We start from the raw sequence: 56,372 nt of genomic DNA, 5'->3' as shown, positions 1-56,372 counted from the left end.
TCCGCACTTGTACCTCTGGCATACTGACGTCCGCATGAAAATTCATAATCGTCAAAGCCGCCCCAAAGAACAACAGTAACCATACGAGTACAAACAACAGTAAGGAGGCCTGCTTCTCCTTGCGGATCATTTCCACCAGTACATGTGGTTCTCCAATCCATTCAATTCGTTGTCCAGGATATCGATCGCGGAGGATGGAGATGACCTGGAGCATATCAATAACAATCAGATTTCCATCACGCTGTTCGGGGCGAACCAATACCAGCCTTAGCAGCTCCGATTCCAATTGCGGAGCCGCCAGTATCCTTGCCACATCCCCCAGCCGAATCGGCACTTCCGCCGGAAGCCCTACCTGCTTGCGCAGCCGCAAATAAATAATGGGCACAGGCACAGTCTGCTGCTCCATATGCCCCCTCCTTTCCGCTTTGTTTTGCCCATAGTATGCCAAAGGAGGGTCGTCTTTACTCCCGTTCGCCAATCATGCAGATGAAGAATTGCCCTTACATATCAAAGGACCGCCGATACCATAGAATAGCTGGTATTGGCGGTCCTTTACTGAATATAGTTAAAGCCTGGTAGACAAGTGCCTATAACGTAATCGCTGTATCCAGCGCAACCTCCATCATCTGATTGAACGTCGTTTGCCGCTCCTCTGAGGTTGTCTCTTCCCCGGTTAACAAATGGTCGCTTACGGTCAAGATGGTCAAGGCGTGAACGCCATATTTGGCAGCCAATGTGTAGAGCGCCGTCGTCTCCATTTCCACACCCAGCACACCATATTTCATCAACAGTCCCGTGACGCTCGTATCATCACGGTAGAACATGTCGGAAGTGAAGATATTGCCCACATGCAGCTTCAAGCCCTTCTCTACCCCACGCTCATAAGCTGCCTTCAGCAGCGGGAAGCTGGCGATTGGCGAGTAATCAAAGCCGCCGAAGACATGGCGGTTCATGCTGGAGTCCGTACATGAGGCTTGAGCCAAAATAACATCCCGCACATGTACATGCTCCTGCATACCACCACAGGTGCCCACCCGAATCAGGTTCTTCACACCATACTCCTGAATGAGCTCATTCACGTAAATGGAAATAGAAGGAACGCCCATTCCTGTCCCTTGCACGGAGATTCGTTTCCCTTGATAAGTTCCGGTGAAACCGAGCATGCCGCGTACTTCATTGTAGCAGATCACATCACTTAGATACGTATCCGCAATATATTTGGCCCGTAGCGGGTCCCCTGGTAGCAAAATGGTCTCTGCAATATCTCCGGTCTTCGCCGCAATATGTACACTCATATGATAATCTCCCTTACACACAATTTAGTTTTGTTCTCTGCTCTATTATAAAGGATAGGCCCCCAAACGGAAAATCCCCCTCGGGCCGGCGATAGCCGCTTGCCCAAAGGGGGTAGATAATTCCACATCACTGTGCGATTTGATCGCGTATGCTCTGTAATATTTTTTTCTCCAGCCGTGAAACCTGGACCTGGGAAATTCCCAGCCGCGCAGCTACCTCAGATTGTGTCTGATCACGGTAATACCGCAGATACACAATCAGGCGCTCACGTTCCGTCAAGCCATCGATAGCCTCATGCAGCGCCAGCTTATCAAACCAACGATCCTGAGATTCATCGGCAATCTGATCCATAAGCGTAATCGGATCACCGTCATTCTCGAACACCGTCTCATGAATTGACGCCGGCGGCTTATTGGCCTCCTGGGCAAACACCACATCCTCGGGAGTGACCCCGAGTCCCTCCGCCACTTCCTTAACGGTTGGCAGACGGCCGAGCAATTTGGATAACTCATCCTTTTTCTTACGTACCTTATTCGCCATTTCCTTCAGCGAACGACTCACCTTCAACGTCCCGTCATCACGCAAGAAACGCTGGATTTCCCCGATAATCATCGGCACCGCATAGGTCGAAAACTTCACATCATAGCTGAGATCAAACTTATCCACCGACTTTAGCAGACCGATACAGCCGATTTGAAACAAATCTTCGGGTTCATATCCCCGGTTCATAAAGCGCTGTACGACAGACCAGACCAGCCGTATGTTGCTGTTCACCAATCGGTCTCTGGCGGCACCGTCCCCCGATTGGCTTAGAGCAATCAGCCGTTTCACTTCCGCATCGTCCAAAAACTCTCGCGAGGTTTGCTTCACTTCGGCATCCATAGACCCAACCCCTAATTGTATAAAGCTTTCTTAGATACAATCCTTTTCTTCATCCGAATACGGGTGCCACCGCCCATTTCGCTGTGCAAATCAAACTCGTCCATAAAGTTCTCCATGATTGTAAAGCCCATACCCGAGCGTTCCAGTTCGGGCTTGGAGGTATACAACGGCTGCTTCGCCAGCTCCAGGTCCTCGATACCACGGCCCTGATCCTCAATAACTAAAGTGATCGTATCCCCTTCGATCTCTGCGGAGATCGATACGACCCCCTCCGGATTACCGTCATAGCCATGAATGATGGAGTTGGTAACGGCCTCGGACACAACGGTCTTCAAATCCGTAATCTCCTCCATCGTCGGGTCCAATTGCGAGACAAAGGCTGCGACGGTAACCCGGGCAAAGGATTCATTCTCGGACTTGGCCGCAAACTTAAGCGACATGAAATTACCAGCTTGATGGTTATCTGCGCTCACAACGCCACCTCCAAATCTGTCAGCGCCAGATCTTCATTCTCGAAGATCGGCATAATCTTGAACAGTCCGGACATTTCAAACAGACGATAGACTGGAGGGTTGGCATCGCAAACCACCATTTTGCCACCCTTTTGCTTGATCAGCTTGTATCTGCCCAGGATGACGCCAATACCGGAGCTATCCATAAACTGCAGCGATTTAAGGCTTAGAACCAGGTTGCGGCAGTTGCCGCGCCCAATCTCTTCATCGAGCCGCAAGCGAACATCGTCCGCGGTATGATGATCCAATTCCCCACTCAAGCGCACGATCAGCGTCTCGCGGTGTCTTTCCATTTCCATTTGTAAATTCAAGCCTGTTCACTCTCCTCCCTGACATGAACACAACAATTCTACGATCCCGCTTCCGATTCCTGCTAGCTGACAAAACTAGAAGAAAAGCCCTATGAATCTACAAAAAACAAGTGAGCTGCGGTCCGTTTGAAGAGCGTCCACCACCCGGCTTTGTCAATATCCGCAGAGGCAGTTAACTCAAATTCAGTGAGCACCTCACCATTCTGATATACCACCAGTTTGCCAACTACCTGACCTGCCTTGATTGGAGCGGCCACTTTGTCAGGAGCAACCAGCTTGTGCGTAATACTGTCCGGTCCCGACCCTTTCTTCACCAGAACGTTCAGCGGCTTGGCCGATGCCAACTCAAGCTGCGCGCTGGTTCCTTTCTGCACCTTCACCTTGCCGATAGCTTCCCCTGCTTGATAAATCGGTAGCAATGAATACTGCGAGAAGGCATAGTCAAACATAGCCGACACCTCACTATTGCGTGTCTTGGTATTGGGTTCACCCAGTACGACAGCAATAAGACGCAGACCATCCCGTTTGGCTGTGGCAGCCAGGCAGAACTTGGCCTCGGAAGTATAACCTGTCTTCAGACCATCCGCTCCACTATAGAAGCGTACAAGCTTATTCGTATTCACTAGCCAGAACGGCTTCTCGCTGCCCTGCCGTAAATAATCCTGGTATGCGCCGGTGTATTTCGTAACTGCCTCATGCTTCAATAACTCGCGACTCATCAGGGCAATGTCATAGGCAGAACTATAATGGTTCTCCACGGGCAGCCCATTGCAGTTGGCAAAGTGCGTATTCTTCATGCCAAGTTCCTTGGCCCGTTTGTTCATGAGGCTTACGAAGGCTTTCTCCGATCCCGCAATCTTCTCAGCCAACGCTACAGAGGCATCGTTACCGGAAGCCATAGCTACCCCTTTCAGCAATTCCTCCACCGTCATCGTTTCCCCTGGCTCCAGGAAGATCTGTGATCCCCCCATGGAAGCGGCATATTCACTTGCTGTCACCTTATCGGTCAGCTTGAGCGTTCCGTTATCGATAGCTTCCATCGTCAGTAGCATGGTCATAATCTTGGTGATACTGGCAGGTGGTAAGGACTCGTGGCCCTTCTTCTCATAAATGACCGTACCCGTGTCCGCATCAAGCAGCACAGCCGATAAAGCACTTTGAGCAAGGGCAATTTGATCGTCTCCCGCACGGGCTTCGCTCTCCTCGGCATGAACGCCGGGAGCCCAGACTGAAAACGCCAATACTAACACGGTCAACCCGATAAATCCCCGTTTTTTCAAGATTAGTCCTCCTTTAGACATAAGTCTGGATTCTGCTAACCTAGTATTGGCTGAAAGGTGGAATTTTATTCCTGAGAAGCACAAAAAACGCCCTACGGCGTTTTTTGGCAATCAACATCATATCATGATTCCAGTTAAAAGCGTTTGACGCCCTCTGGAGTAACCAATGCAAATACAAGCGGTCTTCTCGGCACTTTGGTTGCCGATATCCCATAAGCCTGGAGTACCCGCCGCGCGGCTTCCGCTTGGCCGGATTGGTGAGTAGGGTTGAAGTGCAGAATAGCTAGCGCCTCTCCCTCCTTAACCACATCTCCAATCTTCTTCCGTAGCTCCACTCCCGCAGCAAGATCGATGACGGAATCCTTCGTTTCCCGTCCGGCTCCCAGCAACATGGCGGCAATACCAATCTCCTCTGCCTGAATCGATTCGATATATCCTTCCGCCTCTGCTCGCACCTCGACCACAAGCTCGGCCCGGGGCAGTAGTTCCGGGTTATCAATCTGAGCAGTGTCTCCGCCTTGGGCCGATACCAGTTCCTTCAGCTTCTCCAAGGCCATGCCACTATCCAGTTGTTCCATCAGCAGAGCATTCGCTTCCTCTTCCGTCTGTGCCTTACCGCCCAGAACCAGCATATGCGAGGCCAGGATGAGGCACACCTCCTCCAGATCAGCAGGACCCTCACCCCGCAGCGTTAATACCGCTTCGCGTATCTCCATCGCATTGCCAATGGCGTGACCGAGCGGCTGGTCCATATCGCTGATGACCGCCACTGTGCGGCGGCCTACCTGGGTACCGATATCTACCATCGCTTTAGCCAGGCGAATAGAATCCTCCAGCGTCTTCATAAATGCTCCGCTGCCTGTCTTGACGTCCAGCACAATGGCATCCGCTCCAGCAGCAATCTTCTTACTCATGACGCTGCTCGCAATGAGCGGAATAGAATCCACCGTGGCCGTGACATCCCGCAAAGCATATAGCTTCTTGTCGGCAGGTGTCATATTCCCGCTCTGGCCCACTACCGCCAGCCCGATATCATTAACCTGACGGAAGAAATCCTCCTTGCCAAGCTCCACAGAGAAGCCCGAGATAGCCTCCAGCTTATCAATCGTTCCCCCCGTGTGTCCCAAGCCCCGACCAGACATCTTGGCCACAGGGACGCCTGCTGCTGCTACCAGAGGGGCAAGCACCACGGTAGTCTTGTCGCCGACACCTCCGGTGGAGTGCTTGTCAACCTTGATTCCGTGAATCGAACTCAGGTCAATCATATCCCCGGAATGGGCCATCGCCATGGTCAAATCTGCCGTCTCCCGCGCGCTCATCCCTTGATAAAATACAGCCATCGCCCAAGCCGACATCTGATAATCGGGAATATCCCCACGGCTATAGCCATCGACCAGGAAGGCGATCTCTTCACCGGTCAGTTCCCGGCCCTCTCTCTTCTTGCGAATCAAATCCACTGCTCTCATCGTCCTTACCTCCATTCCTCAGGCTGTCTACATTTTAGGAATGATAGACAATACAAGACTCAGAAATTTCTCGCGTACACGATCCGTTGTCTCCATGACCTCATGATGGGACAAAGGTTGATCCAGAATCCCGGACGCCATGTTACTAATACAGGAGATGCCCAGCACCTCAAGACCCGCATGTCTGGCTACGATAACTTCAGATACGGTGGACATCCCCACTGCATCGGCACCCATCGTCCGTAGCATACGAATCTCCGCAGGCGTCTCGTAACAAGGACCCAGCAGTCCGGCGTATACTCCCTCCTGCAGCGGTACGTCCTTCTCGGCAGCAATCCCCTTAGCCAATTCGCGAAGCTTGCGACTGTATGCCTGGGACATATCCGGGAACCGTGCTCCCAGTTCCTCATCATTAGGCCCGATCAGCGGATTTCGTCCGGTCAGATTGATATGGTCCGAAATCAACATCAAATCCCCAGGCGCATAAGTGGTGTTGACCCCGCCGGCGGCGTTCGTCACAAGTAGCGTGGACACGCCCAGCTCTTTCATTACCCGCACGGGAAAGGCAGTTACCTCGGGACCATAGCCCTCGTACATATGAAACCGTCCCTTCATCAGCACAACCGGCGTGCCTTGCACCGTTCCGATTAACAATTCCCCGGCATGTCCTTCAACAGTAGACTGCGGGAAGAAGGGAATATCATGATATGCAATGCTGACGGGCTGCTCCAAATGATCGGCCAGAACCCCCAGCCCCGAGCCCAGAATCAAGCCTACTTTCGGCGTAAGTGCCGAGCGAGAACGGATATAGTCGGCCGCTTCCCGAATCATACCAATGGTTGAAGTTGTCGTCATGGATGGAATCCTCCTGTTATGGATAAATAGGTTTTAAATTAACTCACGCAAGAAGCTGCGTCCGTGCTCGGGGGCCGTCACGCCAAAGTTATCGGCGATCGTTGCGGCCAGATCAGCATAAGTAGCTCTTACGCCAAGGCTACCCGGCTTGGTTAGCCCTGGGCTATACACCAATAGCGGTACATACTCACGGGTATGATCGGTTCCCGCATGTATCGGGTCATTCCCGTGGTCTGCGGTAATGATTAACACATCACGCTCGCCTACCTTCTCTAACAACGCCGGCAAGGCTGCATCAAATTCCTCCAACGCCCGCGCATATCCTTGCGGGTCGCGGCGATGTCCGTAGAGCGAGTCGAAATCGACCAGATTAGTAAACAAGAGTCCGGTAAAATCCTCACCGAGATGTTCTAAGGTCTCCTCAATGCCATGTGCATTACTCTTGGTTGGATAGGAGGCCGTAATACCCTCTCCCGTAAAAATATCATTGATTTTGCCGACAGCAACGACCTCCTTGCCCGCATTCTTCAGTGCGTTCAGCACCGTTGGCTCCGGTGGCTTCACCGCATAATCATGACGGTTCGGCGTACGCTGGAAGTTCCCTGGTTCGCCGACAAATGGCCGGGCAATAACACGGCCCACGGTATGCTCAGGCTCCAGCGTCAAGCGACGGGCAATCTCGCAAGCCCGGTACAGCTCGTCCAATGGAATAATTTCCTCGTGAGCAGCAATCTGGAATACACTATCCGCCGAAGTATAGACGATCCAGGCACCGGTCCGCATATGTTCTTCACCCAGTTCGACCAGGATTTCCGTGCCGGAGGCCGGTTTGTTGCCAATGATCTTACGTCCGGTCTCCTGCTCAAAGCGGGCGACTAAATCACGCGGAAAGCCGTCCGGATACGTCTGGAATGGCGTCTCGACTTTCAGGCCCATGAGCTCCCAGTGACCGGTCATCGTATCTTTTCCTGCCGAGATTTCTGCCATCTTCCCATAATAGGCTGCCGGATCAGTTGCCGCCTCCAGATGGGGCAACTCAGCAATGTTGCCCAGACCTAATCGCTGCAAATGGGGCAGCTTGGTCCCCGGTACAGTCTGCATAATATGGCCAAGCGTATGTGCGCCCTTATCACCAAAGTCAGGGGCGTCGGGCAGTTCGCCAATGCCTACACTATCAAGAACGATGACCGTCATTTTGTTAAAACGATGTTCGCTTTGCATGCATAAATCACTCCTTATATAGTACTTCCGCTTATTACTTTACAATTTAATTATCCCTTGTGGGAGAAAAACCATCCGCCTCTCCAGGTCCTCCGGGCAAATCTCCCTCCGGCTCGCGCCGCCTTGCCCTGGGATGGAAGTTGTCATACACTGATTTCAAATTAGGTTTGGTACGGTTGAGATACATTTGAATGGTTGCGGCATCAGTATGGCCCAGCAGTTCTTGTACCGATTTGACGTCCGCCCCACCCTCCAGCAGATGAACGGCAAAAGAATGGCGTAGAGTATGTGGCGTAATGTCCGCCATAATCCCTGTCTCCTGCCCATACTTCTTAATTACCTTCCAGAAGCCTTGGCGACTAATTCGTTCACCTCGGCGATTTGGGAACAAAGCCTGATTATCCTCGGACAACTTGAAATGAGGCCGTCCCTCTTCTATATAACGGGCCAGCCACTGTGCTGTCACCAGGCCAAACGGGATAATTCGTTCCTTGCCACGTTCACCGGAACAGCGCAAAAATTGAAGCACCAGGTCCACATCGTTGGTCTGGAGCTTGACCAATTCGGAGACGCGAATCCCCGTAGCATACATCAGCTCCAGCATTGCCTTGTCCCTGAGGCCTAGTGGAGTCTCGGCATCGGGTGCATCCAGCAAGCGCTCCGTGTCCTCCACGCTTAAAATGGGCGGCAGCTTCTTCTCAGGCTTGGGCAATTCCAACATCACCAATGGGTCCTGTTCAATCAACCTCTTTCGCAGCAAATATTGAAAAAAGGCACGAAGCGTGACCGACACCCGAAGGATGGTCGCCGGAGCTTTGCCTTGCTCCTTCAGAGATGCAAAATAGAGCATGACCCCCGCTCGGGTCACCTCGTTATAATGCTCGATGCCCCGTTCCCGTAAATATCGAAGATATTGCTTCAGGTCCCGGGCATAGGATTGCTGCGTGGCGTGGCTTAGCCCCCGCTGCTCGGTGAGAAACGAAATAAAAGAGGCGGCATCCCCTTCCATGTGCTACGCCCCCCTTCTAAATTGTCGCAAGCCATACTTGCGTTCATCTCAGATTATTGAATTCCACGTCAAGGTTCAATTTCCCTGCTACATAAGATGGATTACTCACTCTCCGTACCAAAAAAACAGCAATAACCGATCCGTGAGCGTCTCCACCCGACTACTGCCGGAGGTTCCTTCATGGAATACTTTAACCGCCGCACCTTCCGGCACCCGGTATTTATCTGCGCGGAATACGTACTCGTCCAGTAGTCCCAGCCCTTTATACAGACTATACGCGAGCGCAATGAACAGGAGCAAATATTTAGCGCTCCGCAGCCACTTACGAAGTGAAATGACCATCTGGCTTCACCCTCTCCTTCAATATGGGGGCCCGGTAAGTATGGCTTGGACACTCCATATCTCAAGTATATAAATAGAGGGCTATGAGTATGCCGTCTAGTGCATTCTCCACCAGTAGAACGTAAAAAGCTCCTTACGGCATGAGGCCGTATGGAGCTCTGCTTCCATCATTTATTTCTTATTTCCAGGTCCCGACGAATCATTGTTCTTGTCCTTACAGCGGTAACAAATCCCCTGAAAGTCCAGTCGGTGATCCAGCACCGTAAAGTTGAATTCTTTCTCCAGACGTTCCTCCAGCGGACCCAGCCAATCCTCGCGAATCTCATCCATCGCCCCACACTGCACGCAGATCAAGTGGTGATGGTGATGTTTTGCTGTATCCGTGCGCAAGTCGTAACGAGCAACCCCGTCGCCGAAATTAATCTTCTCCACCACATGGAGTTCGCTAAGCAATTCCAACGTACGATAAACGGTGGCCAGCCCAATTTCAGGAGCCTTGTCTTTAACGAGCATGAAAACATCTTCCGCACTGAGATGATCGTCTTCATTTTCAAGCAATACGCGTACCGTAGCTTCCCGCTGGGGCGTCAATTTGTAACCGTGGGATTGTAATTGTTGTTTGATTTTATCGATCTTAGCTTCCATGTTCTCCCTCCCCCAGCCATGCCGCACATCCAAAAAAAGTTCTACGACCACTTCCTTCATTATAGGGGGAGTTAATCAACAAAGTCAAACATTTTACTACAGCCGCACCGGGTCCACCCTTCTGGCTCAGAGCATGGGGGCTACCCAGCCCATTAGCACAGGCGTCACCCAGGTTTCGAAGGAGGAAATACCAAGCAGCACCGCCGCCATCACCAGTGTAAGCCCCGTATAAGATAAGAAGGGCCTGGCTGCCTGACCCTTGCGATTCATCAAGACGCGAGAACGAATGATGCCCAGGGAGAAGCCAATTGCAGCCACACTGGCAATCAGCAGGGCCGGAATAACAACCAGATTGTGCGGGGCAACCGATACGAGCGCGAACAGAAGTCCCTTCCACGTATACTGTCCCACCAGGCAACCGACGGTGAAGCCGATCAGTACCCCTTTTAGAAAATCCAGAATTAGAATGCCGGGCAATCCAATCACCGATAAACCAAGCAGCCAGATTAAGCCCAGCCATTTTAAGTGCAAGGCGGCCACACTCCAAAATGTCATTGGCTGAAAATCTGCGCCTTCTTCATGTATGGAGAGAAAAAAATCGCCGAGATAACGAGATATATCCTGTTGTTGCTCCAAGGTCAAAGCATTCACCATCAATGCGCCAAAAACGACGCCCATCAGAAACAGGACGGAAACGAACACGTATAACGGGGTTTGATCCTTAAGTGTATGGCGAATGGGTTGTAGCATAACGAGCCTCCTTGCTTGTTCGTTTTGGTTCCTACCTTAAAACTATGAACAAGCCTGGCTCCCTATGCGCATTTCCCCCGCTATCTTAAGATTTCACGACTTTGCCGTATACACCACCGCCGCCGGAAGCCAGCTCAAGCCGACCGCTGCGTGCAGCGGCAATCTGCCCCGCCAGGATCGGTCCAACCTGATCTGCAAGACTCTCTTCCGGCACCCGGTGCAGGATATTCATTTCCGTGCCGAAGGCTTGCAGCAATAATTCAAGCTTGGCCGGGCCGAGACCGGGAATAAATTCAAGCGGCACCTGGTAATGATACGGCGGACGATGATTCGGCACGCTTGGCTCCTGTCGATCCGCGATGGAGCGAATGCGATCAAGCACACCGCGCACTAACTTAAGGCTGCCGCAGTAAGGACAACGTTCAATCGTTGCCTCTGCTTCGTCTATGATATAGCTGCATCCGCTGCAATAGGTTCGGTGGTATTTCCCGAGTCTTGGATTCAGCCCATAGTTGCCAGCCACATGCCGACCATCCTCACGCCGTAGCGCTTTGACAAACTCCGTGAAGCTGGCCTCCTTGAGCCGAAGCTCATTGTACTCCCGGCCGATTTTCCCCAGGGAATGTGCATCCGAATTGGTCAGGAGGGTATGTGGGTCAAGCTCGCTTAGCAGTCCGGCCATCTCCGTATCCGCGCTAAGCCCCAATTCTACGCCCTCAATAAGCGCCGGGTCCAGCACGTCCGCCATCCGCGGCGCACAACTTCCGTAGATGCTGCGGTGGGGAGTGAAGATATGAGCAGGTATCATCAGCCCACCCCGGGCGATAACCTCCTCCTGCAGCAGCTTGGCCGGAGCGTACACACGCTGCGAGCTCAGGTTAACATTCTTCATCCTGCTGCTCAGCCACTCGGTGAATCCACGAATGGTCTCCAAATGTGGGAAGAAAGCCAGCACATGCGCCGGACCCATGCCGGGCTCACGAATCTCCAGCTCACTGCCGAGCAGTAGCGTAGTCCCCTGATAGGTGATTCCACCGTCTGTGAGCTCCTGCATATCTCCGTGACGGAGAGCGTCTTCAATGTCCTCCTGCACACCTGGAGATTGGCAATCGATGATGCCGACCAGCCCGATTCCTTTACGCTCGGCCGCCTCTCTCGCTATACCGGCAAACGTAAGGTCCTTGCTGCCGCTGATCTTGACAGGAGCTCCCTTTGCGGTCCTCCCGATATGAATGTGCAAATCAGCAAATATAGTATCTAATTGAGCACTCATTTGACCAAATCCGCTGCCTTCTGCGCCAATCGTGCTTGCCAAATATATACTGCCAGAATGGTCTTGGCGTCAGCGATGCGACCTTCTGTGATATAGGCAAGTGCTTGCTCGGGCGTCGCCTCATACAATTCAATAAATTCATCCTCATCCAAAGCCATCTCTCCGGCTACCAAATCTTCCGCCAGATATAAATGAATGATCTCATCTGCAAAACCGGGAGAGGTGTAGAAGGAATGCAAATGGGTAAGCTTGCTGCTGTGAAACCCAGTCTCCTCCTGCAGCTCACGTGCCGCTGCCTCTTGAGGGTCTTCCCCCTGCTCCAGCTTGCCAGCCGGAATCTCTAATTCACAGCGTCCCATAGCCTGACGGTACTGATCAACCAGCAGAAGGCGACCTTCATGTATAGCCAGTACAGCCACAGCCCCTGGATGCTTAACAACCTCCCGTGTGGCTGTCGTTCCGTCTGGCAGCGTTACCGTATCAATCTGCAAGGAAATGATCTTGCCGCTGAATATCGGTTGTGTAGACACGGTTGTTTCTGTTAATTGATCCTTGTCTGTCATAGCATGATTCCTCCCTAATTTACAAGTGCGAGTTCAAAAAGTCGGGTTAGCAGGACCAAAGCTTATGCTTCCGATGTGCGTTTTTTCAAAACGCTTGAGTTGGATGAAGTCAGGGACTGAGTAGCGGAGCTGCACGTTTTCGGAGAAAACGACTTCGGAAGCATGGGTACGTGAGCAACTCAAATGTTTCTGTAAGAAACATACTACGGAAGCATATGCTAGGCCCGGCTGAATTCAAGATTCGAAGCCCGAATATACTCCTTGAATAACTCCGTCCTGGGAAGACGACTTTTTGAACTACTTCTACAAAGCGCTTAAAGCGTTCAAATATGGCTCATAACTTGTCCCGCTCGGACATATGTTGTTATTATAACAAACTCGTCCGAGAAAGGAGCCCAGGAGCTCATGAAAAGTTATATCGCTCAAGACCGCGTTCATGCCCAAGGAAAGGCTTGGCAAATTCGCATTCTCTTATCCCAATGGATGAAGGAGGCTGGAGGCGCCGTTCCTCTATCTGAGTTCATTCGTACGCGGCAAGCTGCCCCTTGTAGCCGCTCCCAAGCGGGGCGTTAATATGCGTGGCCCTTTGGAACCAACACCATCTCCAAGTCTTCATCGTCTACATGAGCTAATCTCCGAGGCTGTCGTCGCAGGCCAACCTGAATTGGCCGGACAGTTCATTCATGACAGCGATCCTTATGAATTCAGTCTGTTCGTACAAGCCTTATACCACGCAGGTTATACCTTGCTTGCCAAGGAAAAGCTGCTTAAGCTAAAACCTTCATTGCTGCGGGAGCCCCATCCTCCCTATCTGGAATTGGCCTTCATCTGGGCAGACATCTGTTATGAGGAAGAGCGATTCAGCGAAGCTGCGCCAATTCTCGAAGCCATTGCCGAACAAAACCCCGACTTCGCCGCGGCCAGATTCGGGACTGCCGCCTGTCATTTAAGACAAGCCATCACCCATCTTGAGCGGCGAGTGGAGCTCTATCATCCCTCGCAGGCAGAAGAAGAGAAAATCGCCAAATATATCGAGGAGTGCCATCATATGCTGGAACTCGTTCAAGAATCAGGCTGGCGAACACGCTGCTCTGGCGCGAGAACGCAGACGAACCGTTCGTCAGCATGAGATTGCTCTGGACTTGCTGGCATTAGAAGAAGCCGCCTCTCAACAAAAGCCCGGCGCAAAAAATGCACCGGGCTTTATGTCAAGCAATAATATTTAACGTTTAGACAGTTACGGATTTACGAACGATTTCCAGGGCAAATTTCGCCGTCTTCACGATATCGTCCTGTTTAATTTTTTCCTTCGTCGTATGAATATCCTCGTAGCCAATCGCCAAGTTGACGGTGGGAATGCCTATACCGTTGAATACATTGGCATCGCTACCTCCACCCGTCGTGAAGGTCGTCCCTGACAAGCCAAGAGCCGATGCCGCCTTTTGGGCAATCTTCAACACAGCATCTGCCTCAGAGACGCGGAAAGCGCGATACACAATATTACTGTGGAATTCACCCTTGGCTCCGTAATCACGGCAGACCGCCTCTACCGCTTCCTTCATTTCGCCAAGTTGCTTCTCTACCTTCTCCTGGGACATGCTGCGAGCTTCCCCGTACAGAATCACATGATCCGGTACAATATTAGTAGCTCCGCCACCTTCAAACCTGCCGATATTGGCTGTGGTTTCATGATCAATGCGCCCTAGGTTCATCCGCGCCAGCACTTTGCCCGCTACTTGAATAGCACTGATTCCATCTTCGGGATTGACACCGGCATGTGCCGCTTTTCCGAAAATTTCGATTTTCACGCTGGCTTGTGTAGGAGCTCCAACGCAGATCGTTCCCACTTCACCACCCGTATCGATGGCATAACCAAATTTGGCGTTGATATGCTTGGTCTCCAGAGCTCGCGCCCCGCGCAAGCTGGACTCTTCACCAACGGAGATAACGAACTGGATGGGACCATGGGGGATTTGCTGCTCCTGAATGGTTCTAATCAGCTCCAACAATACCGCTACCCCTGCTTTGTCATCGGCACCAAGTACGGTCGTCCCGTCACTGCGTATCCAGCCGTCCTCACCGACGATAGGCTTCACGCCTTTGCCCGGCGTTACCGTATCCATATGGCACGAGAACAGGAACGGATCAGCAGACACGCCCTCACTCGCCTTAAGGGTAGCAATCAGATTGCCGGCACCGTGTCCAGTTTCTGCCTGAGAGTTATCTTCGACCACCTCAAGTCCCAGTGCAGTAAATTTATGAGTTAACACGTCGGCGATTTGCCGCTCATGCTTGGTTTCACTATCAATTTGCACCAGCTCCAGAAATTGCTGGATTAATCTGTTCGGATTGATCATTGGACTTTCCTCACTTTCTTCTTTACGATATGATAATAAGGACAATATCTAACGTGAATATAAAGGAGTACCGTTATGCGTAAAAAATGGATGAGACTTGTTGTATATCTGATGCTGTTTGCCATGGTGGCTTCCACACTGCTTGCGTTCCTGGAGCCCCTGTTCATGCGATAAGCCTGCTAAGCCGCGGCCCCAATCTACTCATTGCCTGCGGCTTTGAATGCTCCTTCAAGCTTAAATAACTCATTAAAATAAAGCACGATTTCCCGTGCCACCTGCCTCACACTAAACGTCTGACCGGTAACGTCCTCTAGCGATGTCACTCCATATTCCTGAATGCCGCATGGCACAATTCCCCGAAAGCCCGCATTCTGAATACCTGACTTCACGTTAAAAGCAAACCCATGGCTTGTAATAAACCCTCTACTACGACGGCATTTGTTAAACTTCACGCCAATCGCACATATCTTGACATCCCCTACCCAAACACCGGTATATTCCGGTTTTCGCGACCCTTCAATTCCAAAGGAATGCAAATAATTAATAATGACCTGCTCCAATTGTCGCAGGTAGCCGTGCAAATCCAGGCCTTGCCCTGCATCCAGCTTCAACAGAGGATAACCAACTAGCTGACCAGGTCCGTGGTATGTAATATCCCCGCCACGATCAATTTCAAACACAGCAATGCCTTGTGCCTGAAGTTGCTCGGGACTAAGTAGCAAATGCTCAGGATGACGCTGGGAGCCGATCGTATAGGTCGGTGGATGCTGAAGCAGCAGCAGGTGCTCCTGCTGCTGTCCTTCATCGATCTCTTTGACAAGTCGTTTTTGCAATTCCCATGCTTCTCCGTACTCCATCGTCGGATAATAGCAGATTTTCAAGCCGTTATCGCTCATTGCGCTCGCCTCTTTGATAGGAATTTAGGCAGCAGGCTCTCGCCCTCGCCATGCCAAATTTAATAGACTTGGGTATCGAGTGAATAGCTTTCCATGTTTTCCTTAACTCGCTGCATGAAGCGTCCACAAATGACTCCGTCCAGAATCCGATGATCCAGTGAGAGACAGAGGTTAGCCATAGAACGGACTGCAATCATATCGTTAATGACTACTGGCCGTTTCACAATGGATTCAAAGGTCAATATGGCCGCTTGCGGATAATTGATAATCGGTTGTGTCAGGATGGAACCGAAGGAACCCGTGTTGTTCACCGTAAATGTCCCGCCTTGCATATCATCCAGTTTCAGCTTGCCTGCACGAACCTTACTCGCCAACTCCTCAATCTCCCGAGCGAGTCCGGCAATGTTCTTCTGGTCGGCCTTCTTGATCACCGGGGTCAGTACAGAGTCCTCCGTACCCACAGCAAGTGAGATATTAATATCACGCTTGACGATAATTTTATCTACCGCCCAGACGGAATTCATAATCGGATAATCCTTGATTGCACCGACGACCGCTTTCATAAGAAAGGCCAGATAAGTCAGGTTCACGCCTTCCTTTTGCTTGAACTCCTGCTTAATCTTATTGCGCAGTTGAACCAGATTGGTCACATCCACCTCAATCATCATCCAGCCATGCGGTATCTCAGAGACACTCTGACGCATCCGTGTGGCAATCGTGTTGCGAATAGGGGTTACATCTATAAAATACTCAGATCGGTCTCCATGCTCAACTTCAATCGTTGGAATCGATGGACTTTCCGTCAGATGGAGACCGGAGTTGCGTACGGGTTCCGATGAGGCTGCCGATACGGCTGCCATAGGTGCGACATTCGGTTGCACAGGCGTAGGCGCTGAACTAGAAGCGACCGCCACAGTTCCTGTGCTGGCCTGACCTCCCTGCTCTATAAACGTCAGCACATCCTTCCGAGTCACCCGTCCTCCCAAGCCAGTACCGGGAACTTGGCGCAGGTCCAATCCATGCTGGGCAGCCAGCGTTTGGACAGCCGGTGAATAACGACTACGCTGCGCGCCTTCTGGCTCCGATGCTTGTACCACAGGAGCCTGAGTGGTGCTACTGACAGAAGCAGTCACTTCAGTGTTCGATTCACCAGCGGCCGACGATACTGAAGACGTTTCAATACGGCAGATAATCACACCTACCTGCACCTCTTCGCCTTCCTTGGCCAACAGTTCGCCCATTACTCCATCCAGCGTTGAAGGAATTTCGGCGTTCACTTTATCGGTAATGACTTCGCAGATTGGCTCATATTGCTCCACCGGATCGCCCGGTTGTTTTAACCATTTCCCAATGGTAGCCGACACGAGTGATTCAGCAAGTTGTGGCATGACAACATCGGTTAACGTTTTATTGGATGGCATATTATGGCTCACTCCCTAATTAATAAAGCGCCAATTGAAGCATGGCTTCCTTGACCTTGTCTTTGCTAAGCATAAAGAATTTTTCCATCGGCGGGCTGATCGGCATCGCGGGTACATCAGGACCACAAAGACGCTGAATTGGCGCATCCAGTTCAAACAAGCACTCTTCGGACACGATCGCCGACACTTCGGCACCAATGCCCCCGGTCTTGTTATCCTCATGGATAATAAGCACCTTCCCTGTTTTACGAGCCGCCTCTACAATAGCTTCGCGGTCTAACGGCTGCAAGGTGCGAAGATCAAGAATATGTGCGCTTACGCCTTGTTCTGACGCCAGCTCCTCAGCGGCTTGCATAGCAAAATGCAGTGGCAGGCTGTAGCTGATTACCGTAATATCAGAGCCTTCGCGCAGTACCTTTGCCTTACCAATGGGTACCACATAATCGTCGTCTGGAACATCCTCTTTGATTAACTTGTAGCATTTCTTGTTCTCGAAGAAAAGTACGGGATCGGGATCACGAATTGCCGCCTTCAACAAGCCCTTGGCATCATAAGCCGAATAAGGAGCCACAATCTTGAGCCCCGGTGTTCCGAAGAAGATGGACTCCGGACATTGTGAATGATACAGTCCGCCAAATATTCCACCACCAATCGGAGCACGAACTACAACCGGGCATTGCCAATCATTATTGGAGCGATAGCGGATCTTGGCTGCTTCGCTGATAATTTGGTTCGTCGCTGGCAGCATGAAATCCGAATACTGCATCTCAGCAATCGGCTTCAGTCCATACATTGCGGCGCCGATGGCTACTCCGGCAATGGCTGACTCGGCCAAAGGCGTATCGATGACTCGCGCTTCTCCGAATTGCTCCTGCAGGCCCTTTGTCGTTGTAAATACGCCACCCTTGAGCCCGACATCTTCACCTAATACAAACACATTTTCGTCCCGCTCCATCTCTTCCTTCATGGCCAGGCGAATCGCGTCGATATATTCCATAACCGGCATGATTATTGCCCCTCCCCTTCGCTGGCATACACATGCAACAACGTATCTTCCGGCTTAGGGAACGGCGCATTGTCAGCCGCTTCCACCGCTTCTTTCAACTGCTGGTTGATCTCCTTGAACAAGGCTTCATTCTGCTCTTCGCTCCACAAGCCGGCTTCCACCAGATAAGCCTTCAGCTTCGGAATGCCGTCCTTCTTCCAGTTCTCGTCAACCTCTTCCTTGGTCCGGTAAGCCAGATCGTTGTCGGATGTGGAATGCGGGGACAAACGGTACATCATCGCTTCAACCAAAGTTGGCCCTTCTCCACGTAAAGCCCGCTCCCGCGCTTCCTTCACTACCCGGTAGACTTCAAGAGCATCATTACCGTCTACGCGAATGCCTGGGAAGCCATAACCTTGCGCACGGTCACACACACGTCCCCCTAATTGCTTCTTGACGGGAACGGAGATGGCATACTGGTTATTTTCACACATAAAAATCACCGGCAACTTCTGCACCCCGGCAAAATTAAGTCCTTCGTGGAAATCTCCCTGGTTGCTGGAACCTTCGCCAAAGGTAACGAACGAAACGATATCCTGCTTCTTCATCTTGGCGGCAAGTGCGATCCCAACCGCATGGGGAACCTGCGTCGTCACCGGACTTGACCCCGTTACGATACGCAGGCGCTTGCTTCCGAAATGTCCTGGCATTTGTCGGCCACCGCTATTAGGATCATCCGCCTTGGCAAAGGCCGATAACATTAACTCTGTCAGTGACATCCCCGCCGCCAGGACAAAGCCATAATCGCGATAGTACGGGAGGAAATAATCCCGCTCTCGATCCAAAGCAAAGGCGGCTGCCACCTGTGCCGTCTCCTGACCGATGCCGGAGACGTGGAAGTTGATCTTCCCCGCTCGCTGCAAGAGCATATTGCGCTCATCGAATTTGCGCGCAATCACCATATATTTGTACATCTCAACCACTTCAGCATTCGATAAACCGAGTTGCTCGTGCTTTGATTTTGTTTGAATTGAACTTTTCGCATTCATGGGAGTTACCTCCTTTAATTGGGTATTTCTCACCTAATCTTAAAACCAGGTACTAAGACTTGGAATAAGTTTATTATAACCGCTTTTGTGCGAAAAGGAAAACGTTAACTCCAGAATCAAGTATTTAAAGACTGCCCGTCTACAGCCAAAGCCGCCTCACCGATAATTTCCGCCAAGGTCGGATGGGCAAATATCGCTTGTCCAATCTCCCAAGGTGTAGCATCGAGAAGCTGTGCCAACGCAGCCTGACCGATCAATTCCGTAGCATGGGGACCAATAATTTGCACGCCTAAAATATCGTTCGTACGGGCATCGGCTACTATCTTGACGAAGCCGTCCGTTTCCCCGTGAACCAATGCCTTGCCAATCGCGGAGAACGGGACTTTACCGATGTTGATCTCCAGTCCCTTAGCCTCGGCCTCCTTGGCTGTGATGCCCACTGAAGCTACCTCCGGTCGTGTATATACACAACGTGGCACCTGGCTCTCTTGATAAGCATAAGCCGTCTCCCCGGCCAAATGATTCACTGCCGTCAGCCCTTCATGACTGGCCGCATGAGCAAGCTGCAACCCACCGATACAATCTCCAATGGCATAAATATGCGGTTCGGTCGTCTGCATATGCTCATTTACCCGAATGAAACCACGCTCTAAACCTACATCCGTATTCTCCAAACCAATGTTCTCCACGTTGGCCTGACGCCCCACGGAAACTAACAGCTTGTCACCGGATAGCTCCAACCTTTCTCCCCCTTGGCGGGCAGAGATATGTACACGCCCTTCCTTGACCTCGTACGTCTCAGGTTCTACGGACACACCTGTGATTACCTTAACGCCTCGACGCTGTAACTGCTTCTGTAATTCACGCGCCACGTCCTTGTCCTCTGCTGGAAGGAGTTGATCCGCTGCCTCTACCAGTGTCACCTCCACACCGAAGTCGCTTAGCAGTGAAGCCCACTCCACACCGATGACCCCGCCCCCGATAATTAGGATGGAGCCGGGTAACTCCTCCAGTTGCAAAGCTTCGTCACTACTGAGAACATGAATACCATCTGGCGTTAAGCCCGGCAATGTGCGCGGTCTTGAGCCAGTCGCAATAATCAGATTCGTCGGGACAACGGTTTCCATTTCGCCATCTGCTAATTCAACAGCTACCGCACCACTCTTGGGTGAGAAGATGGAGGGACCAATCACTCGTCCCTTCCCTTCGATGATACGAATCTGATGCTTACGCATCAAATATTGTACCCCTTTATGAAGTTGATCCACGATCCCTTGCTTCCGCTCCTGAACCTTCGGGAATACCAAGGTCACTTCTCCCGCTTCAATACCAAAGCTAACGCTATCCTTCATTTGGGCATACAATTCGGCGCTCCGCAGTAGAGCCTTGCTTGGAATACAGCCCCGATGCAGACAGGTACCTCCCAGCTTGTCCTGCTCAATGATAACGACTTCTTTCCCCAACTGCGCCGCACGAATCGCCGCTATGTATCCTCCGGTGCCTCCGCCTAATACTGCTACATCACATGTAATTGTCATTTAACCATCTCCACCCATCTATCAATATGCTAAATTATGATTATTCATTTATGAGTTCTTACTATGAAGTACATTCTTATTTTAACCTGTTTCTCTATGATTTCAAAAGCCGAACCAGCCATGGACATTCCTGGGTGAAATAGGTATGATATTTCTAGCCGTCATCTCAATCTAAGCTTACGGGTAGAAAGGACGATTCTCTTATGAAGCTAAAACTATCAAGATTCATTGCTATCCTCATCCTGGTTCTACCCGGTATTGCAGCAATGACGGGTTTTTTGAAGATGAAGGACGCCTTGTTCGACTATATGTCCGACCACGGCAACGATGCTCTCAGCCGTGTCACCTTTGATTGGCTGGAATTTGGACTGGGCTTCGTCCTGTTTGTTGCTGGTGCCGGTTTCCTAGGAGGCTGGATCTTCTTCCGTGACCGCAAGCGCAATTATTTAGGACCCCGATTTCGCGATAAGCAAGGCGCGGTGGAGGAAAATTCCCCGGAGTCTTAAATTTGAACATACTTGAACTTAAATACATGTAAATAAATAAACCTCTTGCCCCAAGCATTCGGCGGAAGAGGTTTTTCTGTTTTATTCGTATAATGCATCCTTCAGCTTGGTTGACATCCGTGTTCCGCTCTGTCCTGACACGCGCAGCAACGCCTTTCGCAGCCTAAGATTCTCCGCCGTTACCTGTTCAAGACGCTCTAAAAGTTCCTGAACCCATTGCTGATCATTATCCCCTAGTGTCGCCTGCTCCAGCTTATCGCGGTACGCAGACAAGTCAAACTCGTTCGTCATGCTATTCATTTCCTCTCTCAACATTCTAATGCTTGCATGCCGCATGCTCAACGGCTTGGGTCAGCAACGAAATGACATGCTCATCGTCACAGCTATAATATACCGTATTAGCTTCTCTGCGAAATTTCACCAGCCTTAAGTTACGCAGCAGGCTTAATTGATGCGAAACTGCGGATTGTGATAACCCTAACACTTCCGAGATATGAGTCACGGAGCATTCCTCTTCTGAAAGCAAATGAAGGATTCTGATCCGGGTTGGATCGGACAACGTTTTGAAGATGGTTGAAACCTGCTCCAAAATGTCCGGATTTAACAAATGATGGACCTCTTTCTTCACCAAGGGTTCCCCTTTCCAATATATCAACAGTCAATATGATTACATGCTCATGCAAAGAATAATCTTGTGATCCAGGATTGTCAAGCTTGGACCCACGCTATAAAATAGGTCTATATTCGGGAAAAGCCCACACACAAGGAGGTCCAGAGCATGACATCCAGCATGAGCATAGACAATATCCCATGGCATCGTCTGACGACCGCCTACGGTAAAGGAACAGAAATCCCTGCCTTGATTGAGGCGAAGCAATATCACCGATTAACAAACCTCATCGAGCACCAGAGCACCTTATGGCAAGTGACCCCATGGGTATTGCTTATCCTTCTGAACAGGCTGGCCGAGCAACCCTCGGAACAATTGAGCATGGAAGAATTGCACTTATATAAAGCCGTAGCATCTGTAATTCCTCTGAAAGAAATGAATCCTGAACGGGCCGTCACTTCCCTAGACGAGTTGCTTAATGAACGTTATTTATGGCCACTGGACGAAGAGGAAAGTGAATGGGAATGGGAAAAGGATGAGCCGAGAGGGTACGATTCCCAGGCCTTTCTGAGCTATTATTATTTCAGCTACATATTGCTATGTGAGGCCATCCCTCTGTTCAAGACCCTCATGACCCACCACCCCGAACAGCGTGAGCTGCTGGAAGAATTGGTGGGCTTGTTGCAGCGTGAAGGTTGAGCTTAAGACTTAAATCTAATGAGCAAAGACTCTGGATTGGCAAAATAACCTTCAAGTCCACTCTGCAAGAGGGGATGAAGGTTATTCGTCGACATCTTGGACGGTATCTCCCAATTTAAATTCTACAGAATTGTTGATTTGTATAATTGGGCTTTTATCCTCAAGTATATTATCAATTTTTTCACTCCATAAACAAATAGGACAACCTTAGAAAGTGTGCTTGTCAAATTAAACAAGGTATCTGAGTTTATTTAGTTGGTTTTATTCAGCATTTCGACTAAGCTAGATTTAATCTATATACCCGTACTGGAATAACCCAAAGTAGACCTTCAGTAAAACACCGACTTCGATACATCAGTATAAAAAAACGACACCACAAAGGATATCGTCCACTAGTTAATCTTACATGTAAAAGCCTTTTTTATTTACTTTTTAGGTATGGTTTTTATGTGATGCCTCCTTATTGTTCGGCGAGGAATGAGATGCCTTCAAGGCTAAGCCAGGTATTTTTAACATTAACGGCGATCTGTATCTCACCATTGGATTTTATGTTGACCGTACCCGGCGCAACATTTGTCCCGTCATACGATATAACTGGCTGGGCTAGCCACAAATCAGGTCGATAGCCATTAGGCAAAACAAACAATACACCTGATGTTGTCCCATCCTTAATAAAGCCCCTTACATGGACAACTCCGTTAGAATCTTTATAATATTGAGCTTTGGGAAAATTCGCTGAATGTGATACCCATCCATTCAGTAGCGTCGGCGTAATCCATTCAGGAGAAGAAACATCTTTCTCCTTTTTCTTCTGCTCTACCACGCTTACCCGCTGTAATGCCTCTGTCACACCTGCGGTCAAGTCGCTAATCTGCGCTTTCTCATTTACGGACAATGTGCCTGTAATTGGTTGGATTGGTGATTTATCAAGCTTAATGTAGGTGACGCTATAGGATTCGGACGGGTTGTATAGAGCGATGGGCAAACGGACAAAACCGATTCCGTTATAATTCTCTGAGACAAATTCCCACTTCTCTTTTTGATTTGATTTATAGACGTCCAGATATCGCCACACCGCTTTGTTCAGTTTTCCTTGTGGCAAGGATGAGGCGTTTACATTATAGTAATTTGGACTCTCCTGAGGCTTGACACTCTCCCTCAGTACAATCCCAGTACCTACTTCTACCATGTTATCACCTTTGGACAGTAGCAAGGAACCTTCTGTTACTACGGGTTCAATGGTTTCTTTGGCTAGGCGGTATAGCAGATTGTACGGAGTCCAAACGGGCGATTTCGTAGTTGGCAAGACGTTTGTACCTTCCATAAATACCCCGTTTACTCTATAGGCCCACCATTTTGGCCCCGTGCCGTTGTATATGGAATCCGCGCCCTCTGATCCATCGTACATCTTCCACCCGTTGAAATAAGCTTTAATTTCGTCTTTAGTAGGTGTGTAGTCGTCTCCCCATCCGCTGTCTATGCTCGAAATACCAAGGTATAATGCTCCGTTTGACAAATCGATCCAGCTACAATCGGGCTGATTAGTAGTTTTAAGTAATCGAGTGCCCGTGTATTTAGTAACATCAGGAAGAGTCGTCTTCGAATCTGCGGCTAAGGATATGACACGGACTGTCTTATACCCGCTAAAACGTGAGCCAAACAACCAATTTAGCGTCCCATCCAATACAACCTTCTTCCATTTAGCCAGCTTCTGGTACTCTCCGTTTTTTTCAAACAGTATATCCGGTTCGGTTCCGTCCGCTGGGTTAGAGTGTAACACCGTATCAAAGGCAAGCATGGACTTCCGTTGTGGCGCGAATGGCTGTGGGTCGGGGCCGCTGGTAAGCATCGGGTTTTTAAAGGTAAACGTACCGCCAACCTCATCATTAAGAAATCCTAACTGAATTTCTTTATACTCATCTGGGACGGTGAATGTGTAAGCTACATACCCCGAACTCCCTTGTCCTATACCTGCAAATATCAACACCGGATCTGTTCCATCTTTAGGAACTCCCCAACCCGCGCCATACGCCCCCAATTCTTCAGCAATAAATGACCACGTGTAAGTTTGACCTCCTTGCGGAACAGGCACTGTATAATATCTGGATATAAACGGGAGTTCCGGATTTATCTGAACAATGGTGTATGGTTCCTGAATCCTGTAGGACTGTGGATAGCCAGTACTCCACTCATAAAACGGCGGCAGCAGATTACCTGATGTATTAATTACATAAGGAGACTCCACTCCAATTAATCCTGTACGGCCCTGACCGTTGATTTCCGTTTTCCCCTCGATCTGCCCCAACTTAAACCGCGCATCCCGCTCCGCCTGAATAACCTGTAAGCCCGGCTGCAAAGTAATCGGGGATGTATCAGCGGTATCTAGACGATCCCTAATTTCCTCTTGTAGCTGATTAATTTCCTGTCCAATATCATTAATATCCTCCGGCTCTACTGTGTCCGTTAATGTCCAATCTGTTTTTGCCATGAATAAATACCTCCGCTCTTTATAATTCGCAGCAAGTTCCTGTCCTGCTACGTTCATTCTATAAGAAGCTTGGGGGCATTCATCGGCCTAATTGCGGTCGGTAAAAGGACATGGAAAGGACAGAAATGTGCTAACGAAGCCGTGTAGTTTATTTTTAGATATTTGCTGTTTTTCACAAATTGATTAATTTGAAATTCAAAATCAGTCATAGAAAATGCTCCTTTACTGGTTATGTAGCCTAACCAAATAAAGGAGCAAAATCTATCCATATTTACTGTAGATATTTAGAGGCATAGAGTAAGGCGATTAGCCCAACCCTATTCCTCATCCTTTCAAGAAACTTTATGCTCAATTCTAAGCTTGTCGGCAACCATGGCAATAAATTCGCTGTTGGTTGGCTTCGACTTGCTGATGTTGATGGTATAACCGAATAAATGGCTGATGCTGTCGATGTTGCCACGCGTCCATGCGACTTCAATAGCATGACGGATCGCGCGTTCGACACGGGAAGGCGTAGTCTTGAATTTTTCGGCAATTGCAGGATACAGCGTTTTAGTTATAGCCCCAAGAATCTCAATGTTGTTGTACACCATCGTAATGGCTTCGCGCAGATATTGATATCCTTTAATATGCGCAGGAACGCCGATTTCATGAATAATCGATGTAATGTTTGCGTCCAAATTTTTTCCTTTGCCGAGCGGAACTACGTTGGATTTCACGAATGAGGCTGATGCCCCACCGCTCGTCAGGCTTTGCACGCCTACAAGCTGGCGAATCCGATTGGCTAGAACCTCCATGTCAAAAGGTTTTAAAATGTAGTAAGAAGCGCCAAGCTGAACGGCACGCTGCGTGATGTTCTCTTGACCGAAGGCGGTCAGCATGATGATTTTAGGCTGCGGATTCAGATTGAGGTCACGTATTCGTTCGAGCACTCCCAGTCCATCCAGATGAGGCATGATGATGTCCAGGATCAGGACGTCCGGCACCTTGGCCGCGTTATCGATCATCTCCAGCACTTCTTCTCCGTTATATGCGATTCCTGAGATGACCATATCGTCTTGCTCCGAGATGTATTCCGCAAGCAAATTCGTAAATTCTCGATTATCATCCGCCAACAACACTTCGATTTTATGCACTGCCTACTTCCTCCTTCAAAATAAATAAATGTGTTCAAGCTCTTCTCTTTCCCAAGAATAAGGATTCGACATGCAAAAGTAAATTCCTTCTGTCGAAAATTATTTTTCTTTATTTTTTTACGGTATTAAGTTATAATAAATTATTTATTTACATAAAGTGATGATGTTCGTAGCCTTTCGACAAATGCATACAGATTTTTCTTCATGGATGTCGAGACCCAACCATACCAGAAACATAAAAAAATCTCAAGGCAGCATTTAGCTGGCCTTAAGATTTTGAGTTGATTCTGATTGACCCTTCAGTATTCCGGCATCCTGGAGCATCCATTCGATGAAGCAACCATACCCGGACCGCGGGTCGTTAACAAATACATGAGTGACTGCACCGATTAACTTGCCGTTTTGCAGGATAGGACTGCCGCTCATCCCTTGCACGATCCCACCAGTCTTCTCAACTAAACGCGGATCTGTGATACGAAGGACAAGTCCTTTAGTTTCAGGAGCATGTTGTTTGGATACATGGACGATCTCAACCTTGAAGCGCTCTACGCGTTGTCCTTCCACCACCGTAAGTATTTCCGCCGGACCTTCCTTGACTTCCTCGGCAAATGCGACGGGAACAGGCTTCTGGAAGACGCTATGCTCCGGGTTTTGCGACATCTTGCCAAATATCCCGAAATGTGTATTACGCTCAATATTGCCTAATGTTTTTCCCTCTTTCAAAAAATGAGCTCGTTTCTCGCCAGGTTCTCCGCTTTCGCTTTTCGATATTGAGGTGACACTGGACTGCAGAATTTGACCACTCCCCACGACAATGGGGGTCTGGGTGTTCATATCGGTGATGATGTGTCCAAGCGCACCATATACCCCCTGATCGGGCGCATAGAACGTTAGTGTGCCAACTCCGGCAGCGGAGTCCCGAATGTATAAGCCCAATCTCCAGGCCCTATCCTGCTTGTCAAAGGCTGGACTTAACGAGGTGTTGAATTCTTTATCCCCTCGTTTGTAGGTAATCTGCATTGGACGTTTGCTTTTGCCCGCTTCGGCTGCGGTATTAGCCACATCGCTTATATCCTTGAGCTTGACCCCATTGATATGCGTGATCAAATCGCCGGCTTGAATGCCAGCTTGCTCACCGGGAGAAACCTTATCCGCTTCGGTAAGTACCTGATGATGCCCCACGACAAGAATGCCAGCGGATTTCACCTTAACCCCAATCGTCTGTCCCCCGGGTATCACCTTTAACTCGGGAATGACATTGACCTTAACCGTCTTGAGAGGAATTTGACCGAATAATTTCATACGGAGCTTGGCTTCTCCGCTCTGAAGCGTCGAGAGCTTGAGTGGACTCCCTAAGGATACTTTCATGGAAGAGTTGGCCTGATCGTTCAATCGAACGACATCAGGTCGGTCCACACTAATTTCAGCTTGTACCGGTAATGCTAAAGAGATCTGTGTCCCCTGCCCTTGGAACAGGCGCAATTCATCCGGCAGTGCAGGCAAACGCCCTTCAGCGGCGGACGTACCGATAAAACAAAAGAAGAAGGCAAGAAAAAGACCGAGCATTCTTTTCCTGAGGTTCGGGTTCAATGGCTGTCACGCTCCCTTAACTTCTTCGCTTGACGAAAAGGTGGTCGCCAATTGCGTACCTATAAGATACCCCCGGTCAGGTGTTTTATTACTGTCAATCATTGTGCCGCACGGAATAAACCATCCTTTTGTTCCTGCGCCAGCTTGAGCATTTCTTGGGCATGATGTTGCGTTTTCTCCGTAATTTCTACGCCTCCGAGCATCCGAGCCAACTCGTTCACTCGACCTGCTTCATCAAGGGCTTCAACCTGAGTCATCGTCCGACCATCGGCCACAATCTTCTCAATAAGATACTGACGATCGGCCATACAGGCGACCTGTGGCAAGTGAGTAATTGCAAACACCTGACACATCGTCGACAAGCGTGCCAGCTTATCAGCAATGGCTTGTGCCGCCCGCCCACTAACCCCCGTATCCACCTCATCAAAGATTAATACCGGAACTTGCTCGTGGCGGGCAAAAATGCTCTTGAGTGCCAGCATAATCCGCGATAGCTCCCCACCTGAAGCAATTTTGCCCAAGGGACGCAATGGCTCCCCCGGATTGGGTGAAATTAAGAACTCAGCCGTATCAATACCATTCTTGCCAGGACGAACCCGCCGTCCTTCCCACTCCAGCCCTTGACGATCCTCGGTCCATGACAGCTTGACCTGCATGCTCGTCCGGCCCATTTGCAAGTCCTTAAGCTCCCCTTCAATTTGCGTAGCAAGCTCAGCAGCAATCTTGCGTCGCAATGTACTCAGCTTAACGGCCTGCTTCAACAATTTGGAGCCCAGCTTCTCACGCTGAGCCTGCAATTGCTCCAGTCGCTCATCCTTATTCTCAAGCGCATCTGTTTCCTGACGTATTTTATTGTAGTAATCCAGAATTCCGCCAATGTCATCACCATACTTGCGACGCAGGGTAGAGATGAGGTTAAGGCGATCATCTACTTCATCAAGCCGCTCAGGATTAAACTCAATGTGCTCACGATAGCTCCGAAGTCCGAACGAAGCATCCTCCAGTTGATAATACGCCGATTGCAATTGTTCAAGAAGGGGTCCGACCCCCTTGCTGTCATAAGCAGCCACCTCGTTCAAGCGGGAGACCACCTTAGCTATGGCGTCGAGACCATGTGGACCATACAGCAAATCATACGCACTCGATACCGAATCCATCATCTTCTCGCTGTGGGATAGTTTCACCTTTTCTTCCAAAAGCCATTCATCCTCACCGGGCTTTAACTCGGCAGCGACGATTTCATTTAGCTGAAAACGATATAAATCCAGCATTTGCAGTGCTTGCTGGCTAGTATTGCGTAGCTCATCATATTCCTTGTCAATGCGTACAAATTCATTATAGGTCGCCTTGTACTCTGCTTTGACCGGAGCAATTGAATCCGCTCCATAAGCATCAAGCAGTTCCAAATGAAGCTCGGGACGAAGCAACGTCTGATGCTCATGTTGACCGTGCAAGTTAATTAATCCTCCGCCAACTTCGCGCAGCATGGACAGGTTAACCAATTGTCCGTTGATACGTGCTGCACTCTTGCCTTGCAAGCTAATCTCCCGGCGGACGATAAGTAATTCCCCCGGATCTGCGGTGATGCCTAGTCCCTCCAGTATAGACCATACCGGATGTGTCTCAGACACATCGAAGGAGGCCTCCATTTCTGCCTTATCGCAACCATAGCGAATCAGATCCGCGGAGCCACGGCCGCCAGCAATTAAACCCAGAGCATCGATAATAATCGACTTGCCTGCGCCTGTCTCCCCTGTCAACACGTGAAACCCGGAACCAAATGAAACCTCGACTTCTTCAACCACCGCTAAATTGCGAATGGACAAATGAACCAACATGCGAGGCACTCCTCCCCTATACCGAATCCGTTATGATATGTACCCCATAATCTGTCCGATCACAAAAACACTGTACTCCTCATTTCGGCAAATCAGCAATATCGTATCATCACCACAGATCGTTCCCAGCAAATCCGGCCACTCCATATTATCGAGCAGTACAGCTACGGAATTCGCAGTCCCGGGCAGACACTTCATGACCACCAGATTTCCGGTGTAATCGATGTGGACAAAGCTATCCACCAAAGCGCGCTGCAGCTTCTGTACCGGGTTATAGCGCTGGGCTGTTGGCATGGAATATTTGTATCGCCCATCATCCGTAGGAACCTTAATAAGCATTAATTCCTTGATGTCGCGTGACACTGTTGCCTGCGTCACCTGATATCCAGTCTCCCTCAACGCTTCCACCAGATCATCCTGGGTTTCAATTTCCCTTGACGTGATAATTTCGCGAATTTTGATTTGTCGTTGACCCTTCATTCTGTCCTCCATAAGCCCTTTAAGGCTGTTTCTTCTTCATCTTCGTCCGTCGTGAGGACGATTTCCTTCAATTCTCCCTGGTCCGGATCTACGTATAGAACACCGGCGCACTCGGGATACAGCAGTAAATAAGGCAGTAATTCCCTGCGAACACCGCTGCCTGTCCATTCAATGGACAAACGCTCCCGTGCAGTTCTTACCAAATAGAATTCCCCGTTCTTGACCGCAATATAGTCAATGAATAAGCGACTGTGCACAACCTCACGATTGACACGGAAAGCAAGCGGCACCTTCAGCTTATCGCTGACCACCTCATAGCCCGCTTGTTCAAGTAGTTCTACGGCAGGATGCTCCAGAATTTCCTCGTTCATTTCAAAGCCGATGCCTGATCTTAACGTAAACGGCTTACGGACCCAAACACGAAAGCCGCGATACAATAGATAAAATCCAATTCCCGCAATCAGCAACATGAGAAGACCATCTGCGTTCGCACCCACCGCAATCACCTCAACCCTTATTTCGACGCAACTGCGGAAAGCTCCTTCTGCTTACCATTCAATTTATCTCAGAACAACAGACATAAACAGCCATTTTTCTATATTATAGGGAACTTATGTTCGTTTTTCAAGATACTATATGGCAAAAAAAGACCCATCATTTTGATGAGCCTCCCGTAAAGGTATCCGCTGCTTCCCGTACAATTGCCGCAGCCATATCGTGTATACTCGCCTGTTGCCCTGTATTCACGGCTTCCTCATTTGAAGTATCGTCCTCCAGCCTAAGGTGCGCCAGAAATTCAATATTGCCTTCGCCCCCGGTGATAGGTGAGAACGTCAAGCCTGCAACTTTGAATCCATGTTCCACCGCAAAACCAAGGACTGTGTTCAATACCTCCAGATGCACCTTCGGATCACGAACCACCCCGGACTTGCCCACTTTCTCTCGCCCTGCCTCGAATTGCGGCTTAATGAGCGCCGCGATATCCGCCGGTCGCTTGAGCAATGTTAGCAGGGGTGGCAAAATAATTTTGAGCGAGATAAAGGATACGTCAATGCTCGCAAAATCAGGCACAGGACCGTCCAGATCCTCCGGTGTCATATAGCGGAAATTAGTCCGCTCCTTCACATTGACTCGTTCATCGTTACGAAGCGACCAGTCAAGTTGATTGTAGCCAACGTCAATAGCGTATACATAGCTTGCTCCGTGCTGCAAAGCGCAATCCGTAAATCCACCGGTTGAGGAACCGATATCCAGCATTGTTCTGCCCCCAAGCTTGATGTCAAAACGCTTTAAGGCCTTCTCCAGCTTCAGTCCTCCGCGGCTTACGTATGGATGTACTGCTCCTTTGACCGACAGCACTGTATCACGAGAAATTTTGGTCCCCGCCTTCTCCAGCCGTTCCTGTCCGCCAAATACCAATCCGGCCATAATCGCAGCCTTGGCCTTCTCTCTGCTCTCAAAAAATCCCTGCTCCACCAGCAGGACGTCTAGTCGTTCCTTGGATACCGACATGCCAATCTCCCGTCTGCCTCACTTAATAAGGGTTTACCTTCTTGCCATATGCCAAATGCTGCTTGGCACGAAATTTCTGGACTTCTTCCACTACACCCTCTGCCGTCAATCCCACTTCTGCAAGCTGATCCTTAATACTACCGTGTTCGATAAAACGATCCGGTACACCCATCAGGGTAATATCCATCCCAGTAATTCCTTGGTCAGCGTAATGCTCCAGAATCGCACTACCCAAGCTTCCAGCCTGCGAGGCTTCCTCAAGCACAACCATCTTGCCACCCATTTGCGCCAGTTTTGCCAACATCTCACCATCCAGCGGCTTCAAGAATCTAGCGTTGACTACAGAAGCTGAAATTCCTTCACGTTTCAGAAGTTCTGCCGCTTCCTCAGCCACTTGCACCATAGGGCCTACAGCGATCAGCGTCAGGCTTTCTCCTTCACGCAGCATTTCCCAGGTCCCAATGGGAATCGGCACTAATTCTTCATCCAAAGGAACACCAGGCACGTTGATACGTGGATATCGATATGCAATCGGACCCTCGTTATATTCAAGCGCCGTCTTCATCATATGACGCAGTTCATTTTCGTCCTTAGGCATCATCATCACCATATTTGGGATATGACGCATGAACGCGACATCATAAACACCTTGATGCGTTTCACCATCCGCGCCAACAAATCCAGCCCGATCAATGGCAAACATCACATTGGCATTATGACGGCAAATATCATGCACAATCTGATCGTATGCCCGCTGCATGAAGGTGGAATACACCGCGTAAACCGGCTTCATTCCTTCCATTGCCATCGCCGCACACATTGTGGCCGCATGCTGTTCGGCAATGCCCACATCAATCATGCGGTCAGGGAAGCGTTCCGCAAAGGGCACAAGACCCGAACCACCCGGCATGGCTGGCGTTACCGCCACAATTCGTTCATCCTGCTCAGCCAGGCTGATGAGCGTTTGCCCGAACACCTCGGTGTACATTGGATTACCTACAGCCTTAAGCACCTGACCCGATTCAATCTTATAAGGCGGAATACCATGCCACTTATGTGAATCGTTCTCCGCTGGCTGATACCCTTTGCCCTTGGTCGTGAGCACATGAACCAGAACGGGGCCACTAACGTTGTTCGCTTGCTTGAATGATTCAATCAAGCCAGGCAGATCATGACCATCAACAGGTCCCAAATATTTAAATCCGAGCTCTTCGAACAGCACACCCGAAACCATCAAATACTTCAGGCTATCCTTCACCCGCTCCACCGTTTTGGCAACCTTGCCCCCGATGGCCGGAATTCGCTTAAGCAATTGTTCAACTTCGTCTTTGGCTCGTAGATAATTACGATCCGAACGAATTTTGGTCAAATAATTATGCATAGCTCCCACGTTAGGGGCAATAGACATTTCATTATCATTGAGGATAACCATCAGATCCTTCTTCTCATGCCCAATATGATTCAGGGCTTCAAAGGCCATCCCTCCAGTCAGAGCACCGTCGCCAATCATAGCAACCACCCGATGGGATTCGCCTTTGAGATCTCTGGCCAGCGCCATCCCCATTGCCGCGGAGAGCGATGTACTGCTATGCCCGGCTTCCCATACGTCATGCTCGCTTTCGTTCCTCTTCACGAAGCCACATAATCCTCCGTGCTTGCGTAGCGAGTCAAATTGGTCCATCCGGCCGGTCAGTATTTTATGTACATATGCCTGATGGCCCACGTCAAAAATAAATTTGTCCTGCGGACTGTTATAGCAATAGTGCAGGGCAATCGTCAATTCCACCACACCCAAATTAGAAGCCAAATGTCCGCCGGTTACCGATAGTTTCTCAATCAGAAACTGACGTATCTCGGCAGCAAGCGGCTCCAATTGCTCCAGGGACAAATTCTTCAGATCGGCAGGCTCATGAATTTGTGAAAGCAGCACAGCCATCCCCCGCTTCCTTAAATGGATTTCTCAAATATCTCATGTTGATAATAGCCCTTATTATACCATAGGTGACGATGTTGTCGAAATCAGAAATCGATTAATGATCGCGATACAATAGAAAATCGGCGATTTCCAATAAACGCTGAGGATAAGGAATACAAGCTGACTGAATGGCTTGCTTGGCTTCTACGGTAAGGCGATCCGCTTCCGCACGAGAACCATCAATACCAAGGAAATAAGGATAAGTAACCTTCTCCTGCTTGATATCGCTTTGCGTCTTCTTACCCAGCTTGCCCTCATCGCCTACTAAATCCAGAATATCGTCCTGAATTTGAAAGGCATGACCCAGAGCCCGGCCAAAGCGTTCCAAGGCCTCAAGCTGAGTTTCTGTGGCAGAGGCAATGCGCCCGCCTGCCTTGAGACAGAATACGATTAAATCGCCCGTCTTATGCTCATGGATGAATCGGAGTTGCTCCAGGGCAGTTAATCCCTGCTCCCCCTCCATATCAGCCACCTGCCCCCCCACCATCCCGGCAGGACCGGCAAAGCGGGATAATTCTTGCACGATGGCCAATACATTCTCGGCCGGCACGCCATGCTCGGTTCCGGCTTGAACTACACTGTAGAAGGCATGCGTTAACAATCCGTCCCCAGCTAAAATAGCCATCGCTTCACCGAATACTTTGTGGCTGGTTGGCTTGCCGCGACGGAAGTCATCATTATCCAGGGCGGGCAGGTCGTCATGAATCAGTGAGTACGTATGCACCATTTCCACGGCGCAGGCGACGGGCAAGGCAGCTTCCCGGCTACCACCCAACGCTTCCGCCGCAGCCACGACGAGCAGTGGACGCAATCTTTTTCCACCTGCCATCAATGAGTATTCCATCGCTTTCCGCAGGTTCTCTGGAACATCCCATGCTGCGGGAATGCTTGAGGTCAGCCCGGATATCACGGCACGGCCAACCTCATTCATATATTCATCTAATGCTGTCTGCTTGTGCTGCTGCAAGAAGATCCCCGCTCTCTGTTCAGAAGTCACTTGGCTCGCCTAGCGGCGGCTGAAACGGCTGCTTAGCAATTTCGCCGTCCTCTTCGACTATCATCTCGATTTTACGCTCTACCTCAGCCAGCTTCTGTCCACATAGTTGCGAAAGCTGCATCCCCTGCTGGAACAAGTCTATTGCCTTCTCCAGCGGCACATCGCCCCGCTCAAGCTCGGAGACGATATTCTCCAACTGCTGCATGGCCTCTTCGAAATTAACCTCCGGCTGTTCTGCCGGACTGTTAGTCTTTTCCGCCTGCTTCTTCATCTTTACCCGCTCCTTCCGCCCTCATGCCCCATACTTGGCAATCTAACTCTCCATCCGTCATAGCCACTCGTATCTTGTCCCCAAGCTCCACCTGGGCCAATGATTTAACCAGCTTCGTGCCTGTTTCGTCATAAACAAGGCTATACCCCCGCCCCATCACCTTGAGCGGACTTAACGCATCCAGTTGACGGATATGCGCCGTTAGCTGACGTGAGCTATCTCGCAGCATGCTGAGCATCGATTGCCGCAGCAAACGGTCAGCTCCCTGCTGACGCCTTAGCGCAAATTGCAACGTCTCCTGCGGATGATATCGCAGGAGGCGCTGACGCAGGCGGCCATGCGCCGCATCCGCCAGTTGCAGCCGCAGCGCGGTGCGCTCGCCAAGCCGCGCTGACAGCCTGTCCAGCCGCTCTGCGTGCTGGAGCAAGCTGCGCCGCGGCTGCAAGAGCGCCGGCGAGCGCTGCAAGCGGCCAAGCCGCTCGCGCGCTTGCCGCAGGCGATGCTGCAGGCCCTGCTGCAGCATCTGCTCGCGCTGGCGGAGCTGAGCACGCAGCTCCGCGGTATGCGGCACGGCCAGCTCGGCGGCCGCTGTGGGCGTTGCCGCCCGCAGGTCGGCGACAAAATCGGCGATCGTAAAATCGGTCTCATGGCCGACGGCCGAAATGACCGGAATCGCCGATTCGTAGATCGCACGAGCGACCTGCTCCTCGTTGAACGCCCATAGCTCCTCGAGCGAGCCGCCGCCCCGGCCGACGATCAATACGTCGGCCTCGCCCATGTCGTTCAGGGTACGAAGCGCCTTCACGATCGAGGGCGCTGCCCCTTTGCCCTGAACCAGCACGGGGTAGAGAACTACCGCCGCCTGCGGGTAACGCCGCGCCAGCGTGGTCAAGATATCCCTCACCGCCGCGCCCGTCGGTGAGGTCACTACACCGATTGTGCGCGGATAGCGCGGCAATGGTCGCTTCCGCTGCGGGGCAAACAGGCCTTCTCCCTCCAGCTTCTGCTTCAATTGCTCGAAGGCCAGATACAGGCTGCCGATGCCATCCGGCTGCATATGGGTCGCATAGAACTGATATTGCCCATCCCGTTCGTAGACGGAGACGTTCCCGCGCGCGATGACCCGCGCGCCTTCCTTCGGCTTAAATGGGAGCCGCTGGTTATGCGAAGCAAACATGATGCATTTGATGCGACTGTCCGTATCCTTGAGCGTAAAGTACATGTGCCCGCTGGAGTGATGCGTGAAGTTGGAGATTTCTCCGCGAATCCAGACATCTGCCAGCGTCGCGTCAGATTCCAGCTTCATCCGCATATAGCGGTTTAATTCCCTAACCGATAAAATTCGCTGCGGCTGCACCAGAACCTCCCCTTTCCAGGCTAGTAACGCCCATCCTGTAGCCTGTTAAGCCAGACCTTGCAGTCTCTTGGCCGCAATCAGTGTATTTTGCATTAACATCGTAATCGTCATCGGACCAACACCGCCAGGAACAGGTGTAATGGGGCCGGAGATTTCCCGAACACTTTCGTAATCCACATCTCCCGCCAGCTTGCCATTATCAAGACGGTTCATACCAACGTCGATAACAACGGCTCCCGGCTTCACATAGGAGGCATCCACAAAATTGGCTCGTCCAATAGCAACCACCAGGATATCTGCTTGCTGGGTTAGCTCCTTCATATTGGCAGTGCGAGAATGACACATCGTAACCGTAGCGTTCTCCCGTTGCAGCAGCAGGGATACCGGCTTGCCGACGATATTGCTCCGCCCGATAACCACTGCATGCTTGCCCGAGATCGGGGTACCCGTGCGCTTGATTAACTCAATGACGCCAGCAGGAGTGCAAGGCAACAGACTGTCGTCGCCGATGACCAGATTACCCACGTTCACCGGATGGAAGCCGTCAACGTCCTTCTCTACCGAGATAGCATCAATGACGCACTTCTCCTCAATATGCCCAGGCAAAGGCAACTGGACCAGAATGCCGTGGATATTGGCTTGATGGTTCAGCTTATCCACCAGCGCCAGCAATTCTTCTTGCGAGGTCTCGGCTGGCAAACGGTGAACTTCAGAATAGTAACCCAAATCATGACAGGCCTTCTCTTTATTACGTACATAGACTTGAGATGCCGGATCTTCACCAACCAGCACGACTGCCAGCCCTGGCGTGAAGCCTTGCTTCACCAGTTGCTGCACTTCCTCGCGCAAACTTCCCCGAATATCCTCTGAAATTTGTTTTCCGTTAATGATAGGTGCTGACATGTCATCTCTCCTCTACTTTACTCTGTGAATTATCGTTTGCTCTTCAATTGCTCGACATCCTGAATCATCTTGCCAAGTACGCCATTCACGAATTTACCGGAATCTCCGGTCCCGAAGTGCTTGGCCAATTCAATAGCTTCATTGACAGCCACTTTGCCTGGAACGTCGTCACGAAATACCATTTCGTACGTTGCAAGCCGAAGCACCTGCCGATCCACTTTGGACAACCGGCTAAGCTGCCAGCCCTTCAGATAGTCAACCAACAATTCGTCAATGGCCTCTTTATGGCCCCAGGTTCCCCCGATCAGTTCCAATACGAACGCTTTGGTCGCGTCGATATCGGATAATTCCACTTCACTTTCATTTTCCCCCGCTGCTTCCGTCAGCAGCATCATCACCGCTTCTTCCGCATCCACCTCATTCATTTCCATCTGGTACATGCTCTGCACCGCAATCTCTCTGGCTAATCGCCGTTTCATGGTTTTCCTCCTAAAATTAATCTTAAGCCGTGTATCCCATAGTTATCAGTATCCACAAAATGACGCTTCTATCTGCCACCTGAACAAAAAAAGACCCGTAACAGGCTTACTCCACAAAATGGGCAAGAATCGTTCCTCAGCTCTTTTTCTGGAGAAAGCATATTACAGGGATCATTTAAAAGGGCGCCAGCGTGAAGACAACCATTCCCAAATCCGGCCCCAGGGCAGAAATGGGCCTCCCTCCAAGTCCTTCTGTTTGCCTACCGTGTATCCGATAAACAACAGTAAGGCACAGAACAGCATATTCCAAAATCCAAAAAACAGATAGATCGGACATAAGAACAGGGCCGCCGCTATTCCAAGCAAGCGTCCTTTGTAATTCTCCCACAATTGCTTCCAGAACACCTTGCTGCTCACCTCTATTCAACCCGGCTTTTGATCACCGGTGAATGAACCAGATTGGCGATGTATACCGAGACATACGTTACAGGAATTCCCGTTATCTCCTCCACATGGTCATGAACCTGCTTCTGGACTTCTTCCGTCAGCGACGGAATGGAGCTTTCTCCATCTACCATGGCACGAACTACAATTTCCAGACCCGCTTCTGTAATTCGAATACGCGTCTTGACTTCCTTGATGCCGCGAACACGGGATGCCGCCTTGTACGACAGATTTTCAATCGTCTCTACCGAAATTTGAATATCACCATATTCCGTCCGTTGATCGATCGAAGACATCGACGCCCGATCTCTGCGCACCGATATGTAGAAAAAACGGATGCTAAGCAGCAACAAAATGATGACAACCGTCCAGGCACTAATGTAATAAGCTTGGTGCTTCAGGACATTCTCACCCAAAGGCAAGACCTTTGTCAGCAAAAGAATCGCAAACAGAGCCAATATGGCAATACTCAAGCTATAGATAAACAACAACAATCGATCTAAAATTTTGGCCACGACAAGTACAGCCTCCTTGGTGCAGCGTGTCCACGCTGAAAATTACAGTAAACCCCTGACCCAGAACGGTCGGGGGTTCATGATCCAACATTATTTCACCCGGTGAGCCGGCTCCAATTCTTCAACACGCTCCGTTGTTTTGAAGATGACGTCGTGAATATGTACGTTCACTTCCACTACGTTCAGTCCCGTCATCGTCTCGATCGAGCGTTTGACATTGCGTTGAATTTCTGAAGCTACTTCAGGTAGACGATTGCCATACTCCACAATTACCGATACGTCAACGGCCGCTTCGCGTTGTCCAACTTCCACCTTAACACCCTTGGACAGGTTCTTTCTGCCGAGCAATTCAGCGATGCCTCCGGCAAAACCTCCGCTCATTCCAGCGACACCCTGGACTTCAACAGTAGCCAGGCCAGCGATGACTTCGATAACCTCTGGTGCAATCTGAATCTCACCGATATCTGTACGTTCGAATTCCGTAGGCAATGTGCTCATTCTATTCATCCACCTCTCAATAAGTATGACGCCGCAATAGCGATAGAGCCGCGCACTTATTATACATACTATATCATTTCGGGTTCATTATGACAAACGAGTAAGCAGCTTCTTAAATCTCGTTTTCTTCCAGAAATTTAATATCAAAATCACCTTTGAGGAAGGCAGGGTGCTCCAGCAATCTCTGATGAAAAGGAATGGTCGTATGAATGCCTTCAATAGCAAATTCAGATAAGGCCCGTTTCATCTTGGCAATAGCTTCTTCCCGCGTTGCTCCCCAAACGATCAGCTTCGCGATCATGGAATCATAATGCGGAGAAATCGTATAACCAGGATAAGCGCTGCTGTCTACACGCACACCTGGACCTCCCGGCGGCAAGTAAAATCCGATCTTCCCAGGGGAAGGCATGAAGTTACGTGAAGAATCCTCAGCGTTGATGCGGCACTCAATCGACCAACCGTTCAGTTCAACATCTTCCTGACTGAACGAAAGAGGGTTGCCCTCAGCCACGGAGATCATCTCCTGAATCAGATCAATACCCGTAACCATTTCTGTAACCGGATGCTCAACCTGGATTCTGGTGTTCATCTCCATGAAGTAGAAATGACCGTCAGGGCTAAGTAGAAATTCCAGCGTTCCCGCCCCGGAATAATTCACGGCCAGGGCTGCGCGGACGGCGGCTTCACCCATCTCACGGCGCTTCTCCTCCGTAAGGATTGGGCATGGCGCCTCTTCAATCAGCTTCTGGCGGCGGCGCTGAATCGAGCAATCCCGCTCACCCAGATAAGCCGCATTGCCGTGCTTGTCGGCGATAATTTGAATCTCTACATGCTTCATACCGATCAGATATTTCTCCAGATACACGCCAGCATTACCGAATGCCTTCTGAGCTTCCTGCTGTGCAGTCGTAATCTGCTTGATCAGCGAATGCTCGTCCTCCGCGATACGGATTCCTTTGCCTCCGCCCCCGGCAGTAGCCTTAATAATGACGGGATAACCGATATCCCGGGCAATCATGATCGCTTCATCGATGTCCTCAACGAGTCCGTCCGTACCAGGAATAACCGGCACCTTCGCATCCTTCATCGTCTGCTTCGCTACCGCCTTATCCCCCATACGCGTAATTGCCTCGGGAGATGGACCGATGAACGTAATGTTGCACGAACCGCAGATTTCTGCAAAATCGGCATTCTCGGCCAAAAATCCATAGCCTGGATGAATAGCATCACATTCCGTCAGGGTGGCAACGCTCATCAGATTGGTCAAATTCAAGTAACTGTCCTTGGACAAGGTAGGCCCGATACAATAGGCTTCATCAGCCAGCCGCACATGCAGCGAATCCTTATCTGCCTCGGAATATACCGCCACCGTGGAAATGCCCAGTTCGCGGCAGGCGCGAATAATCCTAACCGCAATTTCGCCGCGGTTTGCGATTAATATTTTATGAAATTTCATAAGTGTCTCATTTCCTCCTTTGGAAAGCTGACGACCCTCACTCTTTGTCAGGTGCGGGTGCCGTACGATGTAGCTACTCCGGCTTCACCAAGAAGAGAGGTTGTCCGTACTCTACCATTTGACCATTTTCCACGAGAATCTCGGCAATTTCGCCCTTGACTTCAGCTTCCAGCTCATTCATCAGCTTCATCGCTTCGATAATGCAGACCGTCGTTTTCTCGCCTACCTTATCTCCGATGTTGACAAAAGGCTGGGCTTCCGGGGAAGAGGAACGATAGAAGGTTCCTACCATCGGTGAAACTATCGTATGTAAGTTAGCGGCCGGTGCAGCGGCTCTCGCCAATTCCTCCGCTTGCTGGGTTGCAGTTTCAAGGACAGCAGGTGCCGATGAGGCGGTTGAGATATGTTGTACTGCTGCAGGTACGACCGGAGACCCGACATGAACAACCTCACTGACTCCAGGTTTACGAATACACAAACGAGCGCCTTCATTCTCAATCTCCAGCTCTTGCACGGATGTCTTATCCAATAGTTCGATCAATTCTTTAATTTCATTCAGTTTAAACATATTTTCACTCTCTCCTTCAGCTTTATAGGGAAAGCTTTAGCCCAGTGACAAGCATTTACAGTCCATAACTTTATGTATTATATCATAATCAATCAAAATGGAAAGAGCCCAAGTTTGCCCTGGGCTCTTTCCAACGATTATGCACTTAAGGCTTCCAAGGTAACCGTTGCTATTACTGTGTCACGTACTGAACGCTGACCTTATCCTGAGCGATGTCGAGCTCTTTGATAATCAAGTCCATGATGCTAACCGCTTCCTTGGCTTCCATCTTCTCGCTGACAACAACAACCTTGAACTTATCATCTGCCTCCGTCACCACAGCATTAGCATATTGCTGCTTGAGCTTCTCTTCAATGTCATAAATCTTGGCTTCCTTCTCCTCAAGTGCGTTCAGTTGTTGTTGAGCCATAGCCGATTCGCTCACTGTTTTGTCTACATCGCTGATGGTTTGCATCAATTCTTCCTGCTTCTTCATGTTCTCTTGAGTCCGCTCGAACTGATAAGCTGTCAAAGTATCCATAGACGACACACCCTGGGCTTCTACTTCGCTTAATACATCTTCGTCCGTTACGCTTGGAGCAGCCGTATTCGTGGAGCCGTCCTCTGTCGATGTGGTCCCGGTTGCTGGTGTTTCCTCCGCGGATGAGGTCTCTTCCTTGGTCACTTCAGAGCCCTCTGCACCTTCCTCCTGACCTTCCGGCAAGGTTGCTGCATCCTCCTCATCTGTAATCGCACTGCCGTTCTCACTACCATCCGTTGTAACCTCCGAGAGAATAACATCGTCCCCCAGGGTTTGATCTTCGTTATTCGGCAATACACCGCTATCCGCCACGTTAACCTGTTGTCCGTCAACCGGAGCGGCTGGGGCAGGACCATCTTCTGTAAACAAATAATAAGCGGATAAAATGACCATCAAGCTGAGCATAGACACTAACCAAATCGTTTGTCTTTTGGATTTCATGTTTAAATTCCTCCTAGATAATGGGGTTAAAATTTATTGAGACTGCTTGCGCGGTACAACAGAGATTCGATAAGCAGGGACATTCAGGCCCTTCTCGACCGCATCCACAATCAGACCCTTGACCGTCTTGTTTTCGGCCCCTCTTGCCACAACCAGTACCCCTCGAACCTTTGGCTTGATCTTCTTGGTGACGATGGGCTGCTGTCCCGCCGAAGCATCGTAAGTGACGATTTGACCGTCTCGTGTGTATTGGGTTATATGCCGCCTGCCTCCGTCTGCATCACTTTCTTCTGTGAGTTCCTGCGAATCCTTCATATTGCGTTGGACCACGATTTCCTCGGTTGAATCGATGGTCACCAGCACATCAACGGCACCAACGCCGACAATCTTCTCCAAAATCTCCTTGGTCTTATTCTCCAGACCCGACTCAATTCCGGCAAAATCATCATTCTCCGACTCGCCTGTAAATCCGGATAACTCCTGCATCACTGGAGGCTCCCTACTGCCCCCTCCCTCGGTATCCACCTGCTTCACGTTGACAAATGAGTTGAACAGCATGATGGCGACACCCACTAATCCGAGAATCAAGAGCAAACGGAAGGTATTCACCGTCTTCTTGCCTTCAGTTCCTCGGCCTAACCATTGTTCCAGCTTCTTCAGCCATCCCGGCATATGCTTCACCTCCCTGACGTTTGCCCGCTTGCTTTAGGCTTGCGGATCAATAATTGTGACCGTCTCTTCCCCCACGCCCCATTGTTGCCGGAGCAATTGTTCGATTTGCTGAGCCAACTGGTGACCTGAATTCCCGGCCGCCCCGGTTGAAGCTTCTTCGCTTTCTTCCGTACTTGTACCTGCGATTACTGCTGTGCTATCGGCCGGTCTATCCGTATTGGTCTTGGCCTCCTGATCAATCTCGATCTGAATCTTCTCTACCGGTGCAATCGCCACTTGTGTTGGCCTCGTGGCAGCATATTGTTCTTCCTGCTTCCCCGGTAAAGTCTGGGCCATGACAACCTCTACCGAGGCGATGATCGGCTGGGGAGAAGTTGCATTCTTGCCCCCTGGCTCCGTAATCAGCTTGACGGATACGCGATCTACGAAGCGTCCTGTCTCCCGTTCAATCTGATCCTTCATCTGTCTGGCAGCTTCTTCTCCAGCCCAGACCAAAGCCTCCTCTTCCCGCTTCTGCTTCAGCTTCTCGCCCTGCTTTAGAATGACCTCGGTGCTCTCCCCTATTTGCTGATCCTCTAATCCATCCATACCTTGCGAGAATGCCGCCTCCAATTGCTGCGCTGCATCGTCCGAGAACAACTTAATGACCGGAGATAGAAGTGTAAGCAAGATCAGAAGACTGACGACGAACCTGACGTAACGCTCCATAGCGCGGTTAGGCAAGAGCAGCTCGATAAAAACGGCAATCAAGACGATAGAGATAATTTCCCGCAGCCATTCGGCCAGCCAGTTCACGCGCTCACCACCTTGTGTTCGTGCGTCAGGATGAAGATGTCTATCTCATCATGACCGTAATGTTCCCCGCTGTAAGCATGATCGTAATAGCCAGGAAGAACATCAGCCCCACCGCCGCCAGGGCGGCGAATACATACAGCATACTTTTCCCGATCGTCTCCAGACAGGTCACGATGGGGGAATCTCCTAGCGGCTGCATCACCGCTCCAGCCAAGTTAAAGATAAGGGACAACGTAATGATCTTGATGGCCGGGAACGCGCAAAGCAGCAGCAGAATAATGACACCCACCAGACCGATGGAATTCTTGACCAGCAAGGAGGCGGAGATCACAGTATCCGTAGCATCGGCGAACACCTTGCCCACCACGGGAATAAAATTACCGGTCAAATATTTGGCTGCCCGCAGTGTCACCCCATCTGCTACTGAACCGGCAATCCCTTTCACGGAGATAACTCCAAGGAAGATGGTCAGCAGGATACCCAGTAGGGCCATACTTACGGTGCGTAGTAAGTTGGCGAGTTGAGTCAGCTTGTATTTATCCGATAAGGAACTGACGATATGCAGTACGGCTGAGAAGAATAACAACGGGAAGATCACCGTATGTACGGCCGTTCCAACCACATGTACCATGAATACAACCAAGGGATGTGTCACCGTAACCGTTACCGCATTCCCCATAGAGGCCAGCAGGGTAAAGAGCAGCGGCACCATCGCCATCATAAAATCAATCATTCCGCTGATTGCATTCGTTGCGTAAGTAATTGACACTCGGAAGCTATTGATGGCCAGTACCAAAATGACCATATAACAGATGGAATAAGCCACCTTACTAACTTGCTTGCGCTCGAATGCAGTTTGGAGAGTCTCCAGGATCAGGCTGAAAATCGAGAGCAACACGATGGTGACCAGAATATGTCCGTTGTAGAGCACCTCATGCCACATATACCGCATCAAGCCCGACAAACCGGATTTCAGGCTAAAGCTCTGGTCTTGCTGTAGCAACATCTCCATAAAGGTGGGAACCTTCTGATCGGGAAAAAATCCGCCATACTCCTTCATTAACTGCTGCCAGTAAGCTTCGACTTGATCAATGGGCAATTCCTCGGCTTGTCGTTGAATCCAGTTATCATCCGCTCCTGGAGCAGCGGAGGCCAGAAACGGCACATTCCAGAACAAGATCAAGCCCAGAACGAGCAGGATTAGCGTTCTCCCATGCCCTCGTCCGTTATAGGCCTCCATCCTCCCTCTCCCCCATCCTCATGAAGTACGCATTTCATTCTTCAGACATTTAGCATTCGGGGGATTGGACGAGCGCTAAGCCGGCAGCAGCTTGATGACGGTCTCGACAATGATGCTGATAATCGGAATGGCAAGCACCATGATGAAGACCTTTCCGGCCATTTCAATTTTGCTGGCGATACTCTCTTGTCCGGCATCCCGCACAATTTGTGCCCCGAACTCAGCAATATAGGCAATTCCGATAATTTTGAGAAGTGTCTTAAGATAGATCATCTCGACCCCGGATTTATCGGCCAGATCCTCAAGCACTTCGATGATGCCGCCAATTTTCCCGATCAGATATAAGAAAATGAGAATTCCGGTACTTGTGGCAATCAGGAAAGCGAATAGTGGCTTTGTTTCTTTGATGACCAAAATCAGTACAGTGGCAATCAGGCCAAGCCCGACAATTTGGATGATTTCCATAGGAATTCACCTACTGAAACAAGAAGATCGATTTAATTTCCTGGAACAGACTGTCAAGCAGCCGGATGACCATGAATAGTACAACGACGAATCCGATCAACGTCACCCAATGCGCCATGTCTTCCTTGCCCATCTGCTTCAACACAGTATGGATCATGGCGATTATGATACCGATGCCCGCAATCTGAAAGATGGCGTTCACTTCTATGTTCATTGATTTGGCACCTCGCTAACGATTTCACAGGCGGCAATCGGCCGTGGAGGAAATGGGTAATTTAGTAGAATAAAATGACGATGAACGCTCCGCACAATAATCCTAAGCTTCGATACATCTTCTCATAACGGGCCTGGTCTTCACGCGCCACGGATTCTTCGCTCTCCAATTGCCGGACCGCCGTGGCCAAATGACCCAGTTGATCCTGGCGATCGCTTGTCCCGAGTGTGTAGCTTAACTGGCGGATAACTTCCTGCTCGGAACTCTTCATAGCGGTATGTCCCCACAGCTTCATCGCCGCATGTTCCAGACTTTGCTGGGCTGTCCATTGCTGCTCGGAGTCCATATTGTCCGCTGTCCTGATGAACAGGGACCTGATCGGCTCTTGGGCTTGCTCTCCGATACGGCGCATCGCATCGGGGAGCGGCGTAAAGCCATACATAATCTCGGTCTCCAGCCGTTTCAGAGCGAGAATCAAGCGACGAATCTGATTAGGACGAGCAGCAAATTGTCTGGCCTGGATCCACCCCGCCAGCGTTGCGGCCAGCAGGACGAGCGCGGCTCCGAACATTTTAACCATGCTCTTCCCTGCCCTTCCATGCCGCTCCCGCAAACGGCACCCCTCTTCGCTTGCTATCCCAAAGCTTGAATGCCAGTCCTTTCTCCGAGCGCGAGAGCACCACATACATCTGGAAGAAGAAGGTATCCGTTAGCTTAGCCAGGGCAGGTCGGGAGGATAAGTCTTCAACGCTAGATCCATGCGCCGTAGCGATGACCCGCACCCCGGCATGAAGCGCCTCGGCTAATGCTTCTGCGTCCTCGGGGCGTCCAATCTCATCCACGATTAACACATCCGGAGACATGGAGCGAATCATCATCATCATGCCCTCGGCCTTGGGACAGCCGTCCAGTACGTCGGTCCGCGGACCCACATCAAAGCCGGGTACCCCTCGTTTGCTTCCCGCTATCTCCGAACGTTCGTCGATGACACCTACCTTGCGACCGGGCCAAACTGCCGCCGGATGCCCCCAGGTTCCACTGCTGATCTGACGGGCGAGATCGCGAATTAAGGTTGTTTTGCCGTGCTGAGGTGGTGAAAGAATAAGCGTATGATGTACCGTTCTGTGCTTGAAATCCAGCAACTTCGGTAAAAGCGGGTCAGCAATCCCTTTCATCTCTCTGGCGATCCGCACGTTAAATCCACTGATATCCCGTAAGTGTTCTACCTTTCCTCCACTTAATAAAGTCCTCCCCGCCAGCCCAATCCGATGACCGCCCGCTATCGTAATGAAGCCCTTTCGAAGCTCCTCCTCCATCGTATACAGCGAATGGTTTGTAATCAGATCAAGCAGGCGATTGCTGTCTTGCTTCTCAGGCTTGTACGCTGCCTGAGGGTTTCTTGTGACCTCTCCCTCAGGCGTTAGAAAATAGTAACGGCCACCTGTGTTAATCTCAAGCGGCCTCCCCTCTCGAATGCGTATCTCTTCCAATTGGGGAAAGATAGAAGGCGGCAGCTTGAGCAATAGACTTTGGAGGTTGTCGGGAAATACGGCTAGCCAGCTTGGGCCCATGAACACACCCCCTACCAAGCTTGATGTTCTTGATTTTGCTATATCTCATATGTATGCCTGTACTTTGTCTTTATGCTAGGGAATCTATCATTTCTTGAAAATGCCAATTAAGAGACACGCAATCCCCAAGCCGATCCATAACATCTTCCCAAGCGACAATCTATCAGCCATACCGGCAAGTCCGATGAAGGTCGTAACGATTAATACGGAAGGCCCAACGAAAGCCAGGGCCGAATTGACCGCCAGAGCCTTATCGACTCTTCCCAACTTGAGCATAAGCAGGGCTGCAAGGATCTCTATCATTCCTGACGTGATGCGCAAACTTGCCATGCTTGCGACAAATTTATCAAGCATAAGAACTTCCTCCCTTGTCCCATCTCTTAAACGATATGCCTGATTGTCCTTGTTTAGCATATAAAAAAAAGAGCCCGCATTCGCGAGCTCTTTGAATCCTGTATATAGTTTATCGACGATCTTGCGGACCTCCGACAAATGCCGTATTCTCCGTATCCAGACCGTAAGCAGTATGCAGCGCGGTGATCACTTCATTCAGCTTGCCACCGTCAATCACACAGGAGACTTTAATCTCCGAGGTGCTAACCATCACAATGTTAACCCCTTGCTTGGAGATGACCTCGAACATTTGAGCAGCCACCCCTGGATGGCTCACCATACCGGCGCCAACGATGGATACCTTGACCAGTCCCTCTTCGGAAGTCACTTCATCGTAAGGCAACTCACTGCGGATTTGGTCCAGGACCTTGAGGGCTTTGTCACAATCGGACAGAGCCACTGTAAAGGAGAAGTCCGCTTTCCCGTCTTGCACTCCGCTTTGGACGATAATGTCCACATCGATTTTGGAATCGGCTAATGAACCGAATACCTTTGCCAATACGCCAGGAACGTGCGATACCCCCAGAATGCTGATTCTGGCTACGTTCTTATCGTAGGCAATTCCGCTTACTACTACGCCTTGCTCCATCTTGACTTCCTCCTTCACAACCGTTCCTTCATTATTGTTAAAGCTCGACCGTACCACAAGACGGACCTGATGTAGCTTGGCGTATTCTACCGCACGGGGATGTAGCACCGCTGCCCCTAAATTCGCCAGCTCCAGCATTTCATCGTAAGAGATCTCGTTCAGCTTGCGCGCATGCTTGACGATTCGCGGATCGGTGGAGTAAATGCCGTCCACATCCGTATATATTTCGCAACAATCAGCGTTGGTAGCTGCCGCCAGAGCAACCGCTGTCGTATCGGAACCACCGCGACCGAATGTGGTGATTTCGCCTTCCTCGGTCATCCCCTGGAACCCGGCCACAATGACGATATTCCCAGCCTCCAGCGATTTCAACACCCGCTCTGGCTGAATATCGGTAATCCGTGCCTTGCCATGCACCGCTTCCGTGCGGAAGCCTGCCTGCCAACCCGTATAAGAAACCGCTTGAGCCCCCATCGCATGAAGCGCAATCGACAACATCGCAATGGAGATTTGCTCACCGGTAGTCATTAACATATCCATTTCCCTTGGCGGGGGTTCTTTGCTTAGCAACTTGGCCTGATCTATCAGATCATCCGTCGTGTCTCCCATAGCAGAAACAACGACCACCACTTGATTTCCTTCCTGCTGCTTCTCGATAATGCGACGGGCAACCCGCTGCATCCGCTCCGTATCGCCTACGGAACTCCCTCCGAATTTCATCACATATAAAGCCAACTTCAGACCCTCCCTAATGATGCTCCACTTATCTGCGCGACCATCGTTTGAACCAGTAACGCTTTAAACCAGTATAATACGAATGACCCAAAGGTCGTCAATGGGTTATAAAAAAATTCCTCCACCCCAGCAAGGGTGGAGGAGACCTGTGACAAGCGAGTAGTCCCGCTTATGCCCGTGAAATATATTTACCTTCGCGAGTATCAATGAGAAGCACATCATCTTCATTAATGAAGAGAGGAACCTGAACATTGAGGCCAGTTTCTACCTTGGCGTTTTTGGTTGCCCCAGTTGCCGTATTGCCTTTGATGCCCGGCTCGGTTTCAACCACTTTAAGCTCTACACTGTTCGGCAGGTTAATGCCCAGGATTTCTCCTTGATAGCTAACGATTTTTACATTCATATTCTCCTTGAGGAAGTTCAATTCCCATTCCAATTGATCTTCCGTCAATGAAAATTGATCATAGGTTTCGTTATCCATAAACGTATGCTCTTGTCCGCTGGCATACAGATACTGCACATCACGGTTCTCGATCATCGCGCGGCCAATAGTTTCACCAGCACGGAACGTTTTCTCTACAGTGTTACCGTTACGCAGATTCTTCAGCTTCGAGCGGACGAATGCGGCACCCTTTCCCGGTTTTACATGCTGAAACTCCAGCACCGTAAAAATATCACCGTCTACTTCGACGGTCAGGCCTGTCTTAAAGTCGTTTACTGAAATCACAAAAGTACCTCCTCAAATGGGTTAACAACATTTATTAAGATTGTGGATTAAACATACCATAAATACAAGGTTTAGCCGAGTGCTATGAAGTCCTTGGTAGATTCCGTCAACCGACGATTTCCAGTCTCTGTTATGACGATATCGTCTTCAATCCGCACACCGCCAATTCCCGGCAGATAGATTCCCGGTTCCACAGTAACAACCATTCCTGGTTGTAGCACCGTATCACTGGCCTTCGACACCCTTGGTGCCTCATGAACCTCCATACCCAGTCCATGGCCCGTGCTATGCCCGAAGTACTCGCCATAGCCATAGCTGGCAATGACATCACGTGCCAAGGCATCCGCTTCCCGTCCGGTCATACCTGGACGTATCCCTTCAACAGCACGCAACTGCGCTTCCAAGGTAATATCATAAATCTCTCTCAACTTCTCACTAGGATTCCCGATCGCAACTGTACGGGTAATATCCGAGCAGTAATCGTTCATGAGTGCTCCGAAATCCATAGTGACCAGATCGCCCGACTGCATGATGCGCTCACTCGCCCGCCCATGTGGCAAGGCCGAACGTTCACCCGAAGCCATAATCGTATCAAACGAAGGGCCGGTTGCTCCGTTCTTGCGCATGAAGATTTCAAGTTCAAGAGCCGCATCCCATTCACTAATGCCAGGCTTAAGAACGTCAAGCATGTGCATGAAGGTCTGATCGGCCAGATCAGCGGCTGCCTTCATCAGTTCCAGTTCACCGCTATCCTTGAACATCCGCAATTCTTCTACCAGACCATTCACTGGCACAAGCTCAACAGGCTTTAATTCACGCTCATAAGACCGATAGGTAGCAAATGACATTAACTCCTCTTCAAAACCCAGGCGCTTAATGCTTGCTCCGCTTAGCAGGCTTTGCAGCGCTCCAGTAACGGACGCTCCATGGTCCACAATTTGGAAGCCCTGCGCTTGCTCGGCGGCTTGGATTAAATAACGGAAATCCGTCAACAGCCAAGCATCCTGCAAGGTTACCAATACATACCCTGAACTTCCTGTAAAACCCGTCACATAGCGGCGGTTCACTTCTCCGGTAATCAATACGGCTTCCAAGTGCTGCTTGTTCATTGCTTCACGAAGCCGGATAACACGAGTGTTCGCCATCTTAAACTCTCCCTTAATATATGAACTTTATAACCGGATTCCAGATATCCTAACCCTGAGAACGGGTCTGTTCCAAGTGACGCTTAAGCGCCAGCAAGCCCATCTCATAGCCATAGGACCCGAAACCGGCAATTTGCCCAATCGCCACTGGGGCAATGACCGACGTATGCCGGAATGCCTCCCGCTTATGTATGTTGGACAAATGGACCTCAACGACGGGAATGTTCACCGACGTCAAAGCATCGCGAAGAGCATAGCTGTAGTGTGTCAGCGCGCCTGGATTCAGTAAAATCCCGTCCGAACTACCATAAGCAGCGTGAATCCGGTCAATCAACTCGCCTTCATGGTTAGATTGAATGAATTCCAGCTCCAGACCGTTGGTCCCGGCTAGCTGAGCCAGTCTGGCTTCAATGTCGCTAAGCTTCTCGGCCCCATAGATTCCGGGCTCGCGTACGCCAAGCATATTCAAGTTCGGTCCGTTCATCACCAGGATGCGATACATAACGGCTCCCCCTTCCGAAAATAACCAAAAGTAATTTTAACATAGAAGAGAGTCGCTTGAGAAGCTTTTTTGTCCGTTATTGGAGCGCTTGTTTCGTGGTTTTCTTAGGTTCTCTGGCCCGCTCATCCGTAAATTCCTCAGCAGCCGTGTAGCCGATAAATAATCCCCATAGCAAATAGAGACAAAATTCACTGATGATTGTCATCGCAGGCAAATCAGCCAGTGGAGGGTGCATCTCCAGCCAAGGGCCCAGCAAAACAAACAGCACCCCCCACCAAACGACACCATATATAAGTCCCGGCACGGGTCCCCTCATTTTGCGGAAAGCAAGCGTATAAATCATAGCTGCAACCAGAGAAAGCCCGATAAAAGAGGCCCAGCCCACGTAATATCCGGCCTGTGTATGTAGAAAGGCATTCTTAAAGAACGGCTCGACCAAGTATCCGGGAACCACCTTCGTAAATCCCATGTAGAAGAATAAAGCTTTGACCCCACCCCAGATCAGCCCCGCAAAAAAACCAATCTCTAAAGAAAATAACCATATATTTGTATTCTTTCTCCGCTGCTGCCTCCACGACTGAGGGCGTTCTTTGGTTGTTTGCTTCTGGTGTTTCAACAAGCACTCTTCCTTTCTATTAAGAGGTTGTTCAAGAAGTCGTCTTCCCAGAACGAAGTTATTCGAGAAGTGAGTTCGACATCGAATCTTGAATTCACCCGGGCCTTCCGGTGCTCACGTACCCGTATGCTTCCGAAGTCGTTTTCTCCGAAAACGTGGAGCTCCACTCCTCAGTCCCTAGCTTCATCCAACTCAAGCGTTTTGAAAAAACGCACATCGGAAGCATAAGCTTTGGTCCTAGAAATTCGACTTTTTGAACACGCACTATAAGCTTCTGATTTTTGAAGATTAGTATGCTCATTTCGCCAAAGACTAAACAAACTAGAATTTGACCGCAAAGTCCGTTACAATGGAATCATTACAGAATTCATAGGAAGGTGACTTATTTGCCTGAGCAATCTGCCCCCGTCATATACGGCGGCCAAGCCGTTATTGAAGGCGTTATGTTTGGCGGCAAGCATGTGAACGTAACAGCCGTACGCCGCAAGAGCGGCGAGATTACCTTTTTGGAAGTACCCAAGCAAGACAAGCAGTGGGTTAGAAAGCTGCGTAAGATTCCATTGTTACGTGGCCTGGTTAGCATCATCGATTCCAGTGCCAAAGGCTCCAAGCATTTGAATTATTCAGCGGAAGCGATGGCTGACGACGAGATGGAACCGGAAGAACGAGCCAAGCAGAAGGAAAAGGATGAATCCGGCTTTTCCTTGACGATGCTGGTCGGTGTAGCTATTGCCGGAGTCATTTCCTTTATTGTTGGCAAGCTCATCTTCACACTGGTGCCAGCTCTGGTAGAACAATATCTGTTCCAGCATGCGTTCTCCAGTCAAACCATGCACACGCTGATTGAAGGTGTCATCAAGATTGTATTGCTGCTTATCTATCTATGGCTAATGTCCCAGACCCCGGTAATCAAGCGCCTGTTCCAATATCACGGCGCAGAACATAAGGTCATTTCCGCTTACGAGGCTGGGGAAGAACTGACACCCGCCAATGTGCAGAAATACAGCCGCCTGCATTACCGTTGCGGTAGCAGCTTCATTATTCTAACCGTTATTGTGGGCGTTATTATTTATTCGCTGCCTATCTTCAGTTGGGATAATGTTTGGGAACGGATGTACATTCGTGTATTGCTGCTTCCACTGGTTATTGGTCTGTCCTATGAATTGCTACGGTTAACTAATGCAGTTCGCGAAATTCCTGTACTTCGTTTTCTCGGATATCCGGGGTTGTGGCTGCAATTGCTGACAACCAAGGAACCTAGTGACGAGCAAGTGGAAGTATCCATCGCTTCATTTAATCGCATGCAGGAGATGGATGCCCGTATGGAGCAAGTGGGTGTTACAGAGACAACAGTCAATGCTGCACTTGATCCCTTGAAAGGATGAGATTGGCATGAGAAGACAACGCATCTTTTTGTGGATTATCGCGTTTTTGTCGGTATTCGGCATTATTGACGGCTTGTTTCTCAGCAAGCATATCCCTATAGGTAGCGTAATCGTTCCTTTGGCGGTAGTGGCGATTGTATTCATATTGTATAAATACCCGCCCCGCCGCTATCGAAGGCAACACCCCAAGATCAAACCTTCGGCCCGCACGATGGCCAAGGTAGCCGCGGAACGACGCTCTACTACAACAGAGAAGCGCAAAGCTTATCCGTTCCAGGTGATTGAAGGACAAAAAGGCAAAAATGATGACGACTTGCCCAAATATCATTAAAGCTCGTAAAAAAGGATGGAACCCATGACAATTCATGGGTTCCATCCTTTTTCGTAATTCTGTTGATATTTCTGGAATTGCTCTTCATAAAGCTTGGTGCTCCATCCTTTAAAGAAACGATCTCCCGCACGGAATCCTGACTCAAATAATAGTAAGCTTTCCTCATCGTCGATATCGAATTGGGTGGTACTGATACCCAGCGTGGGAATCTTGACGGTCCGATATCGATTGGATTGCTCAATGTACCGTTCGTCATGTGCCGACAACATGGACTCCACGATGGCCTGAAGCATTGAGAACGGACCGTAAATATCATGTGGCTTATTCGTGTTTTTACCAACCATCTGAAAACCCACCGTAGGCACTCGCTGTTCAGGAGACTGAGGCTCCTCGCGATCGAATAACCACAGTGGAAAATTGCTTAGCAAGCCACCATCGACAATATGCAGGAATTGATTGACAAAGGGCCTTCCCTTCGTCCGCTTCGCCGGAAGACGAAGCAACACCGGATCAAAAAAATAAGGTATACTGCAGCTCATGCGCACGGCACGTGCCACCTCAAATGATCCGGAATGAATACCGATTCTCTCCAGATCATCCGGAAGTACCAGGATTTTGCCGTTCGTAATATCCGAAGCAATGATCGTCAGCTTCCCCGGCTCCAGATCTCCAAACGTTCGTATTCCCTTAAGTCGCAGGGTATAACGAACCCATTCCTCCAGAGCTTCACCGGAGTAAAGGCCCTTGCGAAGCAACACCCTTAGTGCAGGACCAAGGACGGCCAAATTGAAGATTGGCGAACGCTTCAATAGCCGGGAGAACGACGTTCGCATGATGATGTCTTTCATCTCTTCGGCGCTATATCCGGCGGCAAGTAACGAAGCGACAATGGAGCCCGAGGAGGTACCGGCAACGCGATTAAACTTTCCTCCATTTACTTCCGCTGCCCGAACCGCCCCCGCCAGGGAAATTCCTCTGACCCCGCCACCTTCAAACACTGCGTTCATCAGCATCAGGCTAGCATCACCCATCCCTATCCATAAGGTCTATTGCTTATGTATGTTGATAGGTGCGTGCATATGCCTGTCTGGCTAACGATGCAATAATTGCGTAATGCGGTCAATCGCTTGTTGCGATGAGACTACTTCACCATCCGACTTGCCGCGCTCCACCCATTCCACCAAGTCTTGGTCCGCGCCCTTGCCGATGACAATCCGATAAGGAAGCCCTATCAACTCAGCGTCCTTGAATTTGCTGCCTGGCCTTTCATCTCGGTCATCAAGCAGTACCTCCACCTCGCACTCAAGCAACTTGGCGTACAACTGCTCCGCTAGCTCCACTTGCCTGGTGTCCTTCATGGATACTGGAACAATATGGACTTGATAGGGAGCCACAGACGCTGGCCACGCCAGTCCTCGCTCATCATGATGTTGCTCTGCTATAGCGGAGAGCAGTCGTGAAATTCCTATTCCGTAACAACCCATGATCATTGGCTGCCGTTGTCCTTGGCGGTTCAGAAATGCTGCGTTCAAACGCTCACTATATTTTGTTCCCAACTTGAAGATATGACCCACTTCAATGCCATGCAGAAGCTGGAGAACTCCCTTACCGCAATGAGGACAAGTATCGCCGTCTACCACATTTCTGAAATCCCCCGCTACTGCATGCACCATATCCCGAGAGGGAACCACGAATTGCAGGTGGGTATCAACTTGGTTAGCTCCGGCTATCCCCTCACTCATCAGGAGGACGTCCCGATCCATCAGAACCGGAATATCCAGTCCCATTGGACCGGCAAAGCCAACAGGAGCTCCTGTTATTTGCTCAACGGGCAGCATCGGCCAGATGCACTTCCTCCACACCAAGGTAAGCAGCTACCTTGAGCTCATTTACTTCATGATCTCCCCTTACAACTACAGCAACAAATTGTAACCCATCAACTGTGTATATCAGAGTTTTGATCATGTGATCAGGTCCGGATTGAAAAAAATCACAAAGCTGATCAATGGTGTGAACTTCGGGAGTTTGGACTTGTACAGGCTGTGGTACTGTAATTAGAGAACCTCCGATAAATGGAGGAGTAGCATCGGAGTTAACTGAGCTAGCCTTCTCAATATTTGCCGCATAGTCACAAGTATTACATACTGCAACTCTATCCTCGCCAATGTCCGCCAGCACCATAAATTCATGGGTCTCCCCTTCTCCTCCAATTGCACCCGCATCCGCCTCTACCGCCCGATAATCCAAGAGGCATCGTTCGAGGATTGCTTCATAGGCCTTGAACATAGCACGATAAGACTGGTCCAATCCCTCCCAATCTTCATCAAAGGAGTAGGCATCCTTCATCAGGAACTCCCTCCCACGCAACGGCCCGAACCTCGGACGACGTTCATCGCGAAACTTCGTCTGAATCTGATACAAGGTTACAGGTAGTCTGCGATAAGAATTGATCTCGTCCCCTGCAAGCTGGGTGATAACTTCCTCATGCGTTGGCCCCAACGCAAACTCGCGGCCATGCCGATCCTTAAGCCGGATTAATTCATCGCCATAACGTTCATAACGCCTGGATTCCTTCCATAGCTCTGCCGGCTGCATGGCAGGCAACAGCAATTCCTGGGCCCCCGCTCTTTCCATTTCCTCGCGAACTATTCGTTCAATCTTATGCAATACTCGTCTCGCCAGGGGCAAGTAAGTGTAAATCCCCGCGGCCAGTTGACGAATATAGCCTGCACGCAGCAACCAACGATGACTGGCGGCTTCAGCATCTGACGGAGCCTCCCGTAGAGTAGGCGCTAATAATTTACTTTGACGCATGAGAAGTTCCTCCCTCATCTAAAGTGCAATATACAAAAAAAGACACATTCGTCAGGGACGAATGTGTCGTGGTACCACCCTATTTCCATAACCAATCAATAGCTTGGCTATGCTTATCCCCGGTAACGGAGGGCCCGGTACAAGTTGTTCTCCTCAAAGAAGATTCCCTGTACAGCTCGCAAGGCGGGGGAGATTCAGTCACGGCAGAGACCTCTCAGCATTGGTCTCCTCTCTGAAGCACGGA

At 50.1% G+C, this 56,372-nt stretch carries 63 protein-coding genes and 1 pseudogene (1 of these 64 only partly in view); 7 read left to right on the top strand and 57 right to left on the bottom strand.

Going from position 1 to position 56,372, the window contains the following annotated elements; genetic code table 11:
* The 15 genes from AC1VOR_RS09295 to AC1VOR_RS09225 all read right to left on the bottom strand — a co-directional run.
* Window positions 1-406, bottom strand: partial view of a stage V sporulation protein AA gene (locus AC1VOR_RS09295; RefSeq protein ID WP_482617346.1) — the 5' portion only. It extends 245 nt beyond the left edge of the window; the window shows 406 of its 651 coding nt (coding positions 1-406); it begins with the start codon at window positions 404-406; its stop codon lies beyond the left edge, outside the window.
* Window positions 407-587: 181 nt separating this feature from the next.
* Complete coding sequence (gene deoD / locus AC1VOR_RS09290; RefSeq protein WP_482617345.1) at window positions 588-1,295, bottom strand: purine-nucleoside phosphorylase; 708 nt, start codon at window positions 1,293-1,295, stop codon at window positions 588-590.
* A 127-nt stretch (window positions 1,296-1,422) separates the two neighbouring features.
* Window positions 1,423-2,178: an RNA polymerase sporulation sigma factor SigF gene (sigF, locus tag AC1VOR_RS09285; protein WP_482617344.1), complete on the bottom strand. Its 756-nt coding sequence runs from the start codon at window positions 2,176-2,178 to the stop codon at window positions 1,423-1,425.
* A gap of 11 nt (window positions 2,179-2,189) precedes the next feature.
* Window positions 2,190-2,618, bottom strand: coding sequence for an anti-sigma F factor (gene spoIIAB / locus AC1VOR_RS09280; protein WP_059054509.1), 429 nt, complete (start codon window positions 2,616-2,618; stop codon window positions 2,190-2,192).
* Between the two features lie 29 nt (window positions 2,619-2,647).
* Window positions 2,648-3,001, bottom strand: coding sequence for an anti-sigma F factor antagonist (gene spoIIAA / locus AC1VOR_RS09275; RefSeq protein WP_482617343.1), 354 nt, complete (start codon window positions 2,999-3,001; stop codon window positions 2,648-2,650).
* A gap of 89 nt (window positions 3,002-3,090) precedes the next feature.
* A complete protein-coding gene (locus tag AC1VOR_RS09270) occupies window positions 3,091-4,281 on the bottom strand; it encodes a D-alanyl-D-alanine carboxypeptidase family protein (protein WP_482617342.1) in 1,191 nt (396 codons plus the stop codon).
* Window positions 4,282-4,415: 134 nt separating this feature from the next.
* On the bottom strand, window positions 4,416-5,747 hold the full coding sequence (locus AC1VOR_RS09265; RefSeq protein WP_482617341.1) for a pyrimidine-nucleoside phosphorylase: 1,332 nt from the start codon (window positions 5,745-5,747) through the stop codon (window positions 4,416-4,418).
* Window positions 5,748-5,774: 27 nt separating this feature from the next.
* The gene (locus AC1VOR_RS09260; RefSeq protein WP_482617340.1) at window positions 5,775-6,602 is read right to left on the bottom strand and encodes a purine-nucleoside phosphorylase; all 828 of its coding nucleotides are present in this window, start codon (window positions 6,600-6,602) and stop codon (window positions 5,775-5,777) included.
* A 33-nt stretch (window positions 6,603-6,635) separates the two neighbouring features.
* A complete protein-coding gene (gene deoB, locus AC1VOR_RS09255; protein WP_482617339.1) occupies window positions 6,636-7,823 on the bottom strand; it encodes a phosphopentomutase in 1,188 nt (395 codons plus the stop codon).
* Window positions 7,824-7,869: 46 nt separating this feature from the next.
* The gene (gene xerD, locus AC1VOR_RS09250; protein ID WP_482617338.1) at window positions 7,870-8,832 is read right to left on the bottom strand and encodes a site-specific tyrosine recombinase XerD; all 963 of its coding nucleotides are present in this window, start codon (window positions 8,830-8,832) and stop codon (window positions 7,870-7,872) included.
* A 105-nt stretch (window positions 8,833-8,937) separates the two neighbouring features.
* Entirely contained in the window at window positions 8,938-9,174 is a 237-nt protein-coding gene (locus AC1VOR_RS09245; protein WP_482617337.1) for a DUF4227 family protein, read from the bottom strand.
* Window positions 9,175-9,345: 171 nt separating this feature from the next.
* Window positions 9,346-9,819, bottom strand: coding sequence for a ferric iron uptake transcriptional regulator (fur, locus tag AC1VOR_RS09240; protein WP_059052399.1), 474 nt, complete (start codon window positions 9,817-9,819; stop codon window positions 9,346-9,348).
* A 126-nt stretch (window positions 9,820-9,945) separates the two neighbouring features.
* The gene (gene spoIIM, locus AC1VOR_RS09235; protein WP_482617336.1) at window positions 9,946-10,569 is read right to left on the bottom strand and encodes a stage II sporulation protein M; all 624 of its coding nucleotides are present in this window, start codon (window positions 10,567-10,569) and stop codon (window positions 9,946-9,948) included.
* An 85-nt stretch (window positions 10,570-10,654) separates the two neighbouring features.
* Entirely contained in the window at window positions 10,655-11,842 is a 1,188-nt protein-coding gene (locus AC1VOR_RS09230) for an endonuclease Q family protein (RefSeq protein WP_482617681.1), read from the bottom strand.
* Window positions 11,839-12,405, bottom strand: a complete 567-nt coding sequence (locus AC1VOR_RS09225) for an NUDIX domain-containing protein (protein ID WP_482617335.1) — start codon at window positions 12,403-12,405, stop codon at window positions 11,839-11,841. Before AC1VOR_RS09225 ends, AC1VOR_RS09230 begins: the two co-directional genes overlap by 4 nt.
* Window positions 12,406-12,810: 405 nt before the next feature.
* Here AC1VOR_RS09225 and mciZ point away from each other — a divergent pair, with 405 nt between their 5' ends.
* A complete protein-coding gene (mciZ, locus tag AC1VOR_RS09220) occupies window positions 12,811-12,978 on the top strand; it encodes a Z-ring formation inhibitor MciZ (RefSeq protein WP_482617334.1) in 168 nt (55 codons plus the stop codon).
* Window position 12,979: 1 nt separating this feature from the next.
* Window positions 12,980-13,534 (top strand): tetratricopeptide repeat protein, encoded by a 555-nt coding sequence (locus AC1VOR_RS09215; RefSeq protein ID WP_482617333.1) that lies wholly within the window; start codon window positions 12,980-12,982, stop codon window positions 13,532-13,534.
* 100 nt (window positions 13,535-13,634) lie between these two features.
* Here AC1VOR_RS09215 and AC1VOR_RS09210 read toward each other — a convergent pair whose 3' ends face one another.
* Window positions 13,635-14,762, bottom strand: coding sequence for a M20/M25/M40 family metallo-hydrolase (locus AC1VOR_RS09210; protein WP_482617332.1), 1,128 nt, complete (start codon window positions 14,760-14,762; stop codon window positions 13,635-13,637).
* Between the two features lie 75 nt (window positions 14,763-14,837).
* Between AC1VOR_RS09210 and prli42 the strand changes: the two genes are divergently transcribed.
* Complete coding sequence (gene prli42, locus AC1VOR_RS09205) at window positions 14,838-14,936, top strand: stressosome-associated protein Prli42 (protein ID WP_089153486.1); 99 nt, start codon at window positions 14,838-14,840, stop codon at window positions 14,934-14,936.
* Window positions 14,937-14,959: 23 nt separating this feature from the next.
* On the opposite strand, the gene lipB is transcribed toward prli42, so the two are convergent.
* The 5 genes from lipB to lpdA all read right to left on the bottom strand — a co-directional run bounded on the left by lipB (window position 14,960) and on the right by lpdA (window position 20,651).
* Window positions 14,960-15,658: a lipoyl(octanoyl) transferase LipB gene (gene lipB, locus AC1VOR_RS09200; RefSeq protein WP_482617331.1), complete on the bottom strand. Its 699-nt coding sequence runs from the start codon at window positions 15,656-15,658 to the stop codon at window positions 14,960-14,962.
* 59 nt (window positions 15,659-15,717) lie between these two features.
* Window positions 15,718-17,079 (bottom strand): dihydrolipoamide acetyltransferase family protein, encoded by a 1,362-nt coding sequence (locus AC1VOR_RS09195; RefSeq protein ID WP_482617330.1) that lies wholly within the window; start codon window positions 17,077-17,079, stop codon window positions 15,718-15,720.
* A gap of 19 nt (window positions 17,080-17,098) precedes the next feature.
* Entirely contained in the window at window positions 17,099-18,085 is a 987-nt protein-coding gene (locus AC1VOR_RS09190) for an alpha-ketoacid dehydrogenase subunit beta (RefSeq protein ID WP_482617329.1), read from the bottom strand.
* A gap of 2 nt (window positions 18,086-18,087) precedes the next feature.
* Entirely contained in the window at window positions 18,088-19,113 is a 1,026-nt protein-coding gene (locus AC1VOR_RS09185; RefSeq protein ID WP_482617328.1) for a thiamine pyrophosphate-dependent dehydrogenase E1 component subunit alpha, read from the bottom strand.
* A gap of 116 nt (window positions 19,114-19,229) precedes the next feature.
* Entirely contained in the window at window positions 19,230-20,651 is a 1,422-nt protein-coding gene (gene lpdA / locus AC1VOR_RS09180; RefSeq protein WP_482617327.1) for a dihydrolipoyl dehydrogenase, read from the bottom strand.
* Between the two features lie 203 nt (window positions 20,652-20,854).
* Between lpdA and AC1VOR_RS09175 the strand changes: the two genes are divergently transcribed.
* Window positions 20,855-21,157 carry a DUF2627 domain-containing protein gene (locus AC1VOR_RS09175; protein WP_482617326.1) on the top strand — a complete coding sequence of 101 codons (303 nt, stop codon included), beginning with the start codon at window positions 20,855-20,857 and terminating at the stop codon, window positions 21,155-21,157.
* An 81-nt stretch (window positions 21,158-21,238) separates the two neighbouring features.
* Here the strand turns inward: AC1VOR_RS09175 and AC1VOR_RS09170 are convergent, their stop codons facing one another.
* Together AC1VOR_RS09170 and AC1VOR_RS09165 are read right to left on the bottom strand one after the other, a co-directional pair.
* Window positions 21,239-21,448 (bottom strand): hypothetical protein, encoded by a 210-nt coding sequence (locus AC1VOR_RS09170; RefSeq protein ID WP_482617325.1) that lies wholly within the window; start codon window positions 21,446-21,448, stop codon window positions 21,239-21,241.
* A 25-nt stretch (window positions 21,449-21,473) separates the two neighbouring features.
* Window positions 21,474-21,785 carry an ArsR/SmtB family transcription factor gene (locus AC1VOR_RS09165; RefSeq protein ID WP_482617324.1) on the bottom strand — a complete coding sequence of 104 codons (312 nt, stop codon included), beginning with the start codon at window positions 21,783-21,785 and terminating at the stop codon, window positions 21,474-21,476.
* Between the two features lie 150 nt (window positions 21,786-21,935).
* Between AC1VOR_RS09165 and AC1VOR_RS09160 the strand changes: the two genes are divergently transcribed.
* The gene (locus tag AC1VOR_RS09160) at window positions 21,936-22,466 is read left to right on the top strand and encodes a hypothetical protein (protein ID WP_482617323.1); all 531 of its coding nucleotides are present in this window, start codon (window positions 21,936-21,938) and stop codon (window positions 22,464-22,466) included.
* Between the two features lie 460 nt (window positions 22,467-22,926).
* On the opposite strand, the gene AC1VOR_RS09155 is transcribed toward AC1VOR_RS09160, so the two are convergent.
* From AC1VOR_RS09155 to AC1VOR_RS09000, 32 genes are all read right to left on the bottom strand, one after another.
* Window positions 22,927-24,954 carry a hypothetical protein gene (locus tag AC1VOR_RS09155; RefSeq protein WP_482617322.1) on the bottom strand — a complete coding sequence of 676 codons (2,028 nt, stop codon included), beginning with the start codon at window positions 24,952-24,954 and terminating at the stop codon, window positions 22,927-22,929.
* Window positions 24,955-25,286: 332 nt separating this feature from the next.
* Window positions 25,287-26,090 (bottom strand): sporulation transcription factor Spo0A, encoded by an 804-nt coding sequence (spo0A, locus tag AC1VOR_RS09150; protein ID WP_482617321.1) that lies wholly within the window; start codon window positions 26,088-26,090, stop codon window positions 25,287-25,289.
* Window positions 26,091-26,348: 258 nt separating this feature from the next.
* Window positions 26,349-27,680 (bottom strand): SpoIVB peptidase, encoded by a 1,332-nt coding sequence (spoIVB, locus tag AC1VOR_RS09145; protein WP_482617320.1) that lies wholly within the window; start codon window positions 27,678-27,680, stop codon window positions 26,349-26,351.
* Between the two features lie 98 nt (window positions 27,681-27,778).
* Window positions 27,779-29,518 carry a DNA repair protein RecN gene (recN, locus tag AC1VOR_RS09140; protein WP_482617319.1) on the bottom strand — a complete coding sequence of 580 codons (1,740 nt, stop codon included), beginning with the start codon at window positions 29,516-29,518 and terminating at the stop codon, window positions 27,779-27,781.
* Between the two features lie 30 nt (window positions 29,519-29,548).
* Window positions 29,549-29,998: a transcriptional regulator AhrC/ArgR gene (gene ahrC, locus AC1VOR_RS09135; RefSeq protein WP_482617318.1), complete on the bottom strand. Its 450-nt coding sequence runs from the start codon at window positions 29,996-29,998 to the stop codon at window positions 29,549-29,551.
* Window positions 29,995-30,495 carry a hypothetical protein gene (locus tag AC1VOR_RS09130; RefSeq protein WP_482617317.1) on the bottom strand — a complete coding sequence of 167 codons (501 nt, stop codon included), beginning with the start codon at window positions 30,493-30,495 and terminating at the stop codon, window positions 29,995-29,997. The genes ahrC and AC1VOR_RS09130 overlap by 4 nt, the downstream gene beginning before the upstream one ends.
* 157 nt (window positions 30,496-30,652) lie before the next feature.
* Window positions 30,653-31,510 (bottom strand): TlyA family RNA methyltransferase, encoded by an 858-nt coding sequence (locus tag AC1VOR_RS09125; protein WP_482617316.1) that lies wholly within the window; start codon window positions 31,508-31,510, stop codon window positions 30,653-30,655.
* Between the two features lie 22 nt (window positions 31,511-31,532).
* The gene (gene dxs, locus AC1VOR_RS09120; protein WP_482617315.1) at window positions 31,533-33,446 is read right to left on the bottom strand and encodes a 1-deoxy-D-xylulose-5-phosphate synthase; all 1,914 of its coding nucleotides are present in this window, start codon (window positions 33,444-33,446) and stop codon (window positions 31,533-31,535) included.
* Window positions 33,447-33,540: 94 nt separating this feature from the next.
* Complete coding sequence (locus AC1VOR_RS09115; RefSeq protein WP_482617680.1) at window positions 33,541-34,416, bottom strand: polyprenyl synthetase family protein; 876 nt, start codon at window positions 34,414-34,416, stop codon at window positions 33,541-33,543.
* 55 nt (window positions 34,417-34,471) lie between these two features.
* Window positions 34,472-34,753, bottom strand: coding sequence for an exodeoxyribonuclease VII small subunit (xseB, locus tag AC1VOR_RS09110; protein WP_482617314.1), 282 nt, complete (start codon window positions 34,751-34,753; stop codon window positions 34,472-34,474).
* Complete coding sequence (gene xseA, locus AC1VOR_RS09105) at window positions 34,728-36,065, bottom strand: exodeoxyribonuclease VII large subunit (protein ID WP_482617679.1); 1,338 nt, start codon at window positions 36,063-36,065, stop codon at window positions 34,728-34,730. The genes xseB and xseA overlap by 26 nt, the downstream gene beginning before the upstream one ends.
* A 90-nt stretch (window positions 36,066-36,155) precedes the next feature.
* Window positions 36,156-37,013, bottom strand: coding sequence for a bifunctional methylenetetrahydrofolate dehydrogenase/methenyltetrahydrofolate cyclohydrolase FolD (gene folD, locus AC1VOR_RS09100; protein WP_482617313.1), 858 nt, complete (start codon window positions 37,011-37,013; stop codon window positions 36,156-36,158).
* A gap of 29 nt (window positions 37,014-37,042) precedes the next feature.
* Complete coding sequence (nusB, locus tag AC1VOR_RS09095; protein WP_059052372.1) at window positions 37,043-37,492, bottom strand: transcription antitermination factor NusB; 450 nt, start codon at window positions 37,490-37,492, stop codon at window positions 37,043-37,045.
* A gap of 171 nt (window positions 37,493-37,663) precedes the next feature.
* Entirely contained in the window at window positions 37,664-37,909 is a 246-nt protein-coding gene (locus AC1VOR_RS09090; RefSeq protein ID WP_392396874.1) for a DUF2273 domain-containing protein, read from the bottom strand.
* A gap of 2 nt (window positions 37,910-37,911) precedes the next feature.
* Window positions 37,912-38,451, bottom strand: a complete 540-nt coding sequence (amaP, locus tag AC1VOR_RS09085; protein ID WP_059052370.1) for an alkaline shock response membrane anchor protein AmaP — start codon at window positions 38,449-38,451, stop codon at window positions 37,912-37,914.
* 90 nt (window positions 38,452-38,541) lie between these two features.
* Window positions 38,542-38,949, bottom strand: a complete 408-nt coding sequence (locus tag AC1VOR_RS09080; protein ID WP_059052369.1) for an Asp23/Gls24 family envelope stress response protein — start codon at window positions 38,947-38,949, stop codon at window positions 38,542-38,544.
* Window positions 38,950-39,061: 112 nt separating this feature from the next.
* Complete coding sequence (accC, locus tag AC1VOR_RS09075) at window positions 39,062-40,405, bottom strand: acetyl-CoA carboxylase biotin carboxylase subunit (protein WP_482617312.1); 1,344 nt, start codon at window positions 40,403-40,405, stop codon at window positions 39,062-39,064.
* A gap of 73 nt (window positions 40,406-40,478) precedes the next feature.
* A complete protein-coding gene (accB, locus tag AC1VOR_RS09070) occupies window positions 40,479-40,973 on the bottom strand; it encodes an acetyl-CoA carboxylase biotin carboxyl carrier protein (protein ID WP_482617311.1) in 495 nt (164 codons plus the stop codon).
* Window positions 40,974-41,145: 172 nt separating this feature from the next.
* Window positions 41,146-41,934, bottom strand: a complete 789-nt coding sequence (locus tag AC1VOR_RS09065) for a SpoIIIAH-like family protein (RefSeq protein ID WP_482617310.1) — start codon at window positions 41,932-41,934, stop codon at window positions 41,146-41,148.
* A gap of 33 nt (window positions 41,935-41,967) precedes the next feature.
* Window positions 41,968-42,606 carry a stage III sporulation protein AG gene (spoIIIAG, locus tag AC1VOR_RS09060; RefSeq protein WP_482617309.1) on the bottom strand — a complete coding sequence of 213 codons (639 nt, stop codon included), beginning with the start codon at window positions 42,604-42,606 and terminating at the stop codon, window positions 41,968-41,970.
* A 33-nt stretch (window positions 42,607-42,639) separates the two neighbouring features.
* A complete protein-coding gene (gene spoIIIAF, locus AC1VOR_RS09055) occupies window positions 42,640-43,401 on the bottom strand; it encodes a stage III sporulation protein AF (RefSeq protein ID WP_482617308.1) in 762 nt (253 codons plus the stop codon).
* Between the two features lie 40 nt (window positions 43,402-43,441).
* Window positions 43,442-44,641 (bottom strand): stage III sporulation protein AE, encoded by a 1,200-nt coding sequence (spoIIIAE, locus tag AC1VOR_RS09050; RefSeq protein WP_482617307.1) that lies wholly within the window; start codon window positions 44,639-44,641, stop codon window positions 43,442-43,444.
* A 75-nt stretch (window positions 44,642-44,716) separates the two neighbouring features.
* On the bottom strand, window positions 44,717-45,106 hold the full coding sequence (gene spoIIIAD / locus AC1VOR_RS09045) for a stage III sporulation protein AD (protein ID WP_059052362.1): 390 nt from the start codon (window positions 45,104-45,106) through the stop codon (window positions 44,717-44,719).
* Window positions 45,107-45,116: 10 nt separating this feature from the next.
* Window positions 45,117-45,320 (bottom strand): stage III sporulation protein AC, encoded by a 204-nt coding sequence (spoIIIAC, locus tag AC1VOR_RS09040; RefSeq protein WP_009225775.1) that lies wholly within the window; start codon window positions 45,318-45,320, stop codon window positions 45,117-45,119.
* A 61-nt stretch (window positions 45,321-45,381) separates the two neighbouring features.
* Window positions 45,382-45,900 carry a stage III sporulation protein SpoIIIAB gene (spoIIIAB, locus tag AC1VOR_RS09035; RefSeq protein WP_482617306.1) on the bottom strand — a complete coding sequence of 173 codons (519 nt, stop codon included), beginning with the start codon at window positions 45,898-45,900 and terminating at the stop codon, window positions 45,382-45,384.
* Window positions 45,893-46,891: a stage III sporulation protein AA gene (spoIIIAA, locus tag AC1VOR_RS09030; protein WP_482617305.1), complete on the bottom strand. Its 999-nt coding sequence runs from the start codon at window positions 46,889-46,891 to the stop codon at window positions 45,893-45,895. Before spoIIIAA ends, spoIIIAB begins: the two co-directional genes overlap by 8 nt.
* Before the next feature lie 87 nt (window positions 46,892-46,978).
* On the bottom strand, window positions 46,979-47,245 hold the full coding sequence (locus AC1VOR_RS09025) for a YqhV family protein (protein ID WP_482617304.1): 267 nt from the start codon (window positions 47,243-47,245) through the stop codon (window positions 46,979-46,981).
* Between the two features lie 109 nt (window positions 47,246-47,354).
* Window positions 47,355-48,608 carry an aspartate kinase gene (locus AC1VOR_RS09020; protein WP_482617303.1) on the bottom strand — a complete coding sequence of 418 codons (1,254 nt, stop codon included), beginning with the start codon at window positions 48,606-48,608 and terminating at the stop codon, window positions 47,355-47,357.
* A 169-nt stretch (window positions 48,609-48,777) separates the two neighbouring features.
* Complete coding sequence (gene efp, locus AC1VOR_RS09015; RefSeq protein ID WP_482617302.1) at window positions 48,778-49,335, bottom strand: elongation factor P; 558 nt, start codon at window positions 49,333-49,335, stop codon at window positions 48,778-48,780.
* A gap of 71 nt (window positions 49,336-49,406) precedes the next feature.
* Entirely contained in the window at window positions 49,407-50,480 is a 1,074-nt protein-coding gene (locus tag AC1VOR_RS09010) for a M24 family metallopeptidase (RefSeq protein WP_482617301.1), read from the bottom strand.
* A gap of 49 nt (window positions 50,481-50,529) precedes the next feature.
* Window positions 50,530-50,982 (bottom strand): type II 3-dehydroquinate dehydratase, encoded by a 453-nt coding sequence (gene aroQ, locus AC1VOR_RS09005; protein WP_482617300.1) that lies wholly within the window; start codon window positions 50,980-50,982, stop codon window positions 50,530-50,532.
* A 76-nt stretch (window positions 50,983-51,058) separates the two neighbouring features.
* Entirely contained in the window at window positions 51,059-51,598 is a 540-nt protein-coding gene (locus AC1VOR_RS09000; RefSeq protein WP_482617299.1) for a YqhR family membrane protein, read from the bottom strand.
* Between the two features lie 386 nt (window positions 51,599-51,984).
* Between AC1VOR_RS09000 and AC1VOR_RS08995 the strand changes: the two genes are divergently transcribed.
* A complete protein-coding gene (locus tag AC1VOR_RS08995; protein WP_482617298.1) occupies window positions 51,985-52,983 on the top strand; it encodes a DUF1385 domain-containing protein in 999 nt (332 codons plus the stop codon).
* 7 nt (window positions 52,984-52,990) lie between these two features.
* Window positions 52,991-53,314 carry a hypothetical protein gene (locus AC1VOR_RS08990; RefSeq protein WP_482617297.1) on the top strand — a complete coding sequence of 108 codons (324 nt, stop codon included), beginning with the start codon at window positions 52,991-52,993 and terminating at the stop codon, window positions 53,312-53,314.
* Between the two features lie 32 nt (window positions 53,315-53,346).
* Here the strand turns inward: AC1VOR_RS08990 and AC1VOR_RS08985 are convergent, their stop codons facing one another.
* Together AC1VOR_RS08985 and AC1VOR_RS08980 are read right to left on the bottom strand one after the other, a co-directional pair.
* Window positions 53,347-54,327, bottom strand: coding sequence for a patatin-like phospholipase family protein (locus AC1VOR_RS08985; protein WP_482617296.1), 981 nt, complete (start codon window positions 54,325-54,327; stop codon window positions 53,347-53,349).
* 78 nt (window positions 54,328-54,405) lie between these two features.
* Window positions 54,406-56,128: pseudogene (locus AC1VOR_RS08980) on the bottom strand (proline--tRNA ligase).
* Between the last annotated feature and the right edge of the window lie 244 nt (window positions 56,129-56,372).

Source organism: Paenibacillus sp. 1SOY10 (assembly GCF_056836745.1).
The sequence above is the reverse complement of the archived record's forward strand: the minus strand, read 5'-3'. Positions and strand labels throughout refer to the sequence as shown.

Excerpts from the sequence above, each read along its gene's own strand:
- folD (WP_482617313.1), bottom strand. The coding sequence starts at position 37,013 with ATGTCAGCACCTATCATTAACGGAAAACAAATTTCAGAGGATATTCGG.
- spoIIIAG (WP_482617309.1), bottom strand. The coding sequence starts at position 42,606 with ATGCCGGGATGGCTGAAGAAGCTGGAACAATGGTTAGGCCGAGGAACT.
- dxs (WP_482617315.1), bottom strand. The coding sequence starts at position 33,446 with ATGGCTGTGCTGCTTTCACAAATTCATGAGCCTGCCGATCTGAAGAAT.
- deoD (WP_482617345.1), bottom strand. The coding sequence starts at position 1,295 with ATGAGTGTACATATTGCGGCGAAGACCGGAGATATTGCAGAGACCATT.
- AC1VOR_RS09025 (WP_482617304.1), bottom strand. The coding sequence starts at position 47,245 with ATGCTTGATAAATTTGTCGCAAGCATGGCAAGTTTGCGCATCACGTCA.
- sigF (WP_482617344.1), bottom strand. The coding sequence starts at position 2,178 with ATGGATGCCGAAGTGAAGCAAACCTCGCGAGAGTTTTTGGACGATGCG.
- AC1VOR_RS09080 (WP_059052369.1), bottom strand. The coding sequence starts at position 38,949 with ATGAGCACATTGCCTACGGAATTCGAACGTACAGATATCGGTGAGATT.
- spoIIAB (WP_059054509.1), bottom strand. The coding sequence starts at position 2,618 with ATGTCGCTTAAGTTTGCGGCCAAGTCCGAGAATGAATCCTTTGCCCGG.
- prli42 (WP_089153486.1), top strand. The coding sequence starts at position 14,838 with ATGCGTAAAAAATGGATGAGACTTGTTGTATATCTGATGCTGTTTGCC.
- spoIIIAA (WP_482617305.1), bottom strand. The coding sequence starts at position 46,891 with ATGGGCCCAAGCTGGCTAGCCGTATTTCCCGACAACCTCCAAAGTCTA.
- ahrC (WP_482617318.1), bottom strand. The coding sequence starts at position 29,998 with ATGAAGGGTCAACGACAAATCAAAATTCGCGAAATTATCACGTCAAGG.
- AC1VOR_RS09115 (WP_482617680.1), bottom strand. The coding sequence starts at position 34,416 with ATGAATGAGGTTGGCCGTGCCGTGATATCCGGGCTGACCTCAAGCATT.
- AC1VOR_RS09170 (WP_482617325.1), bottom strand. The coding sequence starts at position 21,448 with ATGACGAACGAGTTTGACTTGTCTGCGTACCGCGATAAGCTGGAGCAG.
- mciZ (WP_482617334.1), top strand. The coding sequence starts at position 12,811 with ATGAAAAGTTATATCGCTCAAGACCGCGTTCATGCCCAAGGAAAGGCT.
- AC1VOR_RS09260 (WP_482617340.1), bottom strand. The coding sequence starts at position 6,602 with ATGACGACAACTTCAACCATTGGTATGATTCGGGAAGCGGCCGACTAT.
- AC1VOR_RS09010 (WP_482617301.1), bottom strand. The coding sequence starts at position 50,480 with ATGGCGAACACTCGTGTTATCCGGCTTCGTGAAGCAATGAACAAGCAG.
- accC (WP_482617312.1), bottom strand. The coding sequence starts at position 40,405 with ATGAAATTTCATAAAATATTAATCGCAAACCGCGGCGAAATTGCGGTT.
- AC1VOR_RS08990 (WP_482617297.1), top strand. The coding sequence starts at position 52,991 with ATGAGAAGACAACGCATCTTTTTGTGGATTATCGCGTTTTTGTCGGTA.
- AC1VOR_RS09225 (WP_482617335.1), bottom strand. The coding sequence starts at position 12,405 with ATGACAGACAAGGATCAATTAACAGAAACAACCGTGTCTACACAACCG.
- spoIIIAD (WP_059052362.1), bottom strand. The coding sequence starts at position 45,106 with ATGGAAATCATCCAAATTGTCGGGCTTGGCCTGATTGCCACTGTACTG.
- xseA (WP_482617679.1), bottom strand. The coding sequence starts at position 36,065 with ATGCGGATGAAGCTGGAATCTGACGCGACGCTGGCAGATGTCTGGATT.
- spoIIIAB (WP_482617306.1), bottom strand. The coding sequence starts at position 45,900 with ATGGTTAAAATGTTCGGAGCCGCGCTCGTCCTGCTGGCCGCAACGCTG.
- spoIIIAC (WP_009225775.1), bottom strand. The coding sequence starts at position 45,320 with ATGAACATAGAAGTGAACGCCATCTTTCAGATTGCGGGCATCGGTATC.
- AC1VOR_RS08985 (WP_482617296.1), bottom strand. The coding sequence starts at position 54,327 with ATGCTGATGAACGCAGTGTTTGAAGGTGGCGGGGTCAGAGGAATTTCC.
- lpdA (WP_482617327.1), bottom strand. The coding sequence starts at position 20,651 with ATGACAATTACATGTGATGTAGCAGTATTAGGCGGAGGCACCGGAGGA.
- AC1VOR_RS09175 (WP_482617326.1), top strand. The coding sequence starts at position 20,855 with ATGAAGCTAAAACTATCAAGATTCATTGCTATCCTCATCCTGGTTCTA.
- AC1VOR_RS09245 (WP_482617337.1), bottom strand. The coding sequence starts at position 9,174 with ATGGTCATTTCACTTCGTAAGTGGCTGCGGAGCGCTAAATATTTGCTC.
- recN (WP_482617319.1), bottom strand. The coding sequence starts at position 29,518 with ATGTTGGTTCATTTGTCCATTCGCAATTTAGCGGTGGTTGAAGAAGTC.
- AC1VOR_RS09155 (WP_482617322.1), bottom strand. The coding sequence starts at position 24,954 with ATGGCAAAAACAGATTGGACATTAACGGACACAGTAGAGCCGGAGGAT.
- AC1VOR_RS09195 (WP_482617330.1), bottom strand. The coding sequence starts at position 17,079 with ATGCCATCCAATAAAACGTTAACCGATGTTGTCATGCCACAACTTGCT.
- AC1VOR_RS09265 (WP_482617341.1), bottom strand. The coding sequence starts at position 5,747 with ATGAGAGCAGTGGATTTGATTCGCAAGAAGAGAGAGGGCCGGGAACTG.
- xerD (WP_482617338.1), bottom strand. The coding sequence starts at position 8,832 with ATGGAAGGGGATGCCGCCTCTTTTATTTCGTTTCTCACCGAGCAGCGG.
- AC1VOR_RS09190 (WP_482617329.1), bottom strand. The coding sequence starts at position 18,085 with ATGCCGGTTATGGAATATATCGACGCGATTCGCCTGGCCATGAAGGAA.
- deoB (WP_482617339.1), bottom strand. The coding sequence starts at position 7,823 with ATGCAAAGCGAACATCGTTTTAACAAAATGACGGTCATCGTTCTTGAT.
- AC1VOR_RS09215 (WP_482617333.1), top strand. The coding sequence starts at position 12,980 with ATGCGTGGCCCTTTGGAACCAACACCATCTCCAAGTCTTCATCGTCTA.
- accB (WP_482617311.1), bottom strand. The coding sequence starts at position 40,973 with ATGTTTAAACTGAATGAAATTAAAGAATTGATCGAACTATTGGATAAG.
- AC1VOR_RS09160 (WP_482617323.1), top strand. The coding sequence starts at position 21,936 with ATGACATCCAGCATGAGCATAGACAATATCCCATGGCATCGTCTGACG.
- AC1VOR_RS09185 (WP_482617328.1), bottom strand. The coding sequence starts at position 19,113 with ATGAATGCGAAAAGTTCAATTCAAACAAAATCAAAGCACGAGCAACTC.
- AC1VOR_RS09125 (WP_482617316.1), bottom strand. The coding sequence starts at position 31,510 with ATGTCGGTATCCAAGGAACGACTAGACGTCCTGCTGGTGGAGCAGGGA.
- AC1VOR_RS09230 (WP_482617681.1), bottom strand. The coding sequence starts at position 11,842 with ATGAGTGCTCAATTAGATACTATATTTGCTGATTTGCACATTCATATC.
- lipB (WP_482617331.1), bottom strand. The coding sequence starts at position 15,658 with ATGAGCGATAACGGCTTGAAAATCTGCTATTATCCGACGATGGAGTAC.
- AC1VOR_RS09210 (WP_482617332.1), bottom strand. The coding sequence starts at position 14,762 with ATGATCAATCCGAACAGATTAATCCAGCAATTTCTGGAGCTGGTGCAA.
- aroQ (WP_482617300.1), bottom strand. The coding sequence starts at position 50,982 with ATGTATCGCATCCTGGTGATGAACGGACCGAACTTGAATATGCTTGGC.
- spoIIIAE (WP_482617307.1), bottom strand. The coding sequence starts at position 44,641 with ATGGAGGCCTATAACGGACGAGGGCATGGGAGAACGCTAATCCTGCTC.
- fur (WP_059052399.1), bottom strand. The coding sequence starts at position 9,819 with ATGGAAGCTAAGATCGATAAAATCAAACAACAATTACAATCCCACGGT.
- xseB (WP_482617314.1), bottom strand. The coding sequence starts at position 34,753 with ATGAAGAAGCAGGCGGAAAAGACTAACAGTCCGGCAGAACAGCCGGAG.
- AC1VOR_RS09065 (WP_482617310.1), bottom strand. The coding sequence starts at position 41,934 with ATGAAATCCAAAAGACAAACGATTTGGTTAGTGTCTATGCTCAGCTTG.
- spoIIM (WP_482617336.1), bottom strand. The coding sequence starts at position 10,569 with ATGCTACAACCCATTCGCCATACACTTAAGGATCAAACCCCGTTATAC.
- nusB (WP_059052372.1), bottom strand. The coding sequence starts at position 37,492 with ATGAAACGGCGATTAGCCAGAGAGATTGCGGTGCAGAGCATGTACCAG.